At 62.6% G+C, this 53,764-nt stretch carries 61 protein-coding genes, 2 tRNA genes and 1 pseudogene (2 of these 64 running past the window's edge); 39 read left to right on the forward strand and 25 right to left on the reverse strand.

Annotated elements, in window-relative coordinates:
- Nucleotides 1-540 (forward strand): annotated as a pseudogene (locus NKJ72_RS21245) (aminoglycoside phosphotransferase family protein) (it extends 387 nt beyond the left edge of the window).
- A gap of 28 nt (nt 541-568) precedes the next feature.
- On the opposite strand, the gene NKJ72_RS21250 reads toward NKJ72_RS21245, so the two are convergent.
- Nucleotides 569-1,036 (reverse strand): carboxymuconolactone decarboxylase family protein, encoded by a 468-nt coding sequence (locus NKJ72_RS21250; RefSeq protein WP_254820302.1) that lies wholly within the window; start codon nt 1,034-1,036, stop codon nt 569-571.
- Between the two features lie 85 nt (nt 1,037-1,121).
- Between NKJ72_RS21250 and NKJ72_RS21255 the strand changes: the two genes are divergently transcribed.
- The 5 genes from NKJ72_RS21255 to NKJ72_RS21275 all read left to right on the forward strand — a co-directional run bounded on the left by NKJ72_RS21255 (nt 1,122) and on the right by NKJ72_RS21275 (nt 4,709).
- Nucleotides 1,122-1,793, forward strand: coding sequence for a TetR/AcrR family transcriptional regulator (locus NKJ72_RS21255; protein ID WP_352479244.1), 672 nt, complete (start codon nt 1,122-1,124; stop codon nt 1,791-1,793).
- A 4-nt stretch (nt 1,794-1,797) separates the two neighbouring features.
- Nucleotides 1,798-2,409: a hypothetical protein gene (locus tag NKJ72_RS21260; protein ID WP_352479245.1), complete on the forward strand. Its 612-nt coding sequence runs from the start codon at nt 1,798-1,800 to the stop codon at nt 2,407-2,409.
- Nucleotides 2,406-3,254, forward strand: a complete 849-nt coding sequence (locus tag NKJ72_RS21265; protein WP_352479246.1) for a 23S rRNA (adenine(2030)-N(6))-methyltransferase RlmJ — start codon at nt 2,406-2,408, stop codon at nt 3,252-3,254. Before NKJ72_RS21260 ends, NKJ72_RS21265 begins: the two co-directional genes overlap by 4 nt.
- Nucleotides 3,255-3,378: 124 nt before the next feature.
- Entirely contained in the window at nt 3,379-3,831 is a 453-nt protein-coding gene (locus NKJ72_RS21270; protein ID WP_352479247.1) for a hypothetical protein, read from the forward strand.
- Between the two features lie 125 nt (nt 3,832-3,956).
- Complete coding sequence (locus NKJ72_RS21275) at nt 3,957-4,709, forward strand: sulfite exporter TauE/SafE family protein (RefSeq protein ID WP_352479248.1); 753 nt, start codon at nt 3,957-3,959, stop codon at nt 4,707-4,709.
- 38 nt (nt 4,710-4,747) lie between these two features.
- On the opposite strand, the gene NKJ72_RS21280 is transcribed toward NKJ72_RS21275, so the two are convergent.
- Complete coding sequence (locus NKJ72_RS21280) at nt 4,748-5,383, reverse strand: TetR/AcrR family transcriptional regulator (protein WP_352479249.1); 636 nt, start codon at nt 5,381-5,383, stop codon at nt 4,748-4,750.
- Between the two features lie 62 nt (nt 5,384-5,445).
- On the opposite strand from NKJ72_RS21280, the gene NKJ72_RS21285 reads away from it, so the two are divergent.
- From NKJ72_RS21285 to NKJ72_RS21295, 3 genes are all read left to right on the forward strand, one after another.
- Complete coding sequence (locus NKJ72_RS21285; protein ID WP_352479250.1) at nt 5,446-5,976, forward strand: DinB family protein; 531 nt, start codon at nt 5,446-5,448, stop codon at nt 5,974-5,976.
- Nucleotides 5,977-6,470: 494 nt separating this feature from the next.
- Nucleotides 6,471-6,890 (forward strand): hypothetical protein, encoded by a 420-nt coding sequence (locus NKJ72_RS21290; protein ID WP_352479251.1) that lies wholly within the window; start codon nt 6,471-6,473, stop codon nt 6,888-6,890.
- A gap of 490 nt (nt 6,891-7,380) precedes the next feature.
- Nucleotides 7,381-7,977, forward strand: a complete 597-nt coding sequence (locus NKJ72_RS21295) for a glutathione S-transferase family protein (protein WP_352479252.1) — start codon at nt 7,381-7,383, stop codon at nt 7,975-7,977.
- A 78-nt stretch (nt 7,978-8,055) separates the two neighbouring features.
- Here NKJ72_RS21295 and NKJ72_RS21300 read toward each other — a convergent pair whose 3' ends face one another.
- Nucleotides 8,056-8,706, reverse strand: a complete 651-nt coding sequence (locus NKJ72_RS21300) for an outer membrane protein (RefSeq protein ID WP_254820293.1) — start codon at nt 8,704-8,706, stop codon at nt 8,056-8,058.
- 419 nt (nt 8,707-9,125) lie between these two features.
- Between NKJ72_RS21300 and NKJ72_RS21305 the strand changes: the two genes are divergently transcribed.
- From NKJ72_RS21305 to NKJ72_RS21325, 5 genes are all read left to right on the forward strand, one after another.
- On the forward strand, nt 9,126-9,902 hold the full coding sequence (locus NKJ72_RS21305; protein ID WP_352479253.1) for an SDR family oxidoreductase: 777 nt from the start codon (nt 9,126-9,128) through the stop codon (nt 9,900-9,902).
- Nucleotides 9,899-11,977, forward strand: a complete 2,079-nt coding sequence (gene uvrC / locus NKJ72_RS21310; protein ID WP_352479254.1) for an excinuclease ABC subunit UvrC — start codon at nt 9,899-9,901, stop codon at nt 11,975-11,977. Before NKJ72_RS21305 ends, uvrC begins: the two co-directional genes overlap by 4 nt.
- Before the next feature lie 100 nt (nt 11,978-12,077).
- Nucleotides 12,078-12,674 (forward strand): CDP-diacylglycerol--glycerol-3-phosphate 3-phosphatidyltransferase, encoded by a 597-nt coding sequence (gene pgsA, locus NKJ72_RS21315; protein ID WP_254820290.1) that lies wholly within the window; start codon nt 12,078-12,080, stop codon nt 12,672-12,674.
- A 1-nt stretch (nt 12,675) separates the two neighbouring features.
- Entirely contained in the window at nt 12,676-12,933 is a 258-nt protein-coding gene (moaD, locus tag NKJ72_RS21320) for a molybdopterin converting factor subunit 1 (protein WP_254820289.1), read from the forward strand.
- Between the two features lie 3 nt (nt 12,934-12,936).
- Nucleotides 12,937-13,407, forward strand: coding sequence for a molybdenum cofactor biosynthesis protein MoaE (locus NKJ72_RS21325; protein ID WP_254820288.1), 471 nt, complete (start codon nt 12,937-12,939; stop codon nt 13,405-13,407).
- Between the two features lie 18 nt (nt 13,408-13,425).
- On the opposite strand, the gene NKJ72_RS21330 is transcribed toward NKJ72_RS21325, so the two are convergent.
- Genes NKJ72_RS21330 through NKJ72_RS21345 form a run of 4 tightly spaced genes read right to left on the reverse strand, consistent with a single transcriptional unit; the run spans nt 13,426 to nt 15,989 of the window.
- Nucleotides 13,426-13,920, reverse strand: coding sequence for a DoxX family protein (locus tag NKJ72_RS21330; protein WP_352479255.1), 495 nt, complete (start codon nt 13,918-13,920; stop codon nt 13,426-13,428).
- A gap of 5 nt (nt 13,921-13,925) precedes the next feature.
- Entirely contained in the window at nt 13,926-14,726 is an 801-nt protein-coding gene (locus NKJ72_RS21335; protein WP_352479256.1) for an HvfC/BufC family peptide modification chaperone, read from the reverse strand.
- On the reverse strand, nt 14,713-15,639 hold the full coding sequence (gene bufB / locus NKJ72_RS21340; RefSeq protein WP_352479257.1) for an MNIO family bufferin maturase: 927 nt from the start codon (nt 15,637-15,639) through the stop codon (nt 14,713-14,715). Before bufB ends, NKJ72_RS21335 begins: the two co-directional genes overlap by 14 nt.
- A gap of 26 nt (nt 15,640-15,665) precedes the next feature.
- Nucleotides 15,666-15,989, reverse strand: a complete 324-nt coding sequence (locus NKJ72_RS21345) for a BufA1 family periplasmic bufferin-type metallophore (protein WP_352479258.1) — start codon at nt 15,987-15,989, stop codon at nt 15,666-15,668.
- 294 nt (nt 15,990-16,283) lie between these two features.
- Here NKJ72_RS21345 and NKJ72_RS21350 point away from each other — a divergent pair, with 294 nt between their 5' ends.
- Together NKJ72_RS21350 and NKJ72_RS21355 are read left to right on the forward strand one after the other, a co-directional pair.
- A complete protein-coding gene (locus NKJ72_RS21350; protein ID WP_352479259.1) occupies nt 16,284-17,051 on the forward strand; it encodes a YbaY family lipoprotein in 768 nt (255 codons plus the stop codon).
- A gap of 194 nt (nt 17,052-17,245) precedes the next feature.
- Nucleotides 17,246-17,515, forward strand: coding sequence for a hypothetical protein (locus tag NKJ72_RS21355; protein WP_254820285.1), 270 nt, complete (start codon nt 17,246-17,248; stop codon nt 17,513-17,515).
- Nucleotides 17,516-17,590: 75 nt separating this feature from the next.
- Here NKJ72_RS21355 and NKJ72_RS21360 read toward each other — a convergent pair whose 3' ends face one another.
- From NKJ72_RS21360 to NKJ72_RS21380, 5 genes are all read right to left on the reverse strand, one after another.
- Nucleotides 17,591-18,199, reverse strand: a complete 609-nt coding sequence (locus NKJ72_RS21360) for a class I SAM-dependent methyltransferase (RefSeq protein WP_352479260.1) — start codon at nt 18,197-18,199, stop codon at nt 17,591-17,593.
- A gap of 268 nt (nt 18,200-18,467) precedes the next feature.
- Complete coding sequence (ndk, locus tag NKJ72_RS21365; RefSeq protein ID WP_023677669.1) at nt 18,468-18,890, reverse strand: nucleoside-diphosphate kinase; 423 nt, start codon at nt 18,888-18,890, stop codon at nt 18,468-18,470.
- A 243-nt stretch (nt 18,891-19,133) separates the two neighbouring features.
- Nucleotides 19,134-19,430: a DUF1905 domain-containing protein gene (locus tag NKJ72_RS21370; RefSeq protein ID WP_352479261.1), complete on the reverse strand. Its 297-nt coding sequence runs from the start codon at nt 19,428-19,430 to the stop codon at nt 19,134-19,136.
- Nucleotides 19,431-19,584: 154 nt separating this feature from the next.
- Nucleotides 19,585-20,220, reverse strand: a complete 636-nt coding sequence (gene bluB, locus NKJ72_RS21375) for a 5,6-dimethylbenzimidazole synthase (RefSeq protein WP_352479262.1) — start codon at nt 20,218-20,220, stop codon at nt 19,585-19,587.
- Nucleotides 20,221-20,507: 287 nt separating this feature from the next.
- Nucleotides 20,508-21,218 carry a glutathione S-transferase family protein gene (locus NKJ72_RS21380; protein WP_352479263.1) on the reverse strand — a complete coding sequence of 237 codons (711 nt, stop codon included), beginning with the start codon at nt 21,216-21,218 and terminating at the stop codon, nt 20,508-20,510.
- 77 nt (nt 21,219-21,295) lie between these two features.
- Between NKJ72_RS21380 and NKJ72_RS21385 the strand changes: the two genes are divergently transcribed.
- The 3 genes from NKJ72_RS21385 (at nt 21,296) to NKJ72_RS21395 (ending at nt 23,041) form a co-directional block, all read left to right on the forward strand.
- Entirely contained in the window at nt 21,296-21,808 is a 513-nt protein-coding gene (locus NKJ72_RS21385) for a DinB family protein (protein ID WP_352479264.1), read from the forward strand.
- A 14-nt stretch (nt 21,809-21,822) separates the two neighbouring features.
- Entirely contained in the window at nt 21,823-22,122 is a 300-nt protein-coding gene (locus tag NKJ72_RS21390; RefSeq protein WP_352479265.1) for a hypothetical protein, read from the forward strand.
- A 130-nt stretch (nt 22,123-22,252) separates the two neighbouring features.
- Nucleotides 22,253-23,041, forward strand: a complete 789-nt coding sequence (locus tag NKJ72_RS21395; protein WP_254820278.1) for a GGDEF domain-containing protein — start codon at nt 22,253-22,255, stop codon at nt 23,039-23,041.
- 12 nt (nt 23,042-23,053) lie between these two features.
- Here NKJ72_RS21395 and NKJ72_RS21400 read toward each other — a convergent pair whose 3' ends face one another.
- From NKJ72_RS21400 to NKJ72_RS21410, 3 genes are all read right to left on the reverse strand, one after another.
- The gene (locus tag NKJ72_RS21400; protein WP_352452964.1) at nt 23,054-23,356 is read right to left on the reverse strand and encodes a DUF982 domain-containing protein; all 303 of its coding nucleotides are present in this window, start codon (nt 23,354-23,356) and stop codon (nt 23,054-23,056) included.
- Nucleotides 23,357-23,521: 165 nt separating this feature from the next.
- Nucleotides 23,522-25,603: an ATP-dependent helicase gene (locus NKJ72_RS21405; protein WP_352479266.1), complete on the reverse strand. Its 2,082-nt coding sequence runs from the start codon at nt 25,601-25,603 to the stop codon at nt 23,522-23,524.
- 94 nt (nt 25,604-25,697) lie between these two features.
- Nucleotides 25,698-25,871: a hypothetical protein gene (locus tag NKJ72_RS21410; protein WP_254820276.1), complete on the reverse strand. Its 174-nt coding sequence runs from the start codon at nt 25,869-25,871 to the stop codon at nt 25,698-25,700.
- Nucleotides 25,872-26,003: 132 nt separating this feature from the next.
- Between NKJ72_RS21410 and NKJ72_RS21415 the strand changes: the two genes are divergently transcribed.
- From NKJ72_RS21415 to NKJ72_RS21445, 7 genes are all read left to right on the forward strand, one after another.
- Nucleotides 26,004-26,183 carry a hypothetical protein gene (locus tag NKJ72_RS21415; protein WP_352479267.1) on the forward strand — a complete coding sequence of 60 codons (180 nt, stop codon included), beginning with the start codon at nt 26,004-26,006 and terminating at the stop codon, nt 26,181-26,183.
- A 453-nt stretch (nt 26,184-26,636) separates the two neighbouring features.
- Complete coding sequence (locus NKJ72_RS21420) at nt 26,637-28,514, forward strand: ABC-F family ATP-binding cassette domain-containing protein (RefSeq protein ID WP_352479268.1); 1,878 nt, start codon at nt 26,637-26,639, stop codon at nt 28,512-28,514.
- Between the two features lie 4 nt (nt 28,515-28,518).
- Nucleotides 28,519-28,716 (forward strand): hypothetical protein, encoded by a 198-nt coding sequence (locus tag NKJ72_RS21425; RefSeq protein WP_254820273.1) that lies wholly within the window; start codon nt 28,519-28,521, stop codon nt 28,714-28,716.
- A gap of 42 nt (nt 28,717-28,758) precedes the next feature.
- Nucleotides 28,759-30,867 carry a molybdopterin-containing oxidoreductase family protein gene (locus tag NKJ72_RS21430; protein ID WP_352479269.1) on the forward strand — a complete coding sequence of 703 codons (2,109 nt, stop codon included), beginning with the start codon at nt 28,759-28,761 and terminating at the stop codon, nt 30,865-30,867.
- 56 nt (nt 30,868-30,923) lie between these two features.
- Nucleotides 30,924-31,622: a DUF2270 domain-containing protein gene (locus NKJ72_RS21435; protein WP_352479270.1), complete on the forward strand. Its 699-nt coding sequence runs from the start codon at nt 30,924-30,926 to the stop codon at nt 31,620-31,622.
- Nucleotides 31,623-31,793: 171 nt separating this feature from the next.
- Nucleotides 31,794-34,016: a cation:proton antiporter domain-containing protein gene (locus NKJ72_RS21440; RefSeq protein ID WP_502901882.1), complete on the forward strand. Its 2,223-nt coding sequence runs from the start codon at nt 31,794-31,796 to the stop codon at nt 34,014-34,016.
- A 377-nt stretch (nt 34,017-34,393) separates the two neighbouring features.
- Nucleotides 34,394-34,627 (forward strand): DUF680 domain-containing protein, encoded by a 234-nt coding sequence (locus NKJ72_RS21445; RefSeq protein ID WP_352479272.1) that lies wholly within the window; start codon nt 34,394-34,396, stop codon nt 34,625-34,627.
- 109 nt (nt 34,628-34,736) lie between these two features.
- Here the strand turns inward: NKJ72_RS21445 and NKJ72_RS21450 are convergent, their stop codons facing one another.
- The 4 genes from NKJ72_RS21450 to NKJ72_RS21465 form a co-directional block, all read right to left on the reverse strand.
- Entirely contained in the window at nt 34,737-35,252 is a 516-nt protein-coding gene (locus tag NKJ72_RS21450; protein WP_352479273.1) for a SixA phosphatase family protein, read from the reverse strand.
- Between the two features lie 96 nt (nt 35,253-35,348).
- Complete coding sequence (gene purN / locus NKJ72_RS21455; RefSeq protein ID WP_352479274.1) at nt 35,349-36,056, reverse strand: phosphoribosylglycinamide formyltransferase; 708 nt, start codon at nt 36,054-36,056, stop codon at nt 35,349-35,351.
- Nucleotides 36,053-37,117 (reverse strand): phosphoribosylformylglycinamidine cyclo-ligase, encoded by a 1,065-nt coding sequence (gene purM / locus NKJ72_RS21460; RefSeq protein ID WP_352479275.1) that lies wholly within the window; start codon nt 37,115-37,117, stop codon nt 36,053-36,055. The genes purN and purM overlap by 4 nt, the downstream gene beginning before the upstream one ends.
- A gap of 215 nt (nt 37,118-37,332) precedes the next feature.
- On the reverse strand, nt 37,333-37,989 hold the full coding sequence (locus tag NKJ72_RS21465) for a glutathione S-transferase family protein (protein WP_254820264.1): 657 nt from the start codon (nt 37,987-37,989) through the stop codon (nt 37,333-37,335).
- A gap of 237 nt (nt 37,990-38,226) precedes the next feature.
- Here NKJ72_RS21465 and NKJ72_RS21470 point away from each other — a divergent pair, with 237 nt between their 5' ends.
- The 3 genes from NKJ72_RS21470 to hdaA are packed head-to-tail and all read left to right on the forward strand — an operon-like array spanning nt 38,227 to nt 40,674.
- Complete coding sequence (locus tag NKJ72_RS21470) at nt 38,227-38,784, forward strand: CDP-alcohol phosphatidyltransferase family protein (RefSeq protein ID WP_023677645.1); 558 nt, start codon at nt 38,227-38,229, stop codon at nt 38,782-38,784.
- The gene (locus NKJ72_RS21475) at nt 38,756-39,967 is read left to right on the forward strand and encodes an AI-2E family transporter (RefSeq protein WP_352479276.1); all 1,212 of its coding nucleotides are present in this window, start codon (nt 38,756-38,758) and stop codon (nt 39,965-39,967) included. The genes NKJ72_RS21470 and NKJ72_RS21475 overlap by 29 nt, the downstream gene beginning before the upstream one ends.
- Before the next feature lie 5 nt (nt 39,968-39,972).
- Nucleotides 39,973-40,674: a DnaA regulatory inactivator HdaA gene (gene hdaA, locus NKJ72_RS21480; protein WP_352479327.1), complete on the forward strand. Its 702-nt coding sequence runs from the start codon at nt 39,973-39,975 to the stop codon at nt 40,672-40,674.
- Between the two features lie 200 nt (nt 40,675-40,874).
- Here the strand turns inward: hdaA and NKJ72_RS21485 are convergent, their stop codons facing one another.
- Nucleotides 40,875-41,876: a GlxA family transcriptional regulator gene (locus NKJ72_RS21485; RefSeq protein WP_352479277.1), complete on the reverse strand. Its 1,002-nt coding sequence runs from the start codon at nt 41,874-41,876 to the stop codon at nt 40,875-40,877.
- 129 nt (nt 41,877-42,005) lie between these two features.
- Between NKJ72_RS21485 and NKJ72_RS21490 the strand changes: the two genes are divergently transcribed.
- Nucleotides 42,006-42,833, forward strand: a complete 828-nt coding sequence (locus NKJ72_RS21490; RefSeq protein ID WP_352479278.1) for an alpha/beta fold hydrolase — start codon at nt 42,006-42,008, stop codon at nt 42,831-42,833.
- Nucleotides 42,834-42,926: 93 nt separating this feature from the next.
- On the opposite strand, the gene NKJ72_RS21495 is transcribed toward NKJ72_RS21490, so the two are convergent.
- Nucleotides 42,927-43,003, reverse strand: a tRNA-Pro gene (locus NKJ72_RS21495).
- 160 nt (nt 43,004-43,163) lie between these two features.
- Here NKJ72_RS21495 and NKJ72_RS21500 point away from each other — a divergent pair.
- The 6 genes from NKJ72_RS21500 (at nt 43,164) to NKJ72_RS21525 (ending at nt 47,694) form a co-directional block, all read left to right on the forward strand.
- Complete coding sequence (locus NKJ72_RS21500) at nt 43,164-43,469, forward strand: ETC complex I subunit (protein ID WP_352479279.1); 306 nt, start codon at nt 43,164-43,166, stop codon at nt 43,467-43,469.
- A 50-nt stretch (nt 43,470-43,519) separates the two neighbouring features.
- A tRNA-Arg gene (locus tag NKJ72_RS21505) sits at nt 43,520-43,596 on the forward strand.
- A gap of 560 nt (nt 43,597-44,156) precedes the next feature.
- Entirely contained in the window at nt 44,157-44,555 is a 399-nt protein-coding gene (locus NKJ72_RS21510; protein ID WP_352479280.1) for a hypothetical protein, read from the forward strand.
- 9 nt (nt 44,556-44,564) lie between these two features.
- Nucleotides 44,565-45,254, forward strand: a complete 690-nt coding sequence (locus tag NKJ72_RS21515; protein ID WP_352479281.1) for a hypothetical protein — start codon at nt 44,565-44,567, stop codon at nt 45,252-45,254.
- A gap of 129 nt (nt 45,255-45,383) precedes the next feature.
- Entirely contained in the window at nt 45,384-46,127 is a 744-nt protein-coding gene (locus tag NKJ72_RS21520) for a hypothetical protein (protein WP_352479282.1), read from the forward strand.
- 346 nt (nt 46,128-46,473) lie between these two features.
- Nucleotides 46,474-47,694, forward strand: coding sequence for an anion transporter (locus NKJ72_RS21525; protein WP_352479283.1), 1,221 nt, complete (start codon nt 46,474-46,476; stop codon nt 47,692-47,694).
- A 106-nt stretch (nt 47,695-47,800) separates the two neighbouring features.
- Here the strand turns inward: NKJ72_RS21525 and NKJ72_RS21530 are convergent, their stop codons facing one another.
- From NKJ72_RS21530 to NKJ72_RS21545, 4 genes are all read right to left on the reverse strand, one after another.
- Nucleotides 47,801-48,112 (reverse strand): cupredoxin domain-containing protein, encoded by a 312-nt coding sequence (locus tag NKJ72_RS21530; protein ID WP_352479328.1) that lies wholly within the window; start codon nt 48,110-48,112, stop codon nt 47,801-47,803.
- 14 nt (nt 48,113-48,126) lie between these two features.
- Nucleotides 48,127-48,651: a DUF4142 domain-containing protein gene (locus NKJ72_RS21535; protein WP_352479284.1), complete on the reverse strand. Its 525-nt coding sequence runs from the start codon at nt 48,649-48,651 to the stop codon at nt 48,127-48,129.
- Nucleotides 48,652-48,755: 104 nt separating this feature from the next.
- On the reverse strand, nt 48,756-49,427 hold the full coding sequence (locus NKJ72_RS21540; RefSeq protein WP_352479285.1) for an RNA polymerase sigma factor: 672 nt from the start codon (nt 49,425-49,427) through the stop codon (nt 48,756-48,758).
- 244 nt (nt 49,428-49,671) lie between these two features.
- Complete coding sequence (locus NKJ72_RS21545) at nt 49,672-50,841, reverse strand: cystathionine beta-lyase (RefSeq protein WP_352479286.1); 1,170 nt, start codon at nt 50,839-50,841, stop codon at nt 49,672-49,674.
- A gap of 427 nt (nt 50,842-51,268) precedes the next feature.
- On the opposite strand from NKJ72_RS21545, the gene NKJ72_RS21550 reads away from it, so the two are divergent.
- The 3 genes from NKJ72_RS21550 to NKJ72_RS21560 form a co-directional block, all read left to right on the forward strand.
- Nucleotides 51,269-52,297: an amino acid ABC transporter substrate-binding protein gene (locus tag NKJ72_RS21550; RefSeq protein WP_352479287.1), complete on the forward strand. Its 1,029-nt coding sequence runs from the start codon at nt 51,269-51,271 to the stop codon at nt 52,295-52,297.
- Nucleotides 52,298-52,360: 63 nt separating this feature from the next.
- Nucleotides 52,361-53,548: an amino acid ABC transporter permease gene (locus NKJ72_RS21555; RefSeq protein WP_254820739.1), complete on the forward strand. Its 1,188-nt coding sequence runs from the start codon at nt 52,361-52,363 to the stop codon at nt 53,546-53,548.
- Nucleotides 53,549-53,552: 4 nt separating this feature from the next.
- A protein-coding gene (locus NKJ72_RS21560) for an amino acid ABC transporter permease (protein ID WP_352479288.1) crosses the window boundary here: on the forward strand, nt 53,553-53,764 show its beginning. Its footprint extends 946 nt past the window's final position; only the first 212 of its 1,158 coding nucleotides appear in the window; its start codon is at nt 53,553-53,555; its stop codon lies beyond the right edge, outside the window.

A 53,764-nucleotide genomic window follows, 5' to 3' on the forward strand; every position in this document is an offset into this window, starting at 1 on the left:
TTTCTGGTTGCGCTCTACCGGATCGACGCTGCCGATGGGCCACCGGCAGGGCGGCATAATTTCCACCGCGGTGGCCGGCTTTCGGTCTACGACGCCGAGACCCGAGCCGCGCTCTCGGCGCTCGGCGGCCGCATCGACAAGGCCGCCGCCGAAGCCGTATGGGCGACCGCCCTTGCCTCGCGATGGTAAGGGCCGCCGGTCTGGGTCCATGGCGACGTCGCCTCGGGCAATCTGCTCGTCGAAGATGGCAAGCTGTGCGCGGTGGTCGATTTCGGTAGTTCGGCTATCGGCGATCCTGCCTGTGATCTGGTGATCGCGTGGACGGAATTTTACGGCGAGAGCCGTCAGGCGTTCCGCGATGCCATTGCGCTTGACGAGCACAGCTGGGCGCGCGCTCGGGGCTGGGCGTTGTGGAAGGCGCTGATCGTCGCTTCGGGACATGACGGCAATCAGCGCGAGGCGGAAAAATCGTGGCGGGTCATCAATGAGGTGCTGGCGGATCACACAAACAGTCGGAGCGAGATGGCTAATTCAGTCTGAATGCATCCCGCTCTAACAACGAAAGGCATTACTGCCCGCCCATCTCCTTCTTGAATGTATCGAAATCGACCTGCATGCCGTTGAAGATGGTGCTCCAGTGGCGGGTCAGCGCTGAAACGGCGACCGCCTCCTGGATCTCCTCGTCGGTAGCGCCGGCCCGCTTGGCGTCCTGCGTGTCCGACCAGATGCAGTAGTTGCACGGGATTTGCGCCGCCACCGCCAGCGAGATCAGTGACTTGACCTTCGGCGGCAGCGCCGTCTTGTCGCTGAGCTGGATAGCCTTGACCTCGGCCCATGCACCGGGCAGACCGGCTTTCGGGAACTGCTTTACGAAACCGGGCACCCCGCCCATGGTCGACTGGATGTCCTTGACGGTTGCGTCATACTCATCGGCATAAGAAGGAGTTGCAGCCAGCGTCAGCACACAGGCGGCGGCGAGCAGGCAGGCACGGCGGATGGAAGAATGCGTTGATGAAAGAGTACGATAGACAGACATGACGTTCTCCTCTGGCGTTTGTAGACCTTACGGTGTAAGGTAATGTCGAAAATGAACCTTACAGTGTAAGTTGTCAAGCGGCACCATGGACACATCGATCAAAAAAAAGCGACCGCGCGGTAGACTGTCTCGCGAGATGATCGAGGCTGCCGCTTTGAAGGTGATCGAGAGCGAGGGCCTCGCCGGTTTTTCGATGCGCAAGCTAGCGACTGCACTCGGCTGCGAGGCGATGAGCATCTATCACCACTTTCCTTCGGTGGCGCATCTCTTCGAAGCCTTGGTGGACCGGCTGATCGGCTCTCTCGAAATGCCCGACACGGACCTACCTTGGCGACAAAGGTTGCGCATCGCCGTGCAGGATTTCCGCCGCGTCGCGCGTGAGCACCCGGCTTTCGCCAGCTTCTTCGTTACCTACCGGATGAACTCGCCGACCTGCCTTGCGTGGCTGAACGGCATCCTCGGCCTGTTCGAGGCCGGCGGCTTCGGACCGGAACTTGGTGCGCGGCTGTTCCGTACCACCGGCTATTATCTGATGGGTGCCATCCTCGACGAGACTGCCGACTATGCGAAGGGGCCTTCGGCCGTGACCACGGTCAGCGATGAGCAACTGGCGCAGGATTTTCCAAAAGTAGCTGCGGCCGGGCGTTATTTCGGCACCGCCGAATTCGACCGGACGTTTGATCTCGGCCTTGACATGCTCCTGGACGAAATGGAGCGCGCCCGCGACGGCACCAGCGCGCCGAATACCGGGTCTTGACCTCATGCGCTCTCTGTTCGCCGTGATACTGCTCATCGGCACCGGCATCGGCGTCGTCTATCCCTGGGCGATGACCAATTTCTCCGGCCGTGAGATCGGCACCTGGAGGGTTTACGACCAGGGCCGGTTCAAGCCAGTGACGGTGGCCCTGAGCGCACGCGACGGGCCGCTACGCGTGCTGGTCGACCTAACGGCAAGAGCCGAGCGTATCGTCTCGCAGCAGCGCACCGTGTTGACCCTCACTGTCGCCACCGGCGGCAGGACGGTGCTTGCCTCGACGCTGCAGTTCAACCATTCCGACAATCCTCGGCAGGTCAGTCCGCAACTGCCGGACAGGATCTTTCGCGACGAGGCCGGCCTGATCCCGACGGTTACCGCCGGCCCCTATATTTTCACCGTTGGTCCAGGCGACGCCGAGGGCATTCCGATGCGGGCCGTCGATCTCGTCCTGCGCTCGGCTGCCGGCGAGGTCGACCGCCGGGCGCGACCGGTCGGTTTTTCCCTGATGGCGGCCGGCCTGGCCGGGCTGGTGCTGGCATTCCGTTTCGGCGGCCGCCGGCCGGAAAATCCGAATTCGCAGCCGCCACCGCCTCGCTGGGGCAGGGGCTCCAATTGAACTATCGCCACGCCTACCATGCCGGAAACTTCGCCGACGTCGTCAAGCATGTCGTGCTCAGCCGGCTGATCGAATATCTGAAGCAGAAGGACAAGGCGTTTCGGGTCATCGACACCCATGCCGGGATCGGCCGTTACGATCTGTCCTCGACCGAAGCGCAAAAGACCAGCGAATGGCAAGGCGGCATCGGCCGGCTGGTCGATGCGGCCCTCGATGCGCCGGCGGCAGCACTGCTGGTGCCGTATCTTGAAGCCGTCCGCTCGCTCAATACGGACGGCGGCGTGACAAAATACCCGGGTTCGCCGCTGATCGCCCGGCACCTGATGCGCAAGCAGGACCGGCTGTCGGCGGTCGAGTTGCATCCTAAGGATGCCGCCAGGCTGAAGTCGCTGTTTGACGGCGACTTCCAGACCCGGGTGATCGAGCTCGACGGCTGGCTGGCGCTCGGCGCGCATCTGCCGCCAAAGGAGAAGCGCGGTCTCGTCCTCATCGATCCGCCTTTCGAGGAAGAGGGCGAGTTCGGTCGCTTGGTCGACGGGCTGCAAAGAGCCCATCGGCGCTGGCCAGGAGGGATTTACGCGCTCTGGTATCCGCTCAAGGACCGCAAGGCGGTCGCCGCCTTCCGCAAGGCGCTGAAGCAGACGTGCGTTCCCAGGCTGCTCGACATCGGTTTTGAGATCAGGCCGGCCTCCGTCGAGCCGCGCCTCGATGGCTGCGGCATGGTGGTGGTCAATCCGCCCTTCACCCTGGAGGGCGAGTTGCGGACGCTGCTGCCGGCGCTGCACCGGCTGCTTGCTGTCGAGCAGCCATCGCATTGGACGCTGGACTGGCTGGCGGGAGAGTAGTTTGAGATGCGGTCCTTGCCGTTCCCTCAGTGCAACCGCGTCACCACAACCATAGTCGCTACAACCGCTTGACCGCGCGTCAGCGAATCCGCACACTGCGCGCAGTCGACCTTGAGAGGCTGCCATGACTCGCTTCGCCCAATCCGCCCTTGCCGCACTGCTCGCCGTTTGCACGCCGCTGGCTGCGCCTCTCGGCGTTACTCAGGCGGTGCAGGCCGCCGACCTTGCAATCTATACCGACGAGGACAGCGGCGTGTGCGGCGAGGCCTGGGTGCTGAACAAAATCACCGACCACTTCTCCTATCAGGTGCATCACGTGCCGCATCTGCCGGATGTGCAGATCGTCGACTTCCAGCGCATCCACCAGCATCGCTATCTGCCGGCCGACGACATCTGGCCGATCGGTCGCCGTTATTGCGGCGCCACCGTCAGCCTCTCCGACGGTCGCGCCCGCACCATCTGGTACTTGATCGAGGAAGGCCAGGGTTTTGCCTCGATCGGCGACAATGTCGAATTCTGCGTGTCGGGCTTCGACCGCTGGATGGTCTACAACGGCCGCTGCCGCGTCCTGCGCTGATCGCGCACTCGCTGATTCCGACTTTTTAGCACCGGCCACCTGATCGACCGTTACCGTTTCCATGCGGCGCAGCATTCGCGGGAAGCGCGATCTGCTGTCACGAGTTTGCGGGGAAACAGCACCACATGGATTTGCTTGTTTATACTGTTGCTCTCGGCGCGGTCGTTGCAGGCTTCGTCCAGGGGCTTTCCGGGTTCGCTTTCAGCCTGGTTGCCATGTCGATTTGGGTTTGGACCGTGGAGCCCCAGCTGGCTGCTGCCATGGCGGTCTTTGGGGCGCTCACCGGTCAGATCATCGCTGCCGTCACCGTCCGCCGGGGTTTCGACCTCAGGCTTCTGCTGCCCTTCCTGATCGGCGGGACCATAGGGATTCCGGTCGGTGTCGCCATCCTGCCCTTGCTGGATGTGCAGTTGTTCAAGCTGGTCTTCGGCGCGCTGCTGGTCGTTTGGTGTCCCTTGATGCTCTTTGCGCGTCGCCTCCCTCCCATCACGGTCGGGGGTCCTGTTGCAGACGGTGCAATAGGTCTGGTCGGCGGCATCATGGGTGGACTTGGCGGCTTCACCGGCCCGGTTCCAACGCTGTGGTGCGTGCTGCGTCAATGGGAAAAGGACAGGCAGCGTATTGTCATCCAGAATTTCAACCTTGTGACCCTCTCCATGACGATGGCCGCCTATCTTGCGGCCGGAAAGGTCAAGCTCGAAATGCTGCCAATGTTTGCCGTCGTCGCGCCGGCGATGTTGATACCGACACTCCTTGGCGCGAGACTCTACATCGGCGTTACCGAGGCGACTTTTCGAAAGATCGTCCTCACACTCTTGGCCGCATCAGGTGCGGCATTGTTGGCATCGTCCCTGCCGCACCTCATAAGCCGGCTTTGAACGAAACACAGAAATCCCGACTTCCGCTGTGCTATGCGCTATCGACCGGTACGGCCCGCTCCCGATAGGTAGGCGCAGATCAGTTCGACGAGTTGCTTTTGCAGTTCCGGCGCGGCGAGCATGTTCCGGCGTGCCGCGTTGTGGATCACACCTTCGATCGCTGACGACAGCACGCGCGCCACGGCCTCCGTGTCGGCGCCTTTCCGTGGCTTGCGATAACTGGCGACAGCAGTCGCATAGTGATTGAGGTATTGTGCCTGGAACGAAGCATGGGCGGCCCTGGAGCCGCGATCGCCCGGCGCCTCGTCGAGCAGCACCTGGTGTAGTGTCGGGTGAATGCTGTGTGCCGCGATCATGCCGCGCACCAGCTCCTGCGCGAACGTCCTGAGCGGCTTTTGGTCTTCCGCCGAATCGCGAATGACCGACAGCACATGATCGAAGTGACGGCGCCGGACGGCTGCGAGCAGGGAGAGCTTGTCGGGAAAATACTGGTAGAGCGTGCCGATGCTCACACCTGCTGTCTCGGCCACCTTGTTGGTGGTGAAGCCGGCCCAGCCCAGCCCGCTCAGAACATGAGCCGCTGCCTCGATGATCGCCTCGACGGTTGCCCTGGAACGCGCCTGGCGCGGCTGCTTGCGCATGCGCGGATGCGGTCTTGCAATGCGAGTAGACACGCCCGCTCAGTCTCCTGAAAATATAAACAACATACTCGCATTTCCGGAAAAGGACACCGACCATGAGTGCGCTCGCTCTGCTTCGCAGCCTGTTTGCCTATCAGGCCTGGGCCAATGACGAACTGCTGGAAAAGCTCGCGAGTCTCGACCCGCATGTTCACGGCAAGGAACGGCAGGCCGTGATACGGCTCGTCGATCACAGCCATGTGGTGTCGCGGATATTCTCGGCGCACCTGGTTGAGGCAAGCCATGGCTACTCCGCCGACACCAATGAGGACACGCCGGCGTTCGACGAACTTCGCGCCGCGGTCGCAGCGACCGATCGCTGGTATCTCGATTATCTCGAAACCGTTTCGTCGCGGCAGCTGTCCGAGCCCGTCGCCTTCGTGTTCACCGACGGGGATAAGGCATTGATGTCGCGACAGGAAATGCTGACCCACGTCGTACCACACGGCGGCTATCATCGCGGTGAAGCGGGGCGCATCCTGGCACAGATCTCCGTCATGCCGCCATGGGATACCTTCGCCGTCCATCTCCACAGGGCCGAGCCTTCGCGCCGGCTGCAGATGAGCCGTGAGCCGCTCGGCGCCTGAACGGCCAAGCGCTTTCGATCACGCGGTCGGCTCGACCGGATCTATCGAACGATATCCTGTCCTTCAGAAATGTGAGCTGTCTGCTTACTTTCATCGCGTCGTGCAAGATAGTGCAGCGGCGTGCTCGTCGCGTTGCTTCCTACTTACCTGTAGTTTATCTTTTCAAACAAGACGAGGCGGGCGACCGCCTTCGTTCTGGACAATGTTCGCGCTGAGCGTCGGACGTTGAAGCGCAAAGCTGGTCGAAAAGGTCATGAGCTTGACGAGAAGACCGGTCGAGATAGAGCGGCCAGAATTTCTGTCGCAGAACTTCACTGCGGGAGACAAAGATTCGCAGCCGGTTTTTGCGCGGGTAAAATGGTCGTGCGCTCGCCGTAACCGAAACTTAAGCTGCAAAAATCATTCTAATGCTTCGCTGGCTAGCAAGCCGCGAGTCAGATATGCAATGCGCGCCGGGTCAATAACGGCCGTCGGCACAACGGAAGGGGCATGATATGGCTAAGCAGTCATCCAAGGCGCCGGCATCCAAGGCACCGGCAAAGAAAGCACCAGCAAAAGCAGCCGCGGCAAAGGCCGCAACTGCTGTGAAGAAAGCGGCACCCGCTGCCAAAGCGAAGGCCGCCGCGCCTAAGGCAAAAGCAGCGCCGGCCAAAAAGCCGGCCGCCAAGGCCGCGGCAAAACCGGCCGTGAAGAAAGCAGCGCCTGCCAAGGCAAAGGCAGCACCGGCCAAGGCTGCACCCGCAAAGAAGGCGGCACCGGCCAAGAAGCCGGCTGCAAAGGCCGCGGCGAAGCCAGCTGCGAAGAAGGCAGCACCGGCAAAGGCCGCCGCTGCGAAATCTTCTGCGGCAGTGAAGAAAGCAGCGCCCGCGGCCAAGCCGAAGGCAGCGCCCGCAAAGGCGAAGGCCAAGAAGTAGTCGCCGCCCTGCTACCGTGGGGACAATACTCAAGACAGTCAGGGCGGGATGCCGGACAGGCGCCTCGCTTCTTGGTTGACGGTCGGGCAGAACGAGAAAGTGGCGGGAGGAAGACGTCTTTTCGCAGCTCCCAGGGCTTCGCCATGCGGCGAAGTCCGGTGGGATTTTTGTGGCTGCCAAAGGCCAACCTTCGGTGCAAGGCCGAGTTGGTAGCCAATCGGATTTGGATTGTCCGACCCGCTCGCGTCTGCCGCCGCACTGCGGCTTATCGCATCGCGATTGACGTAGAGACAATGGATGTACGCTGGCGGCGCGGTTTTCCGCCTCTGGCCGTTGCTGAACCCTGCATGATCGGTCAACAGTGCCCACGCACGAGCCCCTGTCGGAATCGATTTTCGGTGAGGGTCATGCGCGAAGTCACAATGCTACCGCGTCCTTTTGCGCGTCCAACGGGGCATATGGAGCGGTAGCCGGCAAACCGGAATCGACAATGCCCAGACTGCTCTACGCGTCTACTTCCCCCTACAGTTCCAAGGTGCGCATGGCAGCACTTTATGCTGGCATCGCGGTCGATCTCGTGCCGATAAAGACCGAGGAAAGGCCGGCCGAACTGATCGGCGCCAATCCGCTCGGCAAGATCCCGGTGCTGGTGCTCGATGACGGCCGCTCGGTCCACGACAGCCGCGCCATCACCCAGCATCTCAACCGGATGTCGAAGAACGCATTGTTTCCGCGCAATCCCGACAGGCGCCTTGAGGCGGAGGTGCTGGAGGCATTGGCCGACGGTATCTGCGACTGCGCGCTGTCGATGGTCTATGAGCGGCGCACGCGGCCGGAAGAGATGGTCTACCAGCCTTGGCTCGAGCGCCAGTGGACGAAGATTTCGGCCGCGCTCGATCTGCTCAACGCCAATCCGCCGAAGCTGCCGAAGAAAATCACCCTCGGCCAGATCGCATTGCGCGCCTGCCTTGGCTATCTCTCGCTGCGCTTCGCCGGAAAATGGGAAAAGGGCCGCGGCCGGCTGACGCGCTGGGCGGCACGCTTCGACGAGAAGTTCCCGGAACTGAAGCCCGCCATCCCGGCTTGAAGGCGGGCGGCCTCAACCGGTGCCACAAAAAAAAGCCGGGCGCGAGGCCCGGCTTTTTCGTGTCGTGGCTTGGACGACTTAGAACTTCATACCGACGCCGAAAGTGACGCGATTGTCGGTCGACTTGACTTTGCCGATACCGTCGAAGTCCTTCCTGCCGAAGTCCGTGTAACGATACTCGACACGGCCGAACACATTGTCGGTGATCTTGATGTCGGTACCGACGCCGGCTGTCCAGCCGAACTGCGTGTTGGTGTCGCTTACGCCGGCAGCTTCAATCTTCTGGTTCTTCAGCGCGCCACCGGCGGTGCCGTAGAGCAGGATGTCCGGGCTGACGGCATAGCCGAGGCGGGCACGCAGCGAGCCCTCGAAGCCACCCTTGGCCTCGATGCCGGCATCGTCGCCCTTGACGCCGTTGTAGCCGATATCGGCTTCGGCACCGTAGACGAAGTTCTCCTGCTGCCAGTTATAGCCGCCGAAGACGCCGCCGACAAAACCCTTGGTGTCGACGTCGACGCCAATGTCTTTGGCTTTGGCATGGCCGGCGAAGCCGTAGCCGACGCTCACACCGGCATAGGGACCGGCCCAGGATGCGACCGGAAGTTCTGCAATCGGGGCAGGTGCCGGCGGCTCTTCCTGAACCACGTCCGCGGCATAGGCAGTTCCGCCGAGGGCGAACAGCCCAAACGCCACCGCCAGCGGTCGCGCAAATTTAAGATTGGCTTGCATTGTTCTTTACTCCTTAAGCCACAGGACACAGGCTTGTTTTTCATGAGCGCCCTCAACCCGTCCGGGGGATGAAACGGATCCGGCGTTCAACGGTTGCAAATGTCGTGTCGAAATGCGGCTGAAGCGAACCTGAACTTGGGTCATTCCCTGGCACGAATGAGGCAGAACCTTGACGTTGCATCTTCGCAACAGCGAATGTCAGCAGGTTCGCCGTGCTGCACTGCACACGGCTTGGTATAAGGGCTCCAGCGCCCTATATTGCGGACGGGCTGGCCCGAATTCCGGTCGAACCAGAACGCCCACCGGCCACTTTGCCACAATCTTGCCCCAGGTGGAAATGGGATTTAACGCTTGGCGGGCCATAATTTGCCGGCGCTATCCCGGCAGGTTGGAATCGGCATCGGATTAAGGATTGACAGATGAGCAAGGTCGCCGCGACGGCACTGGTGACGGGCGGGGCGAGGCGGATCGGCAGGGCGATCGTCGAAGATCTTGCCGGGCATGGTTTTGCCGTCGCCATTCACTGCAATCGCTCGCTGGCCGAGGCGGAGGCACTGGCGGCCGAAATCAACAGTGGTCATTTTGGTCGACATGGCCGGGCCGCAGTGTTTGCTGCCGACCTGACCGACATGAACGCGGTCGGCGACCTAGTCGGCCGCGCGGCGGCGGCGCTCGGGCCGGTGTCGCTGTTGGTCAACAACGCCTCGCTGTTCGAGCACGACAGTGTTGAGGATTTCGACTGGCCGGCCTGGGATCGCCATTTCGCCGTGCATGTCAAGGCGCCGGCGCTGTTGACGCAGACTTTCGCCCGGGCTTTGCCGCAGGACAGTGAGGGGCTGATCGTCAACATGATCGACCAGCGCGTCTGGCGCCCGACGCCGCGTTATTTTTCCTATGCGCTGTCGAAGTCGACATTGTGGGCGGCGACCGAGATGATGGCGCAGGCGCTGGGTCCCCGCATCCGCGTCAACGCCATTGGTCCTGGCCCGACCTTGAAGAACACGCGCCAGCACGACAGCGATTTCGATGCCCAGATTGCCGGGCTGATCCTGAAACGCGGCCCGGAATTGCCGGAATTCGGTGCCACTATCCGTTATCTGTGGGCGGCACGCTCGGTCACCGGCCAGATGATTGCGCTTGACGGCGGCCAGCACCTTGCATGGCAGACGCCCGATGTGACAGGCATGGCGGAATGAGCCCCATGGACCAGAAACAAAAAACGCGCGGTGGCGCCGACGACCTGCCGCCCGAAATCGACCTCGAGGACGAGGCGGCCGAAGAGGTCGTCGAGCCTGCGGCCGGCGGTCCGGACGTCACCTTCACCGCCATCGACTGGACCCCGCATGCCGGCGACGCCGACGGCATGGTCGGCGCCGAGGTGATCCAGACGCTGGTCAAGCGGCTGCCCAATGCGCCCGGCGTCTACCGCATGATGAATGCCAACGGCGACGTGCTCTATGTCGGCAAGGCACGCAGCCTGAAGAAGCGGGTCACCAGCTACGCGCAAGGCCGGTTCCACACCAGCCGCATCGGCCGCATGGTGCGCGAGACGTCGACGATGGAGTTCGTCGTCACCCGCACCGAGATCGAAGCGCTGCTGCTTGAAGCCAACCTCATCAAGCGCTTGCGGCCACGCTTCAACGTGCTGATGCGCGACGACAAGTCGTTCCCCTATATCTTGTTGACCGGCGATCATATCTCGCCCGGTATCTACAAGCATCGCGGCGCGCGCTCGCGCAAGGGAGACTATTTCGGCCCGTTCGCCTCGGCCGGCGCCGTCGGCCGTACCATCAACTCGCTGCAGCGCGCCTTCCTGCTCAGGAGCTGCACCGACTCCTTCTATGAGAACCGCACCCGGCCTTGCCTTTTGTTCCAGATCAAGCGCTGCGCCGGCCCATGCACCGGCGAAATCTCGCATGGCGATTATGCAAGGCTTGTCGCCGAGGCGAAGGATTTCCTTTCCGGCCGCAGCCAGAAGGTGAAGACGGAGATCTCCGCCGCTATGCAGCAGGCTTCGGAGAACCTCGATTTCGAACGCGCCGCCATCTATCGCGACCGGCTGGCGGCGCTGTCGCATGTGCAGAGCCATCAAGGCATCAATCCGCAGACCGTCGACGAGGCCGATGTCTTCGCCATCCATCAGGAGGGCGGCCAGGTCTGCATCCAGGTGTTCTTCTTCCGCACCGGCCAGAACTGGGGCAACCGCGCCTATTTTCCCAAGGCCGATCCGGCGCTCGAAGCCGGCGAGGTGCTGGGATCGTTCCTGGCGCAGTTCTACGACGACAAGCCGACGCCGCGCACCATCCTGTTGTCGCATGGCGTCGAGGACCAGGAATTGCTGGCGGAGGCGCTCTCCACCCGGGCCGGCCGCAAGGTGTCGATCTCGGTGCCGCAGCGCGGCGAGAAAAAGGACCTGACCGACAATGCGCTGCAGAATGCGCGCGAAGCGCTCGGCCGGCGGCTGGCCGAAACCTCGACTCAGGCGCGGCTGCTCACTGGCTTTGCCGAGACCTTCGGCCTGGAAAAGCCGCCGGTGCGCATCGAGGTCTATGACAACTCGCACATCATGGGAACCAACGCCGTCGGCGCCATGGTCGTCGCCGGGCCGGAAGGGTTTGTGAAGAACCAGTATCGAAAGTTTAACATCCGCTCGACCGACATCACGCCGGGCGACGATTTCGGCATGATGCGCGAGGTGATGCAGCGGCGCTTCTCGCGGCTGTTGAAGGAACATGGCGATGCCCCGCAAACCGAGGGCGCGGGCGAGGCAAGCCCTACCGGACCGGGCGACGATATCGAGGACGCGGGCGGCTTCCCCGCCTGGCCCGACGTCATCCTCATCGACGGCGGCCAGGGCCAGATGACGGCGGTGCGCAAGATCCTGGCCGATCTCGGCATCGAGGATCGCGTTGTCGCCATCGGCATCGCCAAGGGTCAGGACCGCGATGCCGGCCGCGAACGCTTCTTCGTCAAGGGCAGGGCCCCATTCTCGCTGCCCGTTCGCGATCCGGTGCTCTATTTCGTCCAGCGGCTGCGCGACGAGGTCCATCGCTTCGCCATCGGTTCGCACCGCGCCCGCCGCAAGAAGGAGATGGTCAAGAGCCCGCTCGACGAGATCAGCGGCATCGGACCCGGCCGCAAGCGCGCGCTGCTGATGCATTTCGGTACGGCCAAGGCGGTCAGCCGTGCCGCCGTCGAGGACTTGGTCAAGGTCGACGGCATTTCCGAACAGGTGGCGAAACTGGTCTACAATCATTTTCACGAGAGCTAAGACTTATTGCCGATATTTCGGCTGGCTAATCGATTCTGGCCTGTTGACCCCCCACATTCGCTTCTGATTTGACTAAGCAGGCAGAAAGAGTTCCCAAAACATGTCCCAGCGCGCGTTCAACCTGCCCAACATGCTCACTTACGCCCGCATCCTGGCGGTGCCGCTGGTGGTGCTGTGCTTCTTCCTGGAGGGGCATCTGAAATCGAGCGACTTCGCGCGCTGGTCGGCGCTCATCATTTTCCTGCTCGCCTCGATCACCGATTACTTCGACGGCTATCTGGCGCGCGCCTGGCAGCAGACCTCCAACATCGGCAAGATGCTCGACCCGATCGCCGACAAGCTGCTGGTCGCCACTTGCCTGCTGCTGCTTGCCGCCGACACCGATCGCCATGCCGGCATCGCCGGCTGGTCGCTGTGGGCGGCGATCATCATCCTGTGCCGCGAGATCCTGGTCTCGGGCCTGCGCGAATATCTGGCGGCTTTGAAGGTCTCGGTGCCGGTGACGCAGCTCGCCAAATGGAAGACCACCATCCAGATGATCGCCATCGCCTTCCTGCTTGCGGGCCCGGCCGGCGACAAGCTCTTTCCGCTGACCACCCAGACCGGGCTGGTGCTGCTGTGGATCGCCGCCCTGGTGACGCTCTACACTGGCTACGACTATTTCCGCGCCGGCCTCAAGCACATCATGGACGAGTAGCATGTCGACGAAGCTCATTTATTTCGCCTGGGTGCGCGAGCGGATCGGCAGACCGGAAGAAGACGTCGAGTTGCCGGCCGCCATCGAAACGGTCGCCGACCTGTTGCGCTGGCTGAAATCGCGCGGCGAGGAATACGAGCACGCGCTGCAATATCCTGACGTGATCCGCGTCGCCATCAACCAGGAACATGTCGAGCACCGCGAAAAGATCGCCGGCGCGCGCGAGATCGCGCTGTTCCCGCCGATGACCGGTGGCTGAACCATGTCCGCGGTGGTGCCTGTCGTGCGCATCCAGGCGGAGGATTTCGACGTCGCCGCCGAGATCGCCAGGCTGACCAGGGGTCGCAACGACATCGGCGCTGTGGTGACCTTCTCCGGCCTTTGCCGCGACGAGCAAGGCAGGCTCTCCGCGCTCGAGCTCGAACATTATCCCGGAATGGCCGAAGCCGAGATATCCCGCATCGCCGGCGAGGCAATCGAGCGCTGGCCGCTGCAGGGGCTCACCGTCATCCATCGCCACGGCAAGATCGCGCCGGGCGAAAACATCGTGCTGGTGGTGTCCGCTTCCGCCCACCGGCAGGCGGCGTTCGACGCCGCGAATTTCCTGATGGATTATTTGAAATCACGGGCGCCGTTCTGGAAAAAGGAACACCATAGCGACGGTTCCGAAGGCGGCTGGGTCGACGCCAAGGAGGCCGACGACAAGGCGGCGAGCCGCTGGAAGCGAGACTGACCAGGCTTCCGCGAGCCCTCAACCTTTGTCAGTGCCGATCAGATGATCGAGCGAAATCCGGCCGGGTCCCCAGGCCATGATGCCAAGCGCCATCGCCGCCCAGGTAATGTGCAGCGGCCAGCCGTCCGGCACGGTGAACTCGATGACCAGCGTCATCAGCAGCAACCCGAATGCCGCCAGTCGCGTCGCCAGGCCGATAACAAGGAGAACTGGCAACACGAGCTCCGCTGACCCTGAAGCGAACGCCACCAGCGCAGGTGCCGGAAAATCATAAGGACCGCCCGGCAGATGCAATTTGAGTTCCGAGCTGAAAAGCAGCACTGCGACATCGTTCAACTGTAGAAAACCGTCCCATTTGTTGACGCCGGACCGCCAGAACGGGACAGCGAGGGCGCAGCGCAGGACAAGCTGCGTCAGCGATGGCGTCGCGATCGTGCGCAGGGCGGCATTTAGCCTTTCGACGAGAGCGGCGAACCCTCGCGGTTCGGTGCTCGCGTTCTGCCTATCGCTCATCGTGGTCACCTTTCCTGATGTGCAGTCGTGAAGGCTCCCGCTTCCAGCACGCCGGCAATGTTGGCGGAAAGCTCGAATTCGGCACTCTCCGCAAACGCCGCCGCGGCCGCGGCGCCGAGCGACTCGCCCGCGACCAGATGCGAGATAAATATTGCGCCGCCGGGTGGTAGGTGGCGGACGAAGACCTCTAGGCCGGGCCGCGTGACCAGCGCATCTTCAGCGCCCGTTGCCCGGATCGGCCCAACAGGACCGTCGTTCCGGTTTGCCGCGAAGACTGTGACTGCCGGGAACCGGGAGCGCGCGATCCGCGTCGCCGGATGCGGCCGCAGCACGGTGTCGGCAAGCCTCTCGCGAGGGATCGACGCCAGTGCCTCAGCCGACAGCGCCTTCGCGTCGGCGGCATGATAGGCATCGAGCCAGGCCCGCTCGATGCGCGCCACGTCGGCCAGCCACGGCATCGACTGCGCGTGTTCGTAGCGCTCGATGAAATCGGGAAAGTCGCGGCCATATTCGAATAGAAGCGGCGAGGTGGGTGGCGTTTCGCGGATGTGAAAGCGCGCCATCGCGCGAAAGAAATCCGGGCCGGTGATGCGCAGCGTCGCTGGAAAGCTGGCGGCCAGCGCATCGATCAGGCTGACCGTGACGTTGTTGCGGTAGACGGCATATCGCTTGATCGCAGCCTTCCCGTTCGGCCCCGAAACAGAGTCAGGCGGGGCACGGTCAGGATCGAGCAAACCGGCGGTGAATGCCGCGGCATAGTCAAACCGGCGGCCGAGATCGCCCGACTGGAGCTCATCCTGCGGCATGGGCTTTTCCGAAATAGTCGTCGGCATGACGGTCGAGGATGGCCTGGGCGGCGGCGGCTTCCGCCTTGAGCACCGGCCACTCGGGAATGTCGCTGTCCCATTCGATTAGCGTCGGCAGTGGCCCGCATCGGCCGATGACGATATCGAAGAGCTTCCAGACCGCGTCGGCAACCGGGCCGTCATGGCTGTCGATGAGCAGCAGGTCGCCCTCGTCGTCCTCCTGCCTGGCGTGCCCGGCCAGATGGATTTCGCCGACATGTTCGAGCGGGAAGTCCGCGAGATAAGAACGTGCCGAATAGCCGTGATTGGTGGCCGAAACGAAGACGTTGTTGACATCGAGCAGCAGGCCGCAGCCGCTACGCCGAACCAGCTCGCGGATGAAATCCGTCTCACTCATCGTCGATTCCGGAAAAAGCACATAGGTCGAAGGATTCTCGAGCAGGATCAGGCGGCCGATCGCGCCCTGGAGCTCATCGATGTGATCCGCCACGCGCGAAACCGTTGCCGGCGTGTAGGGCAGGGGAAGCAGGTCGTTATAATAGGTGGTGTCGTGGGTCGACCAGGCGAGATGCTCTGAAACGAGCGCCGGCTCGTAGCGGTCGACCAGCGCCTTGAAACGACCGAGATGCACCTTGTCGAGCGGCTGCGGGCCGCCGATCGACATGCAGACGCCATGCAGCGAGACGGGATAATTGCGGCGGATGCGGGCGAGCGCGTCGTGCGGCGCGCCGCCGGCGCCCATGTAGTTTTCCGCATGAACCTCGAAGAAGCCGCTTACGGGGCCGTCGCCGAGGATTGCGGATAGATGCTCATGCTTGAAACTGGTGCCGGCAAGGCCGGCGACCGGGTGCGCCGGAAAGCGCGAGGTCTTCGACGTGCGGGATGCTGGACGAGTCGGTTCGTTCATCGTCATCGCCGCTTTCCGGCATGGTGCATCGCTTACGACGGGACGTCGCGAGTCAGCTCGGTGGGTGAGCCCTTGCGGCCGCCGGGCAGGTCCATCGTCGTGCAGGTGCCGCCGTCGACGAACTTCCAGGCGTTGCCTTGGTAGTCGACGGTCGAGGTGCCTTGGCAGGTGGTCCCCGGGCCTGCCTTGCAGTCATTCTGTCCCTTCAAGGCGACGCCAAAGCACTTCTCCTTGCCAGCATCCATCGCTGCCTTGACCTGTGCCTCGGTCAGCGGCGCGGCCGTCGCAAAAGAAGCAAGAGCCGTGGCAACGGCGCTGGCCAGTAAGGCCGCGCTCACGGTTGATCTCGTTGACATGATTTCACCTCCGGTTGGGTTTCAGGCGCACTCTCCTCAGCGTGCATTGGTCAGTTCGGTCCGGACGCCCGCCGTGTTACCTCTGTTGGGAACACGAATTCGTGATCGTCTGAGGCTTGGCTGAGCGTGGACTGAACAGAGTTTGCGGAGCGGCCAAGAAGGCCGACGACAAGGCGGCGGGCCGCTGGAAGCGCCCGCCGTCCAAATAAATTCCTGGGACAGCCATGCCCATAGGCCGCCGGCCATTCATTGACCGCAATCCTGCGAAACCCTTGCCGGAAGGGGAGCAGGATCATGCTGGACAGGATCGCCGAGTTCTTCATCTTCGGACTGGTGCCGCTGGCCGTTGGCATACTTGCCGTTCCGGATCGTTCCGTGGCTGCCGAAAAGACCCTCAAGGGCGAGGTGATGTATCGCGAGCGCATCGCGCTGCCGCCCAATGCCGTGCTTTCCGTGCAGCTTGCAGACGTGTCGCTGGCCGACGCGCCGGCAGCAATCATCGGCGAGCGCAAGGTGGTGCCGGCCGGCCAGGTGCCGATCAAGTTCGAGATCAGCTTCGACCCGCGGGTGATCCGGCCTGATATGACCTACGCGCTGCAGGCGCGCATCACTGTCGATGACCGGCTGCTATTCGTCGCCGATACGCGCCATCAGGTCGACCCGCTCAGCGACGCGCCACAGACCATCATGCTGAAAATGGCGGCGCCGGGCGACGAGCCGGCGGCACCTTCCGTGTTCGGCCAAAGCTGGCTGGTCGAATATATCGACGGCATCGGCGTGATTGCCGAGCCGCGGGCGACATTCCGCATCAGCGAAGCCGGCAAGGCCGGCGGCAGCGGCCCTTGCAACGTCTATTTCGCCACCGCCAGGATAAACGGATCGACGATCGCAATCAGCGACATCGGCTCGACCTTTAAGGCCTGCGCGCCTCAGGTCATGGCCGAGGAAAAGGCGCTGTTCGAGGCGCTGGCCAAAGCAGCATCCTACCACGTAGACGCCGGCAAGCTTGTCATCGCCGACAAAGATGGCCGCGACATCCTGCGCTTCAATGCCGCGAGCTAGCGCTTAGTCCGCGCCGATTGGCCCGCGCGGCAGCCGCATGTCGATCACGATGTGTTTCAGCGGGAATAGGCCGGGCAGAGGGCGCGTTAGTTCCACATAAAATGGCGGGTAAGGCAAAAGGGACGTTTGTCCCTTCGTTGAAGCCGCCAGAATGGCTGCGGCTCGTTCTGGCCTTAACTCAAAGGAGTCCAGACATGAAAACGCACACGCTTATCCTTGCCGCCACCGGTGCATCGCTCCTTGCCTTTACCGGCCTTGCCAAGGCGGACGACCATCTTGTCAATGCTCTTGACCACGGTCTCAAAGCGGACAGCCAACCGTTCCAGACCAACAAGGCCGGCCATAGCGGCGATCTCGCACCGGGGCAGGGCAGCCCGTTTTCAGGTGAAGAGACCAAGACCCCGTCCACCGACACGGAGGCGGCGAATGAACATGCGAACGTGAAGGAACGCCAGGCGAAATAGACTGACAGAACCCGCCGCTAGGGGGCGGCGGGCGACATGTATCAGGCGACGATGCCGCATCTCACGCGATATTTCTCAATTCGTCGCGAGTTTGAATACCGCGCCATAGTGATAGGGCGGCACATCAACCAGCTCGGCGAGCTTGAACCCGCTCGCTTCCACCGACGCGGTGGTCTGTTCGGGCGACAGCCTCAGCTCGGTCTTTGGCCCGCGCGGCTCGCCCAGGACCGTGGTTTGCTCGCGCGGATACTGGTGCCAGTTGACGATGGCAAAACGACCGGCAGGGCCAAGCGTCGCGCGCACGGCGCGGGCAAGGCGCGGCCGGTCCGGAACGCCATGGAAAGCGTTGGCCATGAAAACGAAGTCGACGGTCTGAGGCACCAGCCCGGCAAGCTCATAGGCGTCGCCCGCCACAAACTCGCAATTGCCCGCGCCGCCTTTGGCCAACCGCCGCCTTGCGACTTCGAGCAGATCGGCATCGATGTCGATGGCGATTACATGACGGGCGACCCTGGCGATTGGCAGCGTGAACCAGCCGTCGCCGCAGCAGAGATCGACCACGTCCGTGCCGGGCTTCATGCCTACTGCCGCCAGGACGCTGGCGGGCTCGGGCCACAGCGATTCCCACCAGCCGCTGGTTGGCATTTCGGTGCCCTGGAAGAAGCCGGGAATGGCGCTGGTCATGGCCTTGTCGGCTCCCCAAAATCCTCATTGTCGGGACGGCGTTTGATCCGCCCTCCGAGCTTAACGCACCGGTGACCCGTCGAGGAGCCTGAAGCTGAAAATGTCCGCTACTGCATGTCGCGCAGCAGCGTGCAGCGGTTTTGCGATACCGACATGCACCAAAACAAGAACCTGAAGCGCATCGCATGAGACCGGTCGAACGCGACGGGCTTTGGCGAAAAAGGCCGGCGTTGCGCCGGCCTTTTTTGATGGGGTTCGGATGCCGGGCTTAGCCGACGATCTCGGTATCCGAGAACCAGTATTTGATCTCTTGCGCGGCGGTTTCCGGCGCATCGGAACCGTGCACGGAGTTCTCGCCGATCGACAGTGCGTGCAGCTTGCGGATCGTGCCTTCGGCGGCGCTTGCCGGATTGGTGGCGCCCATCACTTCGCGGTTCTTGGCAATGGCGTTCTCGCCTTCCAGTACCTGCACGACTGTCGGGCCCGACGACATGGATTCGACCAGCTCGCCGAAGAACGGACGTTCCTTGTGCACGGCATAGAAACCTTCCGCCTCGCGGCGGCTCATCCACACCCGGCGCGAAGCGACGACGCGCAGGCCGGCATCTTCCAGTATCTTGGTGATAGCGCCGGTGAGATTGCGACGGGTCGCGTCCGGCTTGATCATGGAAAAGGTGCGTTCGAGCGCCATGGGGTCGTCCTTGTGATGGAGAGTGGAATTGAGGGTGGCGGGCTCTATACAAGCCGCCCGCCGCCTTGCCAAGGGGAGGCCGGCGCAGCGCGCATTTCTGCGCTGGGGCGGCGGACTTTCAAGTCGAACCATGCCGCTGCTCATCTTTTTGTTGAGATCGGATTTTCCGACAACCGGTACCCACTTTGGATCCGGCCGACTGGCCGCCCTATAGCGCGTCGTCGTCAGCCTGACCCGACGTCGTCATAACTGCATCTCGATCGTCAGGTTGGCCGTGTCGCCAGCCCCGAGGCCTTCGCGGACCCGCACCGCGGTCTTGATCGGCAAGAGCAGGCTGCCGGATTTCTTGTCGGGAAACAGCGATGTCCGCCATCTGGTCTGGCCGATGACGGCCTCCACGCCAAGCGAGCCCCAGGGCCTTGCCATCCCAACCATCGCCGTCTTGATCCGGGCTCCAAGCTCCGGCGGCAGGGTCACGAAATGCCAGCCGCCCTTGCCCGGATAGACCCAGATCTCGGCCTGCATGTCGTAGCGAAACATTCTATGCACTTCCTCAGGTCAAGGCCTTCACGACCGGCTTTGCCATGGTGTCTTGCTGGCATGCTGACGATCGGCGAACCATCCATGATATCCACAGCCCTGCTGGGGAGGAGTCATTCTTCCCCGCAAGGAGGATGGCAGCGCTGCCATTCCACTACCGCCTTGTCACGATAGACGGCCGCCGCGTTTCCCAGCCTTCCCGTTCCAGTTCCGGCACGCTGTGGTTCTCGCTGGGGTAGCCGATGCAGAAGTAACCGATCAGTGTCCACTCCGGCGGCACGTCCAGGATCGTCGCCATCTCGGCCGGGTCGAGGATCGAGACCCAGCCCATGCCTATTCCCTCGGCGCGCGCCGCCAGCCACATCGTGTGGACCGCCATGACAGCGGAATAGTCTATGGTGGCTGGCATGGTCTGGCGGCCAAGCCCATGCCCTTGCTCGGTTGCGCGGTCGGCGAAAACCGCAAGCTGGCAGGGCGCCTCGTTCAGGCCGGCAAGTTTCAGGCGCCCATAGAGCGCGGCGCGTTCACCGCAAAAATTTGCGAGTGCCTCCGCGTTGCAGCGCTCGAAGCATGCCCTGACGGCGGCGCGGCATGTTTCGCTCTCGACGATGACGAAGCGCCAAGGTTGGCTCAGCCCGACGGACGGCGCGGCGCTGGCAAGCTCGAGCAGCCGCTCCAGCGCCCCTTCCGGGAGCAGCGTCGGCTTGAACCGCCTGACGTCGCGCCGCCACAGGAAGAGCTTGGCGAGCCCGGCGCGAAAGTCGGCCGGGAACTCTGGGTTTGCGGTCATGGCGCGCTGCCTTTGTTGTGGTTGCCCGGTTCGCCGGATTTTCGTCTTGTTTGCTTCGATCCGGGCAGTGATGCGGCGCCTCAAACCCCTTGATCAAAACGGATACTTTAGCCGAGGCCGGGCGACGTTGCCGTCATCTACGCCGTTGAACCTTGATCGGCAAACAAAACCCGCCTCGGCAAGCCGGGCGGGTCGTCGGTACGAATCAGCACCATACCCAAATTAGTAGCATAGCTGCCGGCACAAAGCAAGAACAAAATGTGGCGTTGCCGATGAAGCTGCCGAGCTCAACTTGCGAGAGGTGCGATCGCTGCCGGCGCGACCGTGCGGCCGAGGCCGCCATGCAGATCGAGGCATCGTTCGAACCATTGAGCCACGACATCGCTGTCGTCGAGCAGCCGGTAGGGCGTGGCGATACGCGCCCATTGCAGCGCGCCGAAAACGATGTAATCGGCAAATAGCGGCGACGGGCCGCCAATGAAGGGCTGATAGCCGAGCATCGAGCGGAGCGGCTCCAGCGAGGCGCGGAAGCCGGCGAGCCCGGCGTCGCGGGTGGCGTAAACCGCCTCCAAGCGCTTGCCGAAGCGCTGTTCGCGGTTCTGCCGGAAATAGGCGGCATTCGCCTCGTCCTGCATGGCATGCAGGTCCAGTAGCGCCGCGGTGGTGACGTAGGGATGGATGGTCAGCTGCGACCAGCGTTCGATGAAGCGCGCCGTCGCCTTACCGCCGTCGCCGGAAAACAATGTCGGCCGCTCGGGATAGGCCTCCTCGAGATAGAGCGCGATGGCGAAGGAATCGGCGACCACCGTCTCGCCGTCGCGGATCACCGGAACGAGCTTCGAGACGCCGCCTTCCACCTTCGGCACTTCGAGGAAACGGGTCGGCACGCTGGCGATGTCGAGTCCCTTGTGGGCCAGCGCCATCGCCGCCTTCCAGCAATGTGGGCTGAATGGGCGAGCGGCGTCGCGTCCAACAAGGTCGTAGAGCAGAATGGTCATTGGCGGCAGCGTCCTTGCAGTCTAACTATGGCCGAAACAGACCCGCGCGAAACAGGGTCCCGCAGGTCGAGAGAAGAATGAAACAGCATTTCAGGATGTTTGCGGCCTACAATCAATGGGCCAACGGCCGCATCTACGATGCCGCCGCCGATCTCGACGAGGAAGAGTTCGACCGCAATGTCGGCGTCTTCTTCGGTTCGATGATGGGAACGCTCAACCATCTCCTGGCAGCCGACCGTATCTGGATGAAACGCTTCACCGGCGAGGGCGACGCGCCGGCAAGGCTCGACACGATCTTGCACCGCGCCGTGCCAGGCTTGCGTCTGGCGCGCGAGGCCGAGGACAAACGGATCATCGACTGGGTCGACGGCCTGAGCGACAAGGCGCTGTCGGGCCGCTTCTCCTACATGACCGTCTCGGATATGCGCACCGTCTCCCAGCGGCTGGCGCCGGCGCTCGACCACTTCTTCAACCACCAGACCCACCACCGCGGCCAGGCACATGCGATCCTGACCATTCTGGGCAAGCCAAGCCTCGGACTGGACCTGACGATGTTCCAGCGCAGCGAGGAGGGCAGGGCTTTCGCCTGAACCTGGGGCGGCTGGTGAAGCGGACGGTGGATAGAGGACGATCCGCCGAGATTGCAAAACGCGCCAAAACATTTTATGGAGCGGACGGTCGTGAGGGCGGCCGCTCCAGCAGCATTCAGCAGCAACAGCGAGAATTGGCACGCATGCCCAATGAACCCTTGCGCCTTGTGGCGTTCTTCGCCGTGGTCTTGGCGCTTCTCAACTCCGGTTATTATTTCCACCAGGGCGACATTGTCGCGACCATCTATTTCATGATCGGCGCCATTCTTGTGACCGCGGTGACGCGGATGAGCATCAGAAGGCAGCTGATTTAGGACCGATCTTCTTATCTGGCCGCCATCTCGACGGCTGGTTCGCTTCGACTGCGATCGAATTGAAAGCAAAGTCTTAGGACTTCGTTTGTGCTGTTGCTTCAAGGTAGCCGGCTGAAGCAGGAGCAAAAGCATGCAGATCGATTTGTCCCCGACGAGCTGGGGCAGGGTCGTGGCGGTTACCGTTGCGGGCACGGCGGTCTGCATTGCAGCCGCATTCCTCGTCGATTCCTTCAATTTCCCATATTTGTCGCCGGAAGCGCTGTGGCGGGCGCAGCTGACCGACCTGCTGCTGCCGCTTATCCTGGCCAGCTCGTTCTTCTTTTTCCTGATGTGGAAAATGCGCCAGCTGGCGATCGCGCAAAAGGCACTGGCCGTCGTCGCGGCGACCGACAGCCTGACGGCGGTGTTCAACCGGGGTGCGTTTTCCATGCTCGTCGAGGCCTATCTCGAACAGGCCCGCAGCCATTCTGTCGTTAATGCCGGCGCCTTGCTGATCGTCGATGCCGACCATTTCAAATCCGTCAACGACCGCCTCGGCCACGACTGCGGAGACCAGGCGCTCAAGCTGATCGCCAAGACAATCCAGGGCCAGCTACGCGGCGCCGATATCGTCGGCCGGATCGGCGGCGAGGAATTTGCGGTTTTCCTTCCCGGCGCAGATCCTTCGCAGTCCTGGCTGGTGGCGGAGACAATTCGCCGACGCGTCCGTGAGGCGGAGTTCTCGCCTGGCGGCCGGCCCTGTCCTCTCTCGGTCAGCATCGGCGGCGTCGCCTTCAGCGGGCCGACCACCTACGCCGAGATGTTCGTGGTGGCGGACAAGCACCTTTACAAGGCCAAATCGAACGGCCGCGATCAGGTCAGTTTCGAACCCGCGGCAGCGGGCGACCCGCCGGGCGGCGGCCCGATGACGGTCCACTGATGGTCGTTTCGGTCAGGCGGCGTAGCCGCCGAGGCCCCGGGCGACCGGCTTGACCGAGACCGCCGGCTGGGCGGCCGGCCAGAGGATGCCTGCCGTCACGGCGAAGGTGATCAGGGCGTCGCGTGCCGCTTCGGCCGAGATCTCGCCGGCACGTGCCGCCTCGCAGGCCTTTACCGCGGCGCCATAGCTCAGCCGCCGGCGCGAAGGCGGGAACTCGGTCAGGAATTCGTGCATCTCGGAGAACGAAGCGATCGTACGCTTGTAGCCGGCGCCAACGGTTAGGGCAACCGGAGTGGAAAACGTCCTGTCGTGCATTCTGGCCTCTCGAATGGGCGGAGGTCACGGCGGACGCCGTTCTCCGGTCTGGGGGGTCGGGCAGAAACGCGGGTCACGGCGCGAGGTTCCATGTTGCCGGGATTGTTTTTTCGCTGGCTCCGGGAGCGGTCGCCGTGAGAGCGGCGCCAGCGGCGAGGCGGATGCCTATTTCCACATGCCACGCATGCGGGCGCCGAGGTCGACGCGCACCTGCGGCTGGCGGCGCGGATCGTCCGGGGCCTGGACGCTGGCCCAAGCCACCTGTTCGAAGGCGCCTAAGATCGAGCGCGGGATGAAGCGCGTGCGCGAGGCATAGACATAGCGGTCGCCGCGCGCCGCCTGGCCGTGGACGAAAAAGCGATGCGGCATGACCAGGTGCAGGCTGTCCTTGGCCCGCGTCATCGCCACGTAGAGCAGCCGCCGCTCCTCGTCGACGTCCTCCTTGCTGCCGACGCCGAGATCGATCGGGATGCAGCCGTCGACGGTGTTGAGCACGAAGACGTTCTTCCACTCCTGGCCCTTGGCCGAATGGATCGTCGACAGGATCAGATAATCCTCGTCGCGGTGCGGCGGGCCAGCCTCGTCGCTGGTCGCGTCAGGCGGATCGAGTGTCAGCTCGGTGAGGAAGCGCTCGCGCGACGCATAGCCGGAAGCGATCTGCTCGAGCTGCAGGAGATCGGCCCGGCGCGTCGTGGCATCCTCGTGGATGCGTTCCAGATGCGGCTCGTACCAGAGCCTGACCTGCTCGAGGTCGGCCGGCCATTTTTGCGTGCCGGCGCGCAGGCCGCAATAGAGCGCGACAAAGCCTGGCCAGTCGTCGGCGGCACGCTGCGGCGGCCGATAGCGGGCAAGCCCCATTGTCTCGTCGAGCGATGTCGCCATGGTCTCGACGATCGCATTGGCGGCCGAAGGGCCGATGCCCGGCAGAAGTTGCAGCACGCGAAAGCCGGCGACGCGGTCGCGCGGGTTTTCGGCAAAGCGCAGCACGGCCAGCAAGTCCTTGACGTGAGCTGCATCGAGAAATTTCAGCCCGCCGAACTTGACGAAGGGGATGTTGCGGCGCGTCAGCTCGATCTCCAGCGGGCCGCTATGGTGCGAGGCTCGAAACAGCACCGCCTGTGCTTTGAGAACGGTGCCGGCTTCGCGTTCGGTGAGTATCGCCTGGCAGACATAGCTCGCCTGCTCGGTCTCGTCGCGCACGCTCACCAGCTTCGGCTTGTCCGCCGATTTGCGCTCGGTCCAGAGATTTTTGGTGAAACGTTCCGACGCTTCGCCGATTACCGCATTGGCGGCCGCCAGGATCGTCTCGGTCGAGCGGTAGTTGCGCTCCAGCATGACGACTTCCGCCGGCTGTGCGAACTGCTTGGGAAAATCCAGGATATTGCGCACTTCCGCGGCGCGGAACGAATAGATCGACTGCGCGTCGTCGCCGACCACCGTCAGCCCCGATCCGTCGGGCTTGAGCGCCGTCAGGATCGATGCCTGCAGCCGGTTGGTGTCCTGGTATTCATCGACCAGCACATGATCGAAACGCGCACCCAGATGCGCGGCGATTTCCGGCTCGCCGGCCATCTGCGCCCAGTAGAGCAGCAGGTCGTCGTAATCGAGCACATTCTGCGCTTGCTTGGCCTCGACATATCTGGCGAATAATTGCTTCAGCTGTTCGGCCCAACCGGCGCACCACGGGAACACCGAACCCAACACCTCACCAAGCGGCGCCTGTGCGTTGACGGCGCGCGAATAGATCGCAAGGCAGGTGCCCTTGGTCGGGAAGCGGGCTTCGGTCTTCGAAAAACCCAACTCGTGGCGGGCGAGGTTCATCAGGTCGGCGGAATCCTCGCGGTCGTGGATGGTGAAGGCCGGATCGAGACCGATCTCCAGCGCGTAATCGCGCAGCAGCCTGGCGCCGATGCCGTGGAATGTGCCGGCCCAGCTCAGCGTATCGGTAATCACCGAGGCATCGCGCCCCAGCACCTCGCCGGCGATGCGCTCGACCCGTTTGGCCATTTCCGCTGCGGCACGGCGCGAAAATGTCATCAAGAGGATCCGCCGCGGGTCAGCACCCCTGACGATCAGATGCGCGACCCGGTGCGCCAGCGTGTTGGTCTTGCCGGAGCCGGCGCCGGCAATCACCAGCAACGGCCCGGCGATCTCGCCGTCGCCATGTTCGACGGCAAGCCGCTGCTCGGCGTTGAGCTTCTCCAGATAGGCCGGCTGGAAGGACGAATCACGGGCGGCGAGGTTCATCGCCCATCAAGCATCGTTTCTGCTTTGTTCGCAACGGTTTGCGGAGCCGGAACAGGGCCCGTGAACGAAGAAGCCCTGCGGGCAGGCCTGTCGACTAGCGCTCGGGCTCGACACCCATGCTTGCCGATTGCCGCCGCAGCGCCTCGCGATCGTCCTGTGGCGGCGGCAACAGCAGCGGATCGAAATCGTCGGGCACCTCGTCGATCACTTTCCTGGCGACGCGATAGGCAACATAAACGATTGCCCCGGCGATGAGCAGACGGATCATGCCTTCCTCCATTGATTGTGCAGCAACCGGAAACGCGGCATTTTGTTCCCCGGCTCCTCGGCGAATGCGGGAACGACACCGGCCGCGCAACCAAATCGCCGACGCCTCGTTGTCGGGCGAGAGGAGACTGCGATGAAAAAGCGCTCAATCCTGCTGCTTATGGCAGCTCTGACTGTTGCGGGTTGCGACAACAACATCCAGCCGACCAAGGCCCCTAGCGATACGGTCGAGCAGAATCCGCAGGTCGACAAGAATCCGGTGCCGAAATCGACGACCGGCGGCGATCAGCCCGGCACGCCGCCGAAACAATGACCGCCTCAAATGGAGTCGGCTCCGGTCAAGGAAGGTGGCCGGCGCCGCTTGGGAGGAAGCTGATGGCGCCGGCCAGGCGGAGATCAGGCCCGCCGCACATCCAAGGATAGCTGAGTCTTTCCGCAGCGTCATGGGCGATAGCGTACAGACGGCACGCCCCTGTGGACAAACCTGCCGGCCACAGCAGCGTTTGTTCATCACATAGTCCGTTCTTCCCATGGAACAAAGCGGGCTGCTGCGTGTTTGGGTGTCGATCGGACGCTCCCAAGGCCGCCGTTCACGAAAGGGCCCGCTCTCCTTGTCCCCCCTCAGGATAGCGGGTTCTTTTTTGCGTTTTGCGGGACGTTGCGGCGCGCGGGGTCGACGTCACCTGCTTGCCGGTTTTCGCACCTTTGCGGGGAACCGGGGCTCAAGGCCTTGCGAAGCATGGTTGTCCCGTGCAAAAGCCCGGCCATGCTGATCATCAACGACCTTTCGCTCCGCATGGCCGGACGCCTGCTTCTCGACCATGCCTCACTGACCTTGCCGGCCGGCAGCAAGGCTGGCCTTGTCGGCCGCAACGGCACCGGCAAGACGACCCTGTTCAAGGCGATCACCGGCGACCTCGCCTCCGAGACCGGCTCGGTCAGCCTGCCCAAAAACACGCGCATCGGCCAGGTCGCGCAGGAAGCGCCGGGCACCGAGGAGCCGCTGATCGAGATCGTGCTCAAGGCCGACCTCGAACGGAGTGCCCTGCTCGAAGAGGAAAAGACGGCGACCGACCCGCACCGCATCGCCGACATCCACATGCGGCTGGCCGATATCGATGCGCACTCGGCCGAGTCACGCGCGGCCACCATTCTCGCCGGCCTCGGCTTCGACGATGCCGCGCAGCGGCGCCCGGCCTCGTCCTTCTCCGGCGGCTGGCGCATGCGCGTCGCGCTGGCCGCGGTGCTGTTTGCCGAGCCCGATCTGCTGCTGCTCGACGAGCCGACCAATTATCTCGACCTCGAAGGCACGCTCTGGCTGGAAAACTACGTGTCGAAATACCCGCATACCGTGCTGCTGATTTCGCACGATCGCGACCTGCTCAACCGCGCCGTCAATTCGATCGTCCATCTCGACCAGAAGAAGCTGACCTTCTGGCGCGGCGGCTACGACCAGTTCGAGCGCCAATACACCGAGCAGCGCGAATTGCAGGAGAAGGGCCGCATCAAGCAGGAAGCCGCGCGCAAGCACATGGAATCCTTCGTCGAGCGCTTCCGCGCCAAAGCATCGAAGGCGAGGCAGGCGCAGTCGCGCATCAAGGCGCTGGAGAAGATGAAGCCGATCGCCGCGATCGTGAACGACACGGTGCGGCCATTCTCCTTTCCGGAGCCGGTGAAGACGGTGGCTTCGCCGATCATTGCGCTCAACAACGTCAACGTCGGCTACACCGAGGGCGACCCGATCCTGAAGAGGATGACGCTGCGCATCGATGCCGACGATCGCATCGCGCTGCTCGGCGCCAACGGCAACGGCAAGTCGACTTTCGCCAAGCTTTTGGCCGGCCGGCTGAAGCCGGAGACCGGCAGCATGACGGTGGCGCCCGGGCTGAAGGTGGCAATCTTCGCCCAGCACCAGCTCGACGACCTCAGGCCCGACGAAAACGCCTATGAGCATGTCCGCCAGCTGATGCCGGATGCGCCGGAATCCAAGGTGCGCGGTCGCGTCGCCCAGTTCGGCCTGACCACCGAAAAGATGAACACCGCCGCCAAGGATCTGTCCGGCGGCGAAAAGGCGCGGCTCCTGATGGGCCTGTCGGCCTTCGAGGGGCCGAACCTTTTCATCCTCGACGAACCGACCAACCATCTCGACATCGACAGCCGTGAATCGCTGATCCATGCGCTGAACGATTTTCCCGGCGCCGTCATACTGATCTCGCATGACCGCCATCTGCTCGAAGCGACCGCCGACCGGCTGTGGCTGGTCAAGGACGGCGCGGTCAATCCGTATGACGGCGATCTCGAGGATTACAAGACGCTGGTCACCGACGTCTCCGGCGAACGCCGCGGCAAGCGCGAGGCGGACAAAGCGTCGAAGGCCGACCGCCGCCGCGATGCAGCCGCGCGCCGCGCTGCCTTCGAGCCGCTGGCCAAGGAAATCCGCGCCACCGAAGCGCTGATGGACCGCCTCCGCAAGCGCATCGACCTGATCGAGGACGAACTCGCCAACCCGGCCGTCTACGAAAAGGACCCCTCGACCGCGACAAGGCTGGCCAAGGAGCGCTCACAACTCGCGCAACAGCTGGCCGGCCACGAGGAAAAATGGCTGTCGATGTCGGCGGAGTATGAGGAAGGCACGGCGGAGTAGGAGAATGTCGGCAAAACTATGGATCGAAGCTGCCAAGGTTTTGGCCGTCAATTCCGAAGCTGTCGTAAAATGCCCTGAGTGTGGAGACGGCAATCTGCTGGTCATCGACGCCGGAGCCGGATCATCGCATGTCGAGCGCCACATACATTGCCCGAAATGCGGCGCCTACAACGCCTTGCTCAAGCGCATTGATGGCGTGTAACTGGCCCTACACGCCACTATCACAACCGGCTAGTTTGCGCCCATGAATCAGCACGCCAAGCTCAAAATCGGCCATTCGGCCTGTCCGCATGATTGCCCGTCGACCTGCGCGCTCGAGGTCGAGCTGCTCGACGCCAGGCGTATCGGCCGCGTCCATGGCGCCAAGGCCAACAGCTATACGGCCGGCGTCATCTGCGCCAAGGTCGCCCGTTACGCCGATCGCGTCCATCATCCCGACCGCCTGCTGAAGCCGCTGGTGCGGGCCGGCGCCAAGGGCGACGGCGCCTGGAAGGACGCGAGCTGGGAGGCAGCGCTCGACCTTGTCGCCGAGAAGTTCATTGCCGCCGAGGCGAAGTACGGGTCGGAGACGGTCTGGCCGTACTACTATGCCGGCACGATGGGGCTGGTGCAGCGCGACGGCATCGAACGGCTGCGCCATGCGAAAAAATATTCCGGCTTCTTCGGTTCGATCTGCACCAATCTGGCCTGGACCGGCTGGATGATGGGCGCCGGCGCGCTGCGCGGTCCCGACCCGCGCGAGATGGGCAAATCCGACTGCGTGGTGATCTGGGGCACCAACGCCGTGGTCACGCAGGTCAACGTCATGACCCACGCCATCAAGGCGCGCAAGGAACGCGGCGCCAAGATCGTCGTCATCGACGTCTACGAAAACGCGACGATGAAACAGGCCGATCTCGGCCTGGTGCTGAAGCCCGGCACCGACGGCGCGCTGGCCTGCGCGGTGATGCACGTGCTGTTTCGTGACGGCATGGCCGACCGCGCCTATCTGGAAAAATACACCGACGATCCGCACGGTCTGGAAGCGCATCTTCAGACAAGGACGCCGCAATGGGCCGCTGACATCACCGGGCTTTCGGTCGCCGAGATCGAAGCCTTCGCCCGTCTCGTCGGCACGACGAAGAAGACCTATTTCCGCCTCGGCTACGGTTTTTCGCGGCAGCGCAACGGTTCGGTCAACATGCATGCCGCGGCCTCGATCGCCGCGGTCATCGGCTGCTGGCAGTATGAGGGAGGCGGCGCCTTCCATTCCAATTCCGGTATCTTCAAGCTCAACCAGGAGCTGCTGGAAGGCACCAAGATGCGCGATCCCTCGATCCGCCATCTCGACCATTCGCGCATCGGCCCGGTGCTGACCGGCGCCAGGGATGCGCTCTATGGCGGTCCACCGGTGACGGCGCTGCTGATCCAGAACACCAATCCGGTGAATGTCGCGCCCGAGCAGCGGCTGGTGAAGCAGGGCTTCCTGCGCGACGACCTCTTCACCTGTGTGCACGAGCAGTTCATGACCGACACGGCAAAGCTCGCCGATGTGGTGCTGCCGGCGACGATGTTTCTCGAGCATGACGACGTCTACAAGGGTGGCGGCAACCAGCACATCACGCTCGGGCCGAAGCTGATCGACCCTCCGGAAGGTCCGCACACCAACCATTTCGTCATCGAGGAGCTCGGCAAAAGGCTCGGTGTCGCCGATCGCCCGGGCTTCGGCATGACCGAGCAGCAGCATATCGATATCATTCTGGGCAAGCGCGGGCTGGGCAGCTTTTCGAGCCTCAAGGACGAAAAATGGATCGACCTGCAGCCGGATTTCGCGGCCGCGCATTTCCTGGACGGCTTCGGCCATGCCGACAAGAAATTCCATTTTCGCGCCAACTGGACGGGGCAGGCGGCGCCCAACCGGCCGCCGAAAAGCATGGGCCTGTTCGGGCCTGTGGAGCAGTTGCCGGAATTTCCCGATCATGTCGACCTGATCGAGGTCGCCGACGAGGCGCATCCGTTCCGGCTGACGACCTCGCCGGCGCGCAATTTCCTCAATTCGACCTTTGCCGAAACGCCGGTGTCGCAGGCAAAAGAGCGCCGGCCGGAGTTGCTCCTGCATCCCGATGATGCGGCGGCACTCGGCCTCGCCGACGGCGGACGTGTCGAAGTCGGCAACCAGCGTGGCGAAGTGGTGCTGCACGCAAAACTGTTCGACGGGATCAAGCGTGGCGTGGTCGTTGCCGAAGGCATCTGGCCGAACAGCGCCCATGAGCGCGGCGAGGGTATCAACGTGCTGACCGGCGCCGATGCGCCGGCGCCCTATGGCGGCGCCGCCTTCCACGACAACAAGGTCTGGCTGCGCCCGGCGGATTGAGCGTCGGAACGATATCTCCATCCGGCCGTTTTCGCGTGGCGGGTGGAGGCATTGTCATGGCAGAAGTGTTGCGGGCGCCGGATCCCATCGGAAGGACATTGTCGTCCGGCGAACTCGTAACCACGATGTCCCACTTTCATCGCGCCGAGATTGCGCGCATGGCTGGGTGGCGCGACCGCCTGGACCGGACGAGCAACTGGGCGATAACCGTTGTCGCGGCGATGCTGTCCGTCTCGCTTTCGACAGCCAGCGCTCACCATGGCGTGCTGCTGTTTGCGATGCTGCTTGTCTTGCTGCTGCTGTGGATAGAGGCCCGCCGATATCGCTTCTTCGACTTCTATCGGGCTCGCGTGCGCCAGTTCGAACGGCACTATTTCGCGCAGATATTCTCGCCGCAGCCGGACTTCGCGTCCGATTGGCTGTTGATCGTCGGCGAGAGCCTGCGCGCGCCGAAATTCCTGATTTCGCAACGCGTGGCTTTGGCGCGCCGCCTGCGTCGCAATTACATCTACATGCTGCTGATTCTGCTGCTGGCCTGGATCCTCAAACTGTCGACCCCCAGTCTTCTGACCGAAGGCGTCCCCATCGGCTTCGTCGGGTCGATGCGTGAGGCCGTCGCCAGTGCTGCGCTGGGTCCAGTTCCTGGTGGCGCCATCGTCGTGCTGGTCGCCGTCCTCTATGCGGGCCTGCTGGTGACAGCCTTTCTGACAGAGAGCGACGACGGCGAACTCTCCTTCGGTGACGTTCACGTCTAGCAACGCAACGCCCTGTCGCGCGTTGTTGGGCACGTGCACTTGGGCGATGGGGGTTTCATGGCTTGGCAGGCTCCGACACGTTCCAGCCTGGCGCTGTTGGTTTGCGCTTTCGTCCCCGCAGGCGCGGCCGGGGCAGCGGAGACGCTTGTTGCCGGGACCAAGGCCTCCGGCATGGGTGGTTCGGGCGAAGGCGCTTTCGTCGCCGAGATCGTGCTTCTGCTGCTTGTCGGGCGCGGCCTGGGCGAAGTGTTGCAGCGCTATGGCCAGCCGGCAATCATGGGCCAACTGATCGGCGGCATCCTGCTCGGTCCTTCGCTGTTCGGCTGGCTATGGCCGTCGGCCCAGCACCTGATCTTTCCCACCGATCCCGCGCAAAAGGGCATGATCGACGCCGTCTCGCAGCTCGGCATCCTGATGCTGCTTTTGCTGACCGGCATGGAGACGGACCTGCGGCTGGTACGCCGGGTTGGCGCGGCCTGTTTTTCCATTTCGGCTACCGGCGTCGTGGTGCCCTTCATCTGCGGTTTCGCGCTGGCGCAGTTCCTGCCGGATGCATTGCTGCCCAACCCGACGCAACGCACCGTTGCCGGGCTGTTCCTGGGCACCGCGCTGTCGATCTCGTCAGTCAAGATCGTCGCCATGGTGGTGCGCGAGATGAACTTCATGCGCCGCAACCTCGGACAGGTGATTATCTCCTCGGCGATCATCGAGGACACGATCGGCTGGCTGGTCATCGCCGTTACCTTCGGCATCGCCACCAATGGCAGGCTGCAGCTCGTACCGCTGGCGACCACCATCGCCGCCGTGGCACTGTTCATGGTGTTCTCCTTCACCATTGGCCGCCGTCTTGTCTTCACCTTGATCCGCTGGACCAACGATCAATTCCGCAGTGAGTTTGCGGTGATCACCATGATCCTTATCATCATGGGCGTCATGGCGCTGATCACCAACATGATAGGCGTCCATACGGTGCTGGGGGCGTTCGTCGCCGGCATCCTTGTCGGGGAATCGCCTATCCTCTCCAGCCATATCGAAGGCCAGCTGCGCGGCGTCATCACCGCGCTGTTCATGCCGATCTTCTTCGGCATGGCGGGGCTTTCCGCCGATCTCACAGTGCTCGCCGACCCGACGCTTGCCATGCTGACGGGCGCACTTGTGGTCATCGCCAGCATCGGCAAGTTCGGCGGCGCATTCATCGGCGCCAAGCTCGCCGCCATGTCGTTCAAGGAAGCAATCGCCGTCGGCAGTGCAATGAACGCGCGCGGCTCGACCGAGGTGATCGTCGCCAGCATCGGCCTGTCGATGAACATCCTGTCGCACAACCTCTTCACCATGATCGTCACCATGGCCGTGATCACCACCTTGGCCATGCCGCCGATGCTGCGCTGGGCGCTCGGCCGGCTGCCGGTTGGGCATGACGAGCAGCAGCGTGTCGAGCGCGAGGCGTTGGACGAATACGGCTTCATTTCCAGGTTGGAGCGGCTGCTGGTGTTGGTCGACGACAGCAGGATCGGCAAGTTCACTGCCTATCTCGCCGGACTGGTCGGTGGAGGCAGCGGCATGCCCACCACCTTGCTTCGCCTGCCCACCACCTTGCTTCAGCCGAAAGACGGCCGAGTTGACAGGCCGACCGACAGCAAGGGACAGGAGCGCGCCCTGCAGGAAATCAAGAAGGGTGCAAAAAAAAGCGCTCAGGCGGTGAAACGGATCGAAGATACGCTTGTCGACAAAGTCCATCTGACGGCCCGCACCGAATTGGAGGCCACGGGTGAGACGATCGCCGAAGAGGCCCGCAAGGGATACGGCCTGTTGCTGGTCGGCCTTGACAATGTGCTGACCGCCGATGGCGCCTTCGCGCCGGCCCTCAACGACATTGCCGCAGGATTTGACGGCCCGCTTTGCCTGGTCCTGAACGGCGGCAATGCTGCCGAAAAGATGCCGACGCTGAAGGCCGGAACCAGCATTCTCGTCCCCGTCAACGGTACCCAGGTGGCGCGTCGCGCCGCCGACTTGGCGCTGGCGCTGGCCCGTCCAAACCGGGCACGGATCAAAGTTCTCTACGTTTCGCAAAAGGCAGCCAAGGGCCGCAGGTCGACATCGGTGTCGCATAGCCGCGAAGAGGCCGTGCTGAAAGACATCGCCGATTTGGCGGGCCGCTACGGCCTGCATATCGACACAGCGTTCCATACCCGCGTCACACCCGACAAGGCCATCACCCGGGAGGCGGCCAACGGCGCGGCGATCGTCGTGATGGGCGTCACCCAACGTCCGGGTGGGGACCTGTTCTTCGGCGAAACCGCCGGCGCTGTTTTGGCCGCCTGCAATTGCCCCGTGGTGCTTCTGGCCAGCGCGCGGCCCAAGCATGACGCCGCTGGCGCTGAGCTGGCGGCGTGATTTTCATGGCGCGCACTGACCCGTCGGTAGACATGTCGATTGAGGCTCTGAAGCGCTGATCAGTCAAACGTAAAGAACTCGAACCGAACGGTTCGGTTCTGTTGACGGAGCGTACAGGAAAGGGTGAACGCCGGCTCCCAGAATGTTCGCCAAGAAAATCACCAATGACCGCGTAACCAATTGACAATAAAGAAGAACAGTGTGGCGGAAGGAGCCGCATGTCGAATTTCAAGCGGCCAATTTGGCGCACCCGAACAAAATTTTCGTGATTGGAAACGACAGGCTTGCCGACCCATCTCGGGGTGGTCCGAGCGACGCGAATTCCTCCCAAAGCACGCCACTTGACGGACAGAACAAAGACTACCGGAGTACCCGAAATGACCAAGATCGCTCTTACCGCCGCCGCCATCCTTGTTGCCACCGGCACTGCTTTTGCCGGCAGCGACCACTATGGCTCGGACAACGTCAACCAGCCGGCCGCTCCTACTGCCAACGTCGACAACACGTTTACCGGCTCGATCCGCAAGCCGGTTACTTCCGAGCATGCTGGTGCCAAGACGACTTCCGAGTCGGTGGCGCCTGAATCCGGCCAAGGCATCTGGGGCCGCTGATTATCACGGCCCCGGAGCACAAAGAGCGGCGGGCTTGGCCCGCCGCTCTTGTTTGGTGCGAAGCGGGTTTGGCCGAAGGTCGGCGGTCCCCCGGCCTGCCAGGCAATCCCTAGCGAAGATCCTTCGGCCAGATGCAGTGCGTCAGCCGGGCGCCGCCGAAGGTGAGACCGGCCCAATCGCCATCGACGTCAAACCGAGCCAGGGCCGCGGTCGGGAATTTATCCGCCAGTTTTTTCAGCGCCGCTTCATCCGATCCAGCCCCGGCAAGACCGCGCGCGAACTCCTCCAACCCGGGATTGTGGCCGAGCAGCAGCAGCGTTCCGGTTCCCGCCTTTACTTGCCGCACCTTGGCGAGGATGTCCGCCGCCGCTGCCTCGTAGAGCGCCTGGGCAAATTTGACCTGCACCTTCGCCGGCAATTCCGCCGAGAGCAGCCGCCACGTGTCGCGGGTGCGCAGCGCCGGCGATACCAGCGCCAGCTCCGGCAGCCAGCCGCGCCGGGCCAGTTCGCGTCCGACCAGCGGCGCTGCCTTCAGCCCGCGCGCGGACAGCGGCCGGTCGAAGTCGATGAGGCCGGGATCGTCCCAACTCGACTTGGCGTGGCGGAGGAGCAGCAGTTGCTTCATGGATTCAAAATAAGGCCGAAACGTCGCGTGCGCCATGCACGACGCGGACGCTCTTGACCATCTCCCCCAGTTACGGGGAAAGCGTCACGCTGACTCTTACGGGGTGATCCGCGCCAGGTGCTCGAGGTCGGTCTCCTCGCGCAGCGGGTCGGGCGCGATCACCACCGACGCGGCGTTGTCGGCATCGTCGGCGAAGCGCGAAAACACCGTGCGGCCGCCTTCCATCCGCGCCTTGCCTTCGGCGACCAGCCCTAGCGCCAGCGGATAGAGTTGGTGCTCGGCCTTGAGCACGCGCGCGGCCAGCGTATCCTCATTGTCGCCGACCATCACCGGCACCGCGGCCTGGGCGATGATCGGCCCATCATCCATGTCGAGCGTGACGAAATGCACCGTGCAGCCATGGATGCGCATGCCTGCGCGGAGCGCCCGCGCATGTGTATCCAGCCCCTTGAAGGCAGGCAGCAGGGCAGGGTGGATATTGACCATGCGGCCCTGCCACTTCTCGACGAAACGCGCGCCGAGAATGCGCATATAGCCGGCCAGCGCGACGATCTCGGCGCCAAAAGAGACAAGGGCCGCGTCGATCGCCCCGTCATGCGCTTCCTTGCTGGCATGGTCCGAGCGCGAAATCACCCTGGTGGCGATGCCGCGCGCCGCGGCGATGCCGAGGCCGGCGGCATTGGCGCGATCGGAGATGACGCCGACGATTTCGGCCGGATAGGCCGGGTTGCTCGCCGCCGCTATCAGCGCCGTCATGTTGGAGCCGCGCCCCGAAATAAGCACTACGGTGCGTTTTCTGGTCATAGGCCGATCGAGCCCCGATAGATGACGCCGGCATCGCGGCGCGGCACGATCTGGCCGATCGGCGTCACCGTCTCGCCGGCCTCCTGCAGAACGGCAGCGACCTGCGCCGCCTGGCCGGAGGCGACGACCAGGATCATGCCGATGCCGCAATTGAAGGTGCGCATCATCTCTTCCGGCGCGACGCCACCAGTCTTGGCCAGCCACGAAAACACCGGCAGCACCTCGATGGCGCCGAGATCGAGCTCGGCCGAAAAATCCTTGGGCAGAACGCGCGGGATGTTTTCGGGAAAGCCGCCGCCGGTGATATGGGCCAGCGCCTTGATGCCATGCGTGTTGCGGATCGCCTTGAGGATCGACTTGACGTAGATGCGCGTCGGCTCGAGCAGCGCCTCGGCCAGCGTCGCCTCGTCATTGAACGGCGCCGGATCGCCCCAGCCAAGGCCGCTTACGGCGACGATGCGGCGGACCAGCGAAAAGCCGTTCGAATGCAGGCCCGATGAGGCAAGGCCGAGCAGCACGTCGCCCTCGACGATGTCGTCTGTCGGCAGCAGCTGGCCGCGTTCGGCGGCACCGACGGCAAAGCCGGCGAGGTCGTAATCCTTGTCGTGATACATGCCGGGCATTTCCGCCGTCTCGCCGCCGATCAGCGCGCAGCCGGCCTGCCGGCAGCCGGCGGCAATGCCGCCGACGATCGAAGCGCCCTGGTCGGGATCGAGCTTGCCGGTGGCAAAATAGTCGAGGAAGAACAGCGGTTCGGCGCCCTGCACGACGATGTCGTTGACGCACATGGCGACGAGGTCGATACCGATCGTGTCATGCTTGCCGGCATCGATGGCAATCTTCAGCTTGGTGCCGACGCCGTCATTGGCGGCGACCAGCACCGGATCGGTAAAGCCGGCTGCCTTGAGATCGAACAGGCCGCCGAAGCCGCCGATCTCGCCATCGGCGCCCGGCCGGCGGGTGGCGCGCACCAGCGGCTTGATCTTCTCGACCATGAGATTGCCGGCGTCGATGTCGACGCCCGCTTCGGCATAGGTGAGCCCGTTCTTGCGCTTGCTCATACTCTTTCCCTGCTTTCTCGGGCTCTTCGCATGAACGGTTTCGGTCCGCAAGGATAACGGCGCTGAAACTGCCGATCTCCCCACTTGAGGGGGAGATGGCCGGCAGGCCAGAGGGGGCGCTGTCCCGCCGACCTGCCGATCGGCACCATTGCGCATCCAGGTCAAACCCCAACCTGGTTCCAGATCAATGAGAAAGCCCTGCTGTCGGCTCAGCTTTATGAGGTAATGCTGGTTGATGGGGCGTTGATCGCAAATTGCGCGGTGAAAGCCCGGATATAAGCCGGCCGTGCTTCCCCGCGCGCTACATAGGCAGCCAAGTTTTGATATTCGTCCAAAATGCCGGACATTCTTAGTCGCAGCAGCACTGACACCATCAATAAATCGCCCGCGCTGAACGTATCATCGAGCCAGTCGGCGACGCCTAAGTGGGCCGAGAGTTTGTCCAGCCGAGCCCGAACACGGTCCTTTACCAACGGCAAGCGCTCCTCGCTCCAAGGCTTGTCACGTTCGAATATTCTTGCCGTCGTTAATTCGAGGATCGGCGGCTCGACGGTGTTAAGTGCGGCAAACATCCACGTGATCGCACGCGCGCGGGCATTGCGATCCTTCGGCAGCAATCCCGTATGCTGCTCAGCAAGGTGAAAGACGATCGAGCCGGTTTCGAACAGCGAGAGAGAACCTTCCTCATAGGTGGGGATCTGGCCGAAGGGATGGATGGCCAGATGGCCAGGCGCCTTCATTTCTGCAAAGGAAACAAGACGAACCTCGTACGGCTGCCCCACTTCTTCGAGCGCCCAGCGAACGCGCGTATCGCGCGCCAGTCCCTTGCCGCCATCGGGCGATCGTTCAAAAGCTGTGATAGTGATTGTCATCGCGTCCGTTTTCCTTGCTCGCGGTCCAGGAAGGTCTGGGCGAATTCTTCGGCTTCCCATCGTGAGACGAATGAGCCTCCCCGAAATCGACATCTGTCTTGACCTATTTCATTTGTCTTGACCTATTTCATTGCTGGCGCCCTCGAGGGGTGATTGGCAGCTTCTGTGTCGCTTCTCACTTGCCGTAACCCTCCTTCTCCATCATGTATCGACAAACAAGAGCGACGGGATATGCGTTTGACCATCCCTAACATGATCACGATCATGCGCTTCGTGCTGGTGCCGGCCGTGGTGCTGGCCATGCTGCAGGAACGCTGGGACTGGGCGTTTGCCGGCTTCCTCATTGCCGGCATTTCCGACGGCGTCGACGGCTTCATCGCCCGCCACTTCAATCAGTTTTCCAGGCTCGGCGCCTATCTCGATCCGATGGCGGACAAGCTGCTGCTGGTCTCGGTTTTCGTGGTCCTGGGCTTCAGCGGCGAACTGCCGCTGTGGCTGGTCGTTACCATGGTATCGCGCGACGCACTGATCGTCTGCGCCGTGCTTTTATCCACCGTCATGGCGCATCCGGTTGAGATGAAGCCGCTCCTGGTGTCGAAGGCCAACACCGCGATTCAGATCGTACTGGCGGCAGTGGTGCTGGGCGAACTGGCCTTCGACATCCGTCTCGATCCGCTGAGGCCGGCCCTCATATTGCTGTCCGGGGTCTTGACCGTGGCTTCGGCCGCGGCCTATCTCGTGGCTTGGCTGAGGCATATGAGCGGCTATGGCGAAGGCTCCACACCCGGCACCTGAACATCGGGCACCTGACGAACGGTCCATCGACGCCGAGGCCGAAGCCGCGGCAGCGGAGGCTGCGGCATCGGCGTCGTTTCGCCGGCAGATCCGCTTCTGGCTGGTCAGCGCCATCATCCTCACCGTCTTCCTTTACGTCTTCAGCGGCATCCTTCTGCCCTTCGTTGCCGGCATGGTGCTCGCCTATTTCCTCGACCCTGTCGCCGACCGGCTGGAGCGTCTCGGCCTGTCCAGGCTGATGGCGACGGTGGTCATCCTCGTCGCCTTTATCGTCGTCCTGGTGCTGGCCGTCGTCATCCTGGTTCCGGTGCTCGCCTCGCAGATGGCTGATTTCGCCAGCAAGCTGCCGGACTATCTGACCCGGCTGCAGAGCCTGATCACCAGCTTCGACCCGAAATGGCTGGAAGAGAAGTTCGGCGTCGACGCCAATGGCCTGCGTGAAGGCTTGAACTCGCTGCTGACCTCCGGCTTCGGCCTCCTGACCACCGTCTTCACCTCGATCTGGAGCTCCGGCGTGGCGCTGGTCTCGGTCGTCAGCCTGTTCGTGGTGACGCCGGTCGTCGCCTTCTACATGCTGCTCGACTGGGACCGCATGGTGGCAATCGTCGACAGCTGGGTGCCACGCGACTATGTCAAGACCGTCAGGGCGATCGCCAGGGATATCAACACGGCAACCGCCGGCTTCGTGCGCGGACAGGGCACGCTGTGCCTGGTGCTGGGCGCCATGTATGCCACCGGCCTGACGTTGACGGGCCTGAATTTCGGCATCCTCATCGGCCTGTTTGCCGGGCTGATCTCGTTCATCCCCTATGTCGGCTCGCTGACCGGCCTGGTGCTGGCCGTCGGCGTCGCCTTCGTCCAGTTCTGGCCGGACTGGACCATGATCGCGGCGGTGGCCGGCGTGTTCTTCGTCGGCCAGTTCATCGAGGGCAATATCCTGCAGCCGCGGTTGGTCGGCAAAAGCGTCGGTCTGCATCCGGTGTGGCTGATGTTCGCGCTGTTTGCCTTCGGCGCGCTGTTCGGCTTCGTCGGCCTGCTGATCGCCGTTCCGGCTTCCGCCGCCGTTGCCGTTCTGGTGCGCTTCGCCATCGCGCGCTATCTCGAATCGCCGCTCTACAAGGGCCATGCCGACGAGCCGGTGCCGCCGCTGCAGGTGCGCCGCCGCGGGGGCGCGCGCGGTTGAGCCAGATGCCGGACAAGATCGATCCGCCGCGCCAATTGCCGCTCGATCTAGGCCACGGCACCGGCTATTCGCGCGACGAGCTTGTCGTTTCCAGCACCAACAGCCAGGCGGCGGCGCTTGTCGACCGCTGGCCGGACTGGCCGTCGCCGGTTGTCGTGCTGGCCGGGCCGGCCGGCTCGGGAAAAACCCATCTGGCCTCGATCTGGCGGACCCGCGCCGACGCGGTCAAAGTGGAGGCCGGCCGCATCGGCGACTGCATCGAAAATCTCGGCGCGCATCCGGCCCTGATCGACGATGTCGATGCCGGCCCGGTCGACGAGCACGGTCTGTTCCACCTGATCAATGCGGTGCGCGGCGCCGGCTCGACCTTACTGTTGACGGCGCGCCGGTTTCCCTCCGCCTGGGGCATCGGGCTGCCCGACCTGGTGTCGCGGCTGAAGGCGGCGGCTACCGTCGAGATCCACGAGCCCGACGACCTCTTGCTGGCCGGCGTCATCACAAAGCTGTTCGCCGATCGGCAGGTCGAGGTCGAGCCGCATGTCGTGCAATATCTGGTGCGCCGCATCGAACGCTCGCTGGCCACCGCAATGCGGGTGGTCGAGCGGCTCGACCGCACCGCGCTCGAGCGCAAGACGCCGATCACGCGAGCGCTCGCCGCCGAGACCGTCGGTGCCATGGACGAAGGGCAGGGCGAGTTCGAGATTTAGAGGATTCCAGTTCAGCCGCCGTCCCATTTTGGGAAAAAAGCCTGGCATCTGTCTTGCAAGAGAGAGCTTGCCGGCTAATCCCGGTCCTGATTGCGTATCAAATCAGGTAGTAGGCTCGCCGGGATGGAGTGGTTGGGGTTCTCGCCCGGCGAGCTTGCCGTCAGTTGCATCTGGTAGCGCCATTGCGCGGCGGCCAGGTCTCAACTTTCACCTCCTGCAATCGCGGCTCGTTCCACGCCAAAGCGCCGGCGATAATCGCCGGGCACCAGGCCGGTTATCCTGGCGAATACCTTGCGGAAGGAGCCGGGATCGTCGTAGCCGACCTCCCAGGCGATCTGGTCGATCGATCGCATCGTGGTTTCCAGCATCTCGCGCGCCTTGCCGACCCGCAGGTGCTGACAATATTCGGTCGGCCTGAGGCCAGTGGCGTTGCGGAAGCGTCGCAGAAAGGTCCGCTCCTCCAGCCCCGCATGCTCGGCCATGGCGCCAAGCGTCACGTCGCGCGCGCCGTTCGCCTGCAGCCAATGCTGCACCTTGAGGATCGCTTCGTCGTCATGGGTCAATCGCGGCGCAAACGGGCTGTAAAAACGTTGCTCGCGGCCCGGTGGATCGACCAGCATGAAACGCGCCGTGTCCATCATTACGGGTGACCCGAGCACCCTGTCCACCAGCTTCAGGCCGAGATCGGTCCAGGCCATGTAGCCGCCGGCGGTAATGATATCGCCATCGTCGATGACCAGCCTGTCGGCGTCGAGCAGGATATCAGGAAAGCGTAGCGCCAGCGCGTCGCGATAAGCCCAGTGCGTCGTCGCGGCGCGACCGGACAACAGGCCGGTCTCGGCAAGCACGAAGGCGCCGGCGCAGACCGAACCGAGCGTCGCGCCTGCCGTGTGGCGATCCCTGAGCCAGCCGGCATAGGGCGCGGCTGCTTCCCGAGCGATCGGATCCCCCAACGTCGGCGGGAGGATAACCATGGCTGGTTCATTGTCGGCGCCGGGCTCGCTGTCGAAGCTGCGGACTACGGTGTGGCCCGCGTCCTCCAATTGCCAATGACTGACGCGAAGCCTCGCCGCGTCCGGCGACCGCTCGACAGCCAGCCGGTTTGCCAGCATGAAAAGATCGGTCAGGCCGAGCACGGCTGCTTCCTGCACGCCGGGATACAAGACGAGGCCGATTTCGATCAGATCACGCGCAGCCGTCATTTGTCAGTTTTGCCACGTTGAATGTCCGTTTTGCCAATGCTCACCCTGACCGCACTGTTATAACTTTTCCAGCTGAGGGGGCTAAAAGCTTCCCTGTTACCCCCAACTTTTCCATCAAGGAGTAGGACGATGAGCACATTCACCACCCATGACGGCACCGAGATTTTCTACAAGGATTGGGGCAAGGGCCAGCCGATCGTGTTCCATCACGGCTGGCCGCTGAGCTCAGACGACTGGGACAACCAGATGCTGTTCTTCCTCGAAAAGGGCTACCGCGTCATCGCACATGACCGCCGCGGCCACGGCCGCTCGTCGCAGACCGCGACCGGCAATGAGATGGACACCTACGCCGCCGATGTGGCGGCGCTGGCGGCGCATCTCGATCTCAGGGATGCGATCCACATCGGCCACTCGACCGGTGGCGGCGAGGTGGCGCGTTACGTCGCGCTTTATGGCGGCGGCGGCCGTGTTGCCAAGGCGGTGCTGATCGGCGCCGTGCCGCCGATTATGGTCAAGACCGACAGCAACCCCGGCGGCTTGCCGATCGAAGTCTTCGACGGCTTTCGCGCCGCCCTGGCCGCTAACCGCGCCCAGTTCTACAGGGATGTGCCGGCCGGCCCGTTTTATGGCTTCAACCGCGAGGGCGCCAAGGTCTCGCAAGGCGCCGTCGACAATTGGTGGCGCCAGGGCATGATGGGTGGGGCCAAGGCCCATTACGACTGCATCAAGGCCTTTTCCGAGACCGACTTCACCGACGATCTAAGGAAGCTCGACGTGCCCGTGCTGATTATGCACGGCGACGACGACCAGATCGTGCCGATCGCCGATTCCGCGCTGCTTGCGATCAAGCTGGTGAAGCATGGCACGCTCAAGGTCTACAAGGGCCTGCCGCACGGCATGTGCACCACCCATCCGGAGATCATCAATCCGGATCTGCTGGCCTTCATCCAGGGCTGACGGCTTGGGTATCGGACGGGCAGCGCAGGCTCGTGCTGTCCGTCCGCTCGAGCGTGATCCGCTTGCGCTGCCGATGAGATTCGCTGTGAGGAATGGTCGGAGTGGAGAGATTCGAACTCCCGACCCTCTGGTCCCAAACCAGATGCGCTACCAGGCTGCGCTACACTCCGAACGGTCTGTTGCCTAGTGATTTCAGCCCACCAAAGCAAGCGTAAAAAGCCATCGGCCTTGCTGCCGGCGGCATTGCGCAGTAATGACGGGCTAGTGCATGGCCAGAGAACAGTAATCTGGTGTCGGGGTCGTGCGCTTGCAACCAGCAATGAGGTGATCATGTCAGCCCGCATTTTCAGCCCAGCCAAAACCGCGATGCAGTCCGGCAAGGCCAAGACCGGCCATTGGGTGCTGGAATTCGATCCGGAGCAGCGCAAGAAGATCGATCCGCTGATGGGCTACACCACGTCCGGCGACATGCGAAGCCAGATCAGGCTGACCTTCGACACAAGAGAAGAGGCGGTCGCCTATGCCGAGAAGGAAGGCCTGGCTTTCCGCGTCGAGGAGCCGAAGGAAATCAAGCGCCGCCAGATTTCCTATGCGGAGAATTTCCGCTATGACCGCAGGACGCCCTGGACGCATTGATCCCATACCGGCCCTGCCGGCACAATCCGCCGGTCATGCGGCCGGCCAGCGGTCCCGTAGCTCAGCTGGATAGAGCACCGGCCTTCTAAGCCGATGGTCACAGGTTCGAATCCTGTCGGGATCGCCAATATTTTAGGGTACGGCCCAGAGCCTTGAACGGGTCTTCATCTATGATTGCTGATCCTTGCAGTCCTTGTTCGGCTGACATGGCCGGAGAGATTACGTCCCCCAAGGAACGACGCTGCAAGCAAGTACCTGGCGTATCTCTCATTGTCTGATCTGTCGCTACGTTAGCACGTTCGAATGGATGGCGGAGCCTGCGCAAGGCTCGCTGGTCCGGGTGAGATCAGTTTGCAATCCAGCGCTCCAGACGCTCTCACATTATTGCAACCGACGCCTACTTCTACGAGGTTGAGCAGCCGAACGAACTATCCGAGACGATCGGAGAAAACCGTTTCAGTGTTTGTCGTATTCGCCATTCATTCGTTGCGGGTAATGCCCTTTTCTCCTTAGCGCTTGTCGTCGAATGACAGGAGCGTGTCATCATAAACCGCAACGAGGTTTGCGGAGCGCTATAGAGTGAGTATCAACAAAAGGATGCTGCTTATGACCCTTCTCCAATTCGCCTACGCAATGCTCGCCGTCTCGTATATTGTCGCCGTGGTGGCGCTAGGGGTGGGGCATTGAATGGATGACAGTCAAAATATCAGAGCTGCGAAGCCTGAAGAGCGCTTCGCCTCAGCGTTTGATAATGCGAAACGTCTGTCCGATTTCATCGGAATGATCGTCCGCATGTCATTCGTTCTGTTTGGCACCCTTTACTTCATCCACAAGGGACAGGAAGTGCCTGCTCCGTTCAATGTGATTTTCTTTTTATGTGCAATTGTTTTCGGACTTTTGGCAGCCAAAATGCTGGTATTTCTCAACCAGATAATGGCCAGATATATCGGTGAAAAGTACCTACTCGCAAATAGCGTGGCCCATATGGTTCTACTGATCATAGTACTTTCGGTCTTGATGGCGGTATTTTCGATCGGCTTTGGGATGTTCCTTATGGAAAGTGCCCAGGCCCTCCTGAAGAAGTGAAAGAGGCATATGTTCGAACTCCGCTTCGGTAGCCCATCAGAGCCGTCTCCTGCTGTGGAGCCGGGTCATCTGCTCGATTATCTGACGATCGGTGCGAACGTCATCGGCTCGATCGCTTGGCCTGTCGCTATCGTGGTTGTAGTTTTTGTGTTTCGAAAGCCGCTCGTTCGCCTTGTTGGGCGTGTGAGAGCCGTGAGTGGTCCTGGCGGTGTTGGTGCGACCTTTGGCGAGCAATTGGAAGAAGCAAAGGAGATCGCGCAGGATGTCCCGTCTTTCGCGCAGGTTGCCCCGGCGGAAGAAACGAAAAATGATCCCTTCTTGGAACTAGCGCAGAAGTTCCCCGAGGCCGCGATCTTGAACGCATATCAGGAATTGGAAAAGCAATTTGTGGACTCAAAGACTGGAAGGCGATGGCCAATTCCGCCAGTATATATGTTTCGCGGGCTAGAGATCGAGAATGTCAACGGCGAGGACATTGCAGACCTCTTTGTGAAAATTCGAAACACTCGAAATGCAGCCGTTCACTCACGGCAACCAATCACAGTTGGAGAAGCATTGGAGTTTCGGAAGCTGGTACAGACCCTCATTGCCGTGATTACGCCGTTTCTTCCTCAACTCCAAACCTGGCAGCGAGAACGCGATGAATCGAGGCCGAGATCTGTTGACTATCGCATTAGGCCGTACCCGAGTACATCTTAGGTTGGATCACATCGTCGATTGGCATTTATAGCTTTAGCTTTGTATGCATTACGCGGCTGCCCGTGCCTTATCGTGACTACTTCCTGTTGCACAAATTTCAAGCTGCGGAGCAGATAAGGCAATCAAAGAATGGACATTGCCCCCACCTCCCTGCGAGGCCTCATGCTTGATGAGGCCGCGAACGCCGATGCCACCATGCAACGACTTGGGGCGGAGCTGGTTCTGCTTGATCGAATGGACAGGACATTCGCTGATTTTCTTTCACGACGCCCGGACGCTATGGAGGGCGAGGGTAAATATTTTGTCTTGGCTTCGCTTGCTCGCATCCAAATCTTGAAATCCTGCGCGAACTACGTTCGCCTTCATATAGGCGATGCCTACTCGGCAAGCCGGCTGGCTGCAGACGCTGCCTTCTACGCGACGATGATATCCCTCGGGCACATGAGCGAAGAAGAATATCAGCGCGACTTCCGAAAGCGTAATTCTCTAGCCAAATCCATCCGGCGTAAAATTGATAGTGGCGAAGATTTCCCGCCGATCGTCGCCGCACTGTTGTTCGTGACGAAGGAACACAGTGCCCACGCCCACGCAGATCCTATTTCCCTGGCGAATCGCACAAGGTGCGACGAGCAAGGAGTGACGATCAGTTTTTTCCAAGACATCGAGGATGACAAAGACCTCAAGTACCTGTTCATGGGAATGCTGTGGGTGGGCTCGATGTGCCTCAAGGCGTTCGTCGACATTGCGGCTCGCGACTTTGGCGAAGATGTATCAGGATTCCTTGCTCGTTTAGAAGCCTGGAAGGCGGACATTCTTGCTCATCGACGGGCCATCGGCATTTTTCGCGACGTTCCCGACGGTGCTGGGTTCTAAACCCCGTCAACCAAGCGAGGGGCGGCTTGATCTTCCCAAGGAAAACGACGCCACGATCGTCGCGCGGCGGCAAGCCCAAGTCGCGTCGGCAGGCTCGGTCGCTCGGGAGTGTCACCAGAGCGGACTCGTGCATGACTGCGTAAAAGCCGGCGATCGCACCTGAAACATGAGGTGTGGACCCGTTTCTTTTTTCGGCTATCACTGTTCGCCTGGGCGCCTCGACAGACTGGATTCGCCGAGGTCTTGGGCACCTCTTGCTTGCGTTCATTCTAGGTCCGCGGTGAGGAGGAGCGTTGGTGGATGCGCCAATGGCGAGGCAGGGTGGTCTGAACGGGGCTTCCGAAACATGACAGCGATGGGCGCGGCGGCATTGCTGATCCTGGTCCTGACCTATGCCGGCGTCGCCGTCGGCAGGATACCCGGGCTGCGACTCGACCGGGCAGGTATCGCGCTGCTCGGCGGTGCGGCGATGATCGCCATCGGCGCGCTCGACATGGAAGACGCCTACCGCGCCATCAGCTTCGACACCATCACGCTTCTGCTCGGCATGATGATCGTCGTGGCGCATCTGAAAGTGTCCGGCGCCTTTCGCGCGCTCGGGGGGTTCGCCATCGAGCATGCGCATGCACCATTCATGCTGCTGGTGATGGTGACGCTGTTGACCGGCCTCCTGTCGGCATTCCTCGTCAACGACGCTATCTGCCTGGTCATGGCGCCGATCGTCGTCCATGTCACCCGCGTCATCAACCGCAACCCGGTTCCCTATCTGATCGCCACGGCGACCGCATCCAATTGCGGCAGTGTCGCGACCATCACCGGCAATCCGCAGAACATGGTCATCGGCGCCCTGTCGGGGATTTCCTATCCGGCCTTCTCGGCGGCGCTTGCGCCGGTGGCCCTGTTCGGCCTCGTCGCCGTCATCGTCATCATTCGCATCGTTTACCATGCCGAGTTTTCGCGCAAGGCCGAGCTCAGCCCCGAAGTCTACCGAGGCCGCATGCTGCCGGGACAGGTGCTGAAGGCGGTGGTCGTCTGTATCGGTTTGGCCATCGCCTTCTTTGCCGGCGTTCCGGTTGCCAAGGCGGCGCTGATCGGCGGCGCGATTCTGTTGCTGACCCGCGCCATCAAACCTGAGCGCATCTATCGCGAGATCGATGGGCCGCTGCTGTTCATGTTCGCCGGGCTGTTCATCGTCGTCGCCGGAGCCGAGAAGACGCTGCTTACGCCCGACATCGTCGCTTCGGCAAAAGACCTTGGGCTGAATGATGTGTGGCGGCTGTCCGGCTTCACCGCGGTGCTGTCCAACATCATGAGCAATGTCCCGGCCGTGCTGGCGCTGAAGCCGTTCGTGCCCGGACTGGAAAACCCCGAGCGGGCCTGGCTGGTCGTCGCCATGAGCTCGACGCTGGCCGGCAATTTCACGTTGCTCGGCTCGGTCGCCAATCTGATCGTTGCCGAGCACGCGCGGGTCTCCGGTAAACCGCTGGGCTTCATCGCCTTCTTCAAGGTCGGCCTGCCGTTGACGCTGGTCACCCTTCTTGCCGGGACGGCATGGCTGGCGGCCTAGAAGCGCGTCGCATTCGACCCACCTCATGCGGCGCGCATTAGGCTCTTTTTCATCATGTCGTTATCGCAAAACCGCTGCACACTTTTGCGCGGCATGCATTAGCCGGTCAGGGCGATGTCACCGTCAGATGGCCTTTCATGTTGGGATGGAAGCGGCAGAAATAATCGACCGATTCCGCCTTCTTCACCGTCAGGCTCGCCGCCTTCTTCGGCGGGATCATCACTTCCCAGGCGCCGTTGACGGTTGCCGTGTGGGCGAACACGTCCTTGTTTACCCACCTGATCGTGTCGCCGACCTTCGCCTCGACCTTCGCCGGCGAAAACACAAGCTTCTCGATCGTCACCTCGATGGTTTCGGCCTTGGCCGGCGCGGCACCCATGGCCAATGCCAGAGCAACCCACAGATGCCGCCTCGACATCATTGGCTCGATCCTCACTTCAGCATGCCGGCGACGTGTTCGGCGTGCTGTTCGTGGCCCTGGAATATTTTCAGGCCGGTTTCCAGCAGGCTCTTCAGTTCGGCATTGCTGGCGGACGGGATCAGCAGAGTTTCGAGCGCGCCATTGACCTGCTTGTGGTAGGCCACCTCGCTGGCGACATAGGCCTTGTCGAACGCCGCGCCCTTGAGCTTGGCAAGCTTGGCACGTTCCTCGGCCGCCGCCTTGGTCAGCGCCTTGCTGGTCGGATTGTCCTCAGGCGTGACCTTGAGCTTCTTGACCAGCTCGAGAGCCTGTTTGTTGACCGCCTCGTGATCTCGCACCATGTCCTTGGCGAAATCCACGACCTCCTTGTTTTTCGATTTCTTCAGCGCCTGCTTGGCCGCCTCGACGTCAAGCACGCCCGCTGTGTAGGCGATATGTGCGATCTGCGGGTCGGTCGGTTTGTCGGCAGCTTGCGACAAGGGCGCCGCGCCAAGCAGGAAAATTGCGGCCAGTGCCGTGGTCGATCGAATAAACATGATGCTCTCCTTCGCCCCGACGCGGAACTGCATCGGGCTTCGTTTTCAGTGATGCTCATTGGATGCAGGTCACGGGAAAACGTTCCCGCGAAAATCGCCGCGGCCTATCCGGAAAGACCAAGCCGCTGCATCACGGCATTGGTCAGCCGTTCGCAGCGCCGGCCCGCGAACGGAAAGGCGTCGAGCAGCACCGGGCCGATCTGGTCGTCCAGCGCCTTGCGCACCAGCGCGCGGGCGCGGTGCAGCCGGGTCTTGATGGTTTCTGGTCGCACGCCAAGCAGTTCGGCGGTTTCCTCGATGCTCAATCCCTCGATGACGCGCGCCACGAACACCATCCGGTAGACATCGGGAAGACTGTCGGTTGCCCGTTCGACAAGCTCAAGGATCTGCCGTTGCGCCATCGTCCGCTCCGGATCGTCGCTCGGGTTGAAGGGAAACCGGATGATTTCGGCTTGCGGGTTTTCTGGCATCGCTACCATTCGCCGCCTTTTGCGCAAGCGGCCGAGGGCTTCGTTGATGACGATACGCGACAGCCATGTGGCGAGCGAGGCATCGCCGCGAAAGGACTCGAGATGGGCAAAGGCGCTGAGATAGGCCTCCTGGACGATGTCCTCGGCCTCGCTGTCGTTCCGCACAACGCCGCGGGCGATGCGGTAGAGCCTTTGGTTGTGCGTCTTGATGATGGTGCGGAATGCATCGCCATCACGTGCCAGCGCGCGGCCGACAAGCTGCATATCGCCGGAAGCGGCGGGCGTTGCCGTCAACGCAGCAGGCATGGCCGATCTCCTGATAGGCTTCTCATCGGATATTGGATGCATCGGCCGACAAAAGGTTCCCGACCGATTCCGCCGGCCAGCCTCGATCCGTTTCAAGCGCCGGCAGAGGCTATTCTACCGCCTTCACCACGCCGCCGCCCCTGTTTTGTAGAGCCCGCCGATCGGACGCCGTGATATCGCTCAGGATCGCAATTTTTCCAGGCTGTTACGCCGATTTTCTGACTCAGTCTGGAAAGGTGCTGGCTCAGGCCTCAGCGGCCGCCGCCAGCCCGCGCGCCAGGTCGGCCTTCAAATCCTCGACATCCTCGAGCCCGATCTGCAGGCGCACCAGCGGCCCGTCATACGGGCCCTTGGCGATTGTGCGGTCGCCAAGGAATACCGGCACGGCAAGGCTCTCATAGCCGCCCCAGGAATAGCCGAGGCCGAAAAACTTCAACGCGTCGAGGAAGGCGTGCTGCTGCTTCTGCCCGCCGCCCGCGAGAACGATCGAGAAGATGCCGCTCGATCCGCAAAAATCGCGCTTCCACATAGCGTGGTCGGGATGACTGGGCAGCCCCGGATGCAGCACCTGCGCTACGCCGGGCTGACCCTCCAACCAGCCGGCGAGGGAAAGCGCGCTCTTTTGATGATGCTCCAGCCGCACGCCCATCGTGCGCAGGCCGCGCAGCACCTGGTAGACGTCGTCCGGTCCGGCGCAGCAGCCCATCGTGTTGAACGTCTCGCAAAGCTGATTCCAGCAAGCTGCATTGGCCGACACCGTGCCGAGCAGCACGTCGGAATGGCCGGCCGGGTATTTCGTCGCCGCGTGGATCGAGATGTCGACGCCGTGGTCGAGCGGGCGGAAGTAGAGCGGCGTCGCCCAGGTGTTGTCCATCATGACGATGGCGCCGGCGGCATGTGCTGCCTTGGCGATGGCCGACATGTCCTGCACCTCGAAAGTGTTGGAGGCCGGCGATTCGGTGAACACCACCTTGGTGTTGGGCTTGATCAGCGCCGCGATGCCGGCGCCGATGCGCGGTTCGTAATACTCGACCTCGATGCCCAGCCGCTTCAGCATCGTGTCGGCGAAGTTGCGGGTCGGATGATAAACGGAATCGACGATCAGCAGATGATCGCCGGCCGACAGGAAGGCGAGCAGCGGCAGCATCACCGCCGCCAGGCCGGACGGTACCGCGACCGTGCCTGCCGAACCTTCCAGCGCATCGATCGCGCTGTTCAGCGCATCGGTGGTCGGCGTGCCGCGCGTGCCGTAGGTGTATCTCTGGCTGCGTGAAGCCATCGCCGCCGCATTGGGATAGAGCACGGTCGAGGCATGCACCACCGGCGGATTGACGAAGCCGAAATAGTCATGCGGGTTGTTGCCGGAATGGGCGAGCCGCGTGTTGACGCCCATCTCGCTGCCGTCTTTTGCCATTGCTTTTCGTCCCATGGGTTGGTCGTTAGCCATAGTGCGGCGGCATTGGCCGCGCAACCGCACCGCAATCGCCAGGCCAAGGTCTTGAATGTGCCAATTCAGCAATGCGCCGTAGATCCTCTGAACGGCTGCCAGGTGCGCTTGGCAAGTCACGGTCGGACTTTGCCGGCTTAATTGGCGCGCTGACCAATTTGCGAGCGCGTTTGTCTGCAATTTCAGGCATTTCAGGCGGTTGGTTTTCAAAGTCTTTCGGATTTGGTCATTTTCCTTGACCTCACAGGAATAATCGCCTTCGATGTTGTTCGTGAATGGGAGGCAGCGCGTCGGTTACGATGCGCGATTCCGGTAATGGGCCGGGATACATAGCTGCGTTCACACGGGAAAAAGTCAGGTTCGCCTGGAAAAAACAGAAAAGGGTCTGTGGGTCATGAAACACATTGCAATCGGCATTTTGGGCGCCGCCGCGTTTGGATTCGCGGCTTCGGCGGCTTCGGCGGCCACGCTCGACGATGTCAAAGCGAAGGGCTTCATCCAATGCGGCGTCTCGACCGGTCTGGCCGGCTTCTCGGCGCCGGACGACAAGGGTGAGTGGCAAGGCATCGACGCGGACTTCTGTCGCGCTGTGGCGGCCGCCGTGTTCGGCGATGGCACCAAGGTGAAGTTTACACCGCTCAGTGCCAAGGAGCGGTTTACCGCTCTGCAGTCGGGCGAGATTGACATCCTGTCGCGCAATACCACCTGGACCATCAATCGCGACACCGCACTCGGCCTGAACTTCATCGGCACGACTTATTATGACGGCCAGGGCTTCATGATCAACGCCAAGAAGCTTCCGGGCGTGAACTCGGCGCTGCAGCTTTCGGGCGCGGCGGTCTGCGTGCAGAGCGGTACCACGACCGAGCTCAACCTTGCCGACTATTTCAAGTCGAACAAGATGGAGTACAATCCTGTCGTCTTCGAAAAGCTGGAAGAGGTTAACGCCGCCTATGACGCCGGCCGCTGCGACGTATACACCACCGACCAGTCGGGCCTCTATGGCATCCGCCTGACGCTCGGTGCGCCGGCCGACCACGTCGTGTTGCCCGAGATCATCTCCAAGGAACCGCTTGGGCCGGCCGTACGCCAGGGCGACGACCAATGGTACCACATCGTCAAGTGGACCTATTTCGCGTTGCTCGACGCCGAGGAACTCGGCATCACCAAGGCCAATGTCGACGAGATGAAGAACTCGGACAGTCCCGAGATCAAGCGCGTGCTCGGCCAGGAAGCCGACACCAAGATCGGCACCGATCTCGGCGTCTCCAACGACTGGGTCGTCAACATCGTCAAGGCCGTCGGCAATTACGGCGAGATGTTCGAGCGCAATGTCGGCTCGGGCAGCCCGCTGAAGATCGCGCGCGGCATCAACGCGCTGTGGACCAAGGGTGGTCTGCAATACGCTCCGCCGATCCGCTGATCGAAAATGGATTCGGAAGGCAGATCGTCTGCCTTCCGGTCTCTCTTTCCAGGGGACTGTCGAATGGCATCGCAGGAAGTTCTTCGCGAGGGGCCAAGCCGCGGTTCCCTCATTAATGATCCTCGTGTCCGCGGTATATTCTTTCAAGCGCTGGTCCTCGTCCTGTTGGTAGCGGGGGTCTGGTGGGTTACCCACAATGTCATCGTCAATTTGACGCGCTTGCACATCGCTTCCGGTTTCGGCTTTCTCAAGGGCCGCGCCGGCTTCGACATCAGCGAAAGCGCCATCGCTTATTCGTCGGATTCGACTTATTTCCGAGCCATCCTGGTCGGCTTCATCAACACCGTGATCGTGGCTGTCGTCGGCATTATTACCGCCAGCATCATCGGTTTCATCGTCGGCATTGGCCGACTGTCGCGCAACTGGCTGATCAGGAAGATCTGCACGGTCTATGTCGAGGTCTTCCGCAACATCCCGCCGCTGCTGGTCATCTTCTTCTGGTATTCCGGCGTGCTCGCCGTGCTGCCGCCGCCGCGCGAGAGCATTAATTTGCCGTTCGGCTCCTTTCTCAACCAGCGCGGCTTCTATTTTCCGCGCGCTGTCTGGGGCGAGGGCTCCTGGCTGATCCTGGTCGCCCTGCTCCTCGGCATTGCCATGGCCTGGTTCGTCGCCCGCAAGGCGCGGCAGCGGCAGATGGCGACGGGTCAGCCATTCCCGGTGCTCTGGACATCGATAGCGTTGATTGTCGGCCTGCCCCTGCTGGCCTACGCGCTGAGCGGCTTTCCTCTGAGCTTCGAATTCCCGAAGCAATCGACTTTCAACCTGGTCGGTGGCTTTCAGGTCAGACCGGAGTTCCTGTCACTCTATCTGGCGTTGTCCTGCTATACGGCCGCCTTCATCGCCGAGATCGTGCGCGCCGGCATCAGGGGCGTCAGCACGGGCCAGACCGAGGCGGCCGCGGCACTTGGGCTGCGCTCGGGATCGATCCTCAGGCTTGTCGTCGTGCCGCAGGCGATGCGCATCGTTATTCCGCCGCTGACCAGCCAGTATCTGAACTTGACCAAAAACTCTTCACTCGCCATCGCCATCGGCTATCCGGACCTGACGGCGACTGCCGGCACTGTCTTGAACCAGACCGGGCAGGCGGTTGAAGGCGTGGTGATCATGATGGCTGTCTATCTCGCGCTAAGCCTGATCACGTCGGCGATCATGAACGTCGTCAATGCCAGGATGGCGCTGGTGGAGAGGTAGGGCCATGCAGGAACACGACATGTCCTGGGTGCGGACGGAGATGGCGCTGGCCCAACCGGCGCCGTCGAGCGAGCGTGGCCTCACCGCCTGGATCCGCAAGAACCTGATTGCCACCACGGGCGACACCATTCTCACCATCGTCGGCATCGCGCTGGTCGCTATAATCCTGCCCCAAGTCATCAATTGGGCCTTCATCAACGCCCAGTGGACCGGACC

It is taken from the genome of Mesorhizobium sp. M0045 (assembly GCF_040323385.1).
GTDB lineage: Bacteria > Pseudomonadota > Alphaproteobacteria > Rhizobiales > Rhizobiaceae > Mesorhizobium.

Bases quoted from the DNA above. Each gene is read 5' to 3' on its own strand.
- NKJ72_RS21250 (WP_254820302.1), bottom strand. From the start codon at position 1,036: ATGTCTGTCTATCGTACTCTTTCATCAACGCATTCTTCCATCCGCCGT.
- NKJ72_RS21255 (WP_352479244.1), top strand. From the start codon at position 1,122: ATGGACACATCGATCAAAAAAAAGCGACCGCGCGGTAGACTGTCTCGC.
- NKJ72_RS21260 (WP_352479245.1), top strand. From the start codon at position 1,798: ATGCGCTCTCTGTTCGCCGTGATACTGCTCATCGGCACCGGCATCGGC.
- NKJ72_RS21270 (WP_352479247.1), top strand. From the start codon at position 3,379: ATGACTCGCTTCGCCCAATCCGCCCTTGCCGCACTGCTCGCCGTTTGC.
- NKJ72_RS21275 (WP_352479248.1), top strand. From the start codon at position 3,957: ATGGATTTGCTTGTTTATACTGTTGCTCTCGGCGCGGTCGTTGCAGGC.
- NKJ72_RS21285 (WP_352479250.1), top strand. From the start codon at position 5,446: ATGAGTGCGCTCGCTCTGCTTCGCAGCCTGTTTGCCTATCAGGCCTGG.
- NKJ72_RS21290 (WP_352479251.1), top strand. From the start codon at position 6,471: ATGGCTAAGCAGTCATCCAAGGCGCCGGCATCCAAGGCACCGGCAAAG.
- NKJ72_RS21295 (WP_352479252.1), top strand. From the start codon at position 7,381: ATGCCCAGACTGCTCTACGCGTCTACTTCCCCCTACAGTTCCAAGGTG.
- NKJ72_RS21300 (WP_254820293.1), bottom strand. From the start codon at position 8,706: ATGCAAGCCAATCTTAAATTTGCGCGACCGCTGGCGGTGGCGTTTGGG.
- NKJ72_RS21305 (WP_352479253.1), top strand. From the start codon at position 9,126: ATGAGCAAGGTCGCCGCGACGGCACTGGTGACGGGCGGGGCGAGGCGG.
- uvrC (WP_352479254.1), top strand. From the start codon at position 9,899: ATGAGCCCCATGGACCAGAAACAAAAAACGCGCGGTGGCGCCGACGAC.
- pgsA (WP_254820290.1), top strand. From the start codon at position 12,078: ATGTCCCAGCGCGCGTTCAACCTGCCCAACATGCTCACTTACGCCCGC.
- moaD (WP_254820289.1), top strand. From the start codon at position 12,676: ATGTCGACGAAGCTCATTTATTTCGCCTGGGTGCGCGAGCGGATCGGC.
- NKJ72_RS21325 (WP_254820288.1), top strand. From the start codon at position 12,937: ATGTCCGCGGTGGTGCCTGTCGTGCGCATCCAGGCGGAGGATTTCGAC.
- NKJ72_RS21330 (WP_352479255.1), bottom strand. From the start codon at position 13,920: ATGAGCGATAGGCAGAACGCGAGCACCGAACCGCGAGGGTTCGCCGCT.
- NKJ72_RS21335 (WP_352479256.1), bottom strand. From the start codon at position 14,726: ATGCCGCAGGATGAGCTCCAGTCGGGCGATCTCGGCCGCCGGTTTGAC.
- bufB (WP_352479257.1), bottom strand. From the start codon at position 15,639: ATGACGATGAACGAACCGACTCGTCCAGCATCCCGCACGTCGAAGACC.
- NKJ72_RS21345 (WP_352479258.1), bottom strand. From the start codon at position 15,989: ATGTCAACGAGATCAACCGTGAGCGCGGCCTTACTGGCCAGCGCCGTT.
- NKJ72_RS21350 (WP_352479259.1), top strand. From the start codon at position 16,284: ATGCTGGACAGGATCGCCGAGTTCTTCATCTTCGGACTGGTGCCGCTG.
- NKJ72_RS21355 (WP_254820285.1), top strand. From the start codon at position 17,246: ATGAAAACGCACACGCTTATCCTTGCCGCCACCGGTGCATCGCTCCTT.
- NKJ72_RS21360 (WP_352479260.1), bottom strand. From the start codon at position 18,199: ATGACCAGCGCCATTCCCGGCTTCTTCCAGGGCACCGAAATGCCAACC.
- ndk (WP_023677669.1), bottom strand. From the start codon at position 18,890: ATGGCGCTCGAACGCACCTTTTCCATGATCAAGCCGGACGCGACCCGT.
- NKJ72_RS21370 (WP_352479261.1), bottom strand. From the start codon at position 19,430: ATGTTTCGCTACGACATGCAGGCCGAGATCTGGGTCTATCCGGGCAAG.
- bluB (WP_352479262.1), bottom strand. From the start codon at position 20,220: ATGACCGCAAACCCAGAGTTCCCGGCCGACTTTCGCGCCGGGCTCGCC.
- NKJ72_RS21380 (WP_352479263.1), bottom strand. From the start codon at position 21,218: ATGACCATTCTGCTCTACGACCTTGTTGGACGCGACGCCGCTCGCCCA.
- NKJ72_RS21385 (WP_352479264.1), top strand. From the start codon at position 21,296: ATGAAACAGCATTTCAGGATGTTTGCGGCCTACAATCAATGGGCCAAC.
- NKJ72_RS21395 (WP_254820278.1), top strand. From the start codon at position 22,253: ATGCAGATCGATTTGTCCCCGACGAGCTGGGGCAGGGTCGTGGCGGTT.
- NKJ72_RS21400 (WP_352452964.1), bottom strand. From the start codon at position 23,356: ATGCACGACAGGACGTTTTCCACTCCGGTTGCCCTAACCGTTGGCGCC.
- NKJ72_RS21405 (WP_352479266.1), bottom strand. From the start codon at position 25,603: ATGAACCTCGCCGCCCGTGATTCGTCCTTCCAGCCGGCCTATCTGGAG.
- NKJ72_RS21410 (WP_254820276.1), bottom strand. From the start codon at position 25,871: ATGATCCGTCTGCTCATCGCCGGGGCAATCGTTTATGTTGCCTATCGC.
- NKJ72_RS21415 (WP_352479267.1), top strand. From the start codon at position 26,004: ATGAAAAAGCGCTCAATCCTGCTGCTTATGGCAGCTCTGACTGTTGCG.
- NKJ72_RS21420 (WP_352479268.1), top strand. From the start codon at position 26,637: ATGCTGATCATCAACGACCTTTCGCTCCGCATGGCCGGACGCCTGCTT.
- NKJ72_RS21425 (WP_254820273.1), top strand. From the start codon at position 28,519: ATGTCGGCAAAACTATGGATCGAAGCTGCCAAGGTTTTGGCCGTCAAT.
- NKJ72_RS21430 (WP_352479269.1), top strand. From the start codon at position 28,759: ATGAATCAGCACGCCAAGCTCAAAATCGGCCATTCGGCCTGTCCGCAT.
- NKJ72_RS21435 (WP_352479270.1), top strand. From the start codon at position 30,924: ATGGCAGAAGTGTTGCGGGCGCCGGATCCCATCGGAAGGACATTGTCG.
- NKJ72_RS21440 (WP_502901882.1), top strand. From the start codon at position 31,794: ATGGGTGGTTCGGGCGAAGGCGCTTTCGTCGCCGAGATCGTGCTTCTG.
- NKJ72_RS21445 (WP_352479272.1), top strand. From the start codon at position 34,394: ATGACCAAGATCGCTCTTACCGCCGCCGCCATCCTTGTTGCCACCGGC.
- NKJ72_RS21450 (WP_352479273.1), bottom strand. From the start codon at position 35,252: ATGAAGCAACTGCTGCTCCTCCGCCACGCCAAGTCGAGTTGGGACGAT.
- purN (WP_352479274.1), bottom strand. From the start codon at position 36,056: ATGACCAGAAAACGCACCGTAGTGCTTATTTCGGGGCGCGGCTCCAAC.
- purM (WP_352479275.1), bottom strand. From the start codon at position 37,117: ATGAGCAAGCGCAAGAACGGGCTCACCTATGCCGAAGCGGGCGTCGAC.
- NKJ72_RS21465 (WP_254820264.1), bottom strand. From the start codon at position 37,989: ATGACAATCACTATCACAGCTTTTGAACGATCGCCCGATGGCGGCAAG.
- NKJ72_RS21475 (WP_352479276.1), top strand. From the start codon at position 38,756: ATGGCGAAGGCTCCACACCCGGCACCTGAACATCGGGCACCTGACGAA.
- hdaA (WP_352479327.1), top strand. From the start codon at position 39,973: ATGCCGGACAAGATCGATCCGCCGCGCCAATTGCCGCTCGATCTAGGC.
- NKJ72_RS21485 (WP_352479277.1), bottom strand. From the start codon at position 41,876: ATGACGGCTGCGCGTGATCTGATCGAAATCGGCCTCGTCTTGTATCCC.
- NKJ72_RS21490 (WP_352479278.1), top strand. From the start codon at position 42,006: ATGAGCACATTCACCACCCATGACGGCACCGAGATTTTCTACAAGGAT.
- NKJ72_RS21500 (WP_352479279.1), top strand. From the start codon at position 43,164: ATGTCAGCCCGCATTTTCAGCCCAGCCAAAACCGCGATGCAGTCCGGC.
- NKJ72_RS21510 (WP_352479280.1), top strand. From the start codon at position 44,157: ATGGATGACAGTCAAAATATCAGAGCTGCGAAGCCTGAAGAGCGCTTC.
- NKJ72_RS21515 (WP_352479281.1), top strand. From the start codon at position 44,565: ATGTTCGAACTCCGCTTCGGTAGCCCATCAGAGCCGTCTCCTGCTGTG.
- NKJ72_RS21520 (WP_352479282.1), top strand. From the start codon at position 45,384: ATGGACATTGCCCCCACCTCCCTGCGAGGCCTCATGCTTGATGAGGCC.
- NKJ72_RS21525 (WP_352479283.1), top strand. From the start codon at position 46,474: ATGACAGCGATGGGCGCGGCGGCATTGCTGATCCTGGTCCTGACCTAT.
- NKJ72_RS21530 (WP_352479328.1), bottom strand. From the start codon at position 48,112: ATGTCGAGGCGGCATCTGTGGGTTGCTCTGGCATTGGCCATGGGTGCC.
- NKJ72_RS21535 (WP_352479284.1), bottom strand. From the start codon at position 48,651: ATGTTTATTCGATCGACCACGGCACTGGCCGCAATTTTCCTGCTTGGC.
- NKJ72_RS21540 (WP_352479285.1), bottom strand. From the start codon at position 49,427: ATGCCTGCTGCGTTGACGGCAACGCCCGCCGCTTCCGGCGATATGCAG.
- NKJ72_RS21545 (WP_352479286.1), bottom strand. From the start codon at position 50,841: ATGGCAAAAGACGGCAGCGAGATGGGCGTCAACACGCGGCTCGCCCAT.
- NKJ72_RS21550 (WP_352479287.1), top strand. From the start codon at position 51,269: ATGAAACACATTGCAATCGGCATTTTGGGCGCCGCCGCGTTTGGATTC.
- NKJ72_RS21555 (WP_254820739.1), top strand. From the start codon at position 52,361: ATGGCATCGCAGGAAGTTCTTCGCGAGGGGCCAAGCCGCGGTTCCCTC.